The organism is Paenibacillus sp. 01T442, assembly GCF_056398345.1.
The window spans coordinates 1-57,671 of the sequence record NZ_JBFTPF010000032.1 but is presented as its reverse complement, the minus strand read 5'-3'; the positions used below and the strand labels follow the sequence as shown (position 1 = coordinate 57,671).

Genomic DNA, 57,671 nt, shown 5'->3' with positions numbered 1-57,671 from the left:
GCCCGTTTTCAATGCGCTGCCTTTCCCTTGGTTCATCTTGTGCGTGAGCACGGTACAACCAGCTTGCTTCGCTGAATCAAAAATACCGCGGTATTCTTCACCGCTGCCATCGTCAACGACAAGGATCGAATCGTCGCTAACTTCTTTTAGATGATGGATAAGGGAAATTAACCTTTCGTCCGGCTCGTAGGAGGGGATGAGGATGGTCATGGTATCAGTCCTCCTTGCTTAAGATTTAGGAATATAGATAATGTCGCTTACGCCTCGTTCGATGCCTTTGCCAAGTGGATTATTAACGACTCTGCCCATAAAATACATCGTGGAAGAACCGCCGCCATCGAGATTATAAGCTTCGGTAGCGCCGAGTTCATGGAAAAGATTCGCGAATTCAGTTAACGTCATGCCACGGCTATAGTTGGTTTTTCGTCCGTCGACCACGACAAACACAAAGTGATTCGGCGAGATCATCCCAATGCCGGTGCGCGGATTGGCATCTTGAATCGATCGGTTTCCGAAGTTTTTATCAATTTGTACGGAGGAGAAATCTCCGGCTATCTCGCCATCTTTGACGAGGGTGGGGCCGAAGGAAAAGGTATTCGTAGTCCCTTCAGCGAGCAAATCTTGGGAAGATATCTCCTCTTCGTTATAAGCTTGCAAGGTGCCATTGCTGAATAAGGCAAGGCCGTCACGCGCAGGCTCATCGCGGTAAACGGTACCGCCTCGAATGATGACGCCGTCGTTGCGAAAGCCGTAATAATCGCCGTTTATCGCGAATACAGCGTTGTTGCTCGCAGCAATTGTCGAAGTATTCTCGATGATGTTTGTGCCGAAGGCATTTTTAGCTAAAGCTGTGAGCAGATTCGTGCTATTGTTGAAAGTCACGTCGGCGACGAAATAAGTGATCGTATCAGCTCCGGAGCCCGTTTGCACTTGTTTGATGCTAATCATCTGGTTGTCGTCCTTATAATTCCAGTCATCGGATTGCGCTTGTGACGCTGCTTGTTTCACGGTCAAATCTTGATTTACGACGTTATTCTGGGCGACGACAACTTCGACGTGCTCGAATAAATAACGATTAGCAAGCCAATAGAGAATCGCAGCAATGATACACAGAAATATAACGATGATGGTGATAATTTTGGTTCTTTTTCGCTGGGGGAAAATGATGATCACTCCTCTCCGGTTCATAAAATCATTGTAGTACGGCAACCTTAGTGAAGCTTAAATGTCAGCAGGATAGGCAAATGAGTGACTGTTAGCACACTTACATAAAGTTCAAAGTGTACGATTTAACCACTAAAGTTTAAACTTTAAACGTTAAATTTTGAACTTCAAACGCCAAACTTTACATGCTAAACTTCATTTCCTCCCTCAAATCAGAATTGTTAAAAATTCCTAGTAACCGTCTTAAATCTCCGCTATCAACCGAATCTATTTATAGTATCTATTAAGGTTGGGAGAGGAAATAGACATGGCTAAACATGATATTCTTACCACAACTATGCACTTATCCATTGATAACGGCAGCAGTCATATTAAAGGCATCTATGACGATTTGAACAACAGCTTTATTTTCCCTAATGTTGTCGCACAACCTTTTGGGGAGCGCTTTTTACTGATGGAACAAGGAGATCCCTTGGATTTCTTAGATGTGCAAATCACATCGCCAGCGATTGATACAGAGCAATATCGTCATGTCTACGTTGGAAACTTGGCTATTGGTGACGAAGGAATCGTTCATGAGATTGTCGGAGATAAAGCGGTACAAAAGAAAGCTCAGCGGCCTGAAACCATGGTTACGCTCCTAACGGCTGCGGCTTATGCCATTGCCACGAAGCATGAGGATGCGATTAAACGAGGTAAGAATCGTATTAAAGCTGCGGTGCACTTAGGAACAGGTTTGCCTATAAGAGAAATTACGAAGTTTAGCGAAGAATTTGCACAAAAGATAACAGGTGGCGTTCATTCCATTACGTTTGTTACGACACCGATTTTTAAAGGCGTAACAGTGGAAATGGAGTTTACGCTGCCATCGGATATCAGCATTGATGATGTGTCAGGTGTTTATGACATGGAGGCTACAACCAAGTCACAGTTGTCACATAAAGGGTTCGGGATTGCAGACGTTGGCGGTGTCGATATGGATATTGCTTTCTTCAGACCGGGGCTTGATCTGGATCAACGGCATTCAACGGGGGCTAAAATCTATTTAAACGATGCGTTGGAAAGCATTCGTAATGAAATCAACGCCCAAGGAGAAGAGTTAATCTCAAGCACCGCGGAACTGACGATCATGCTAGTTAACAAGGAATATGAAATTTACGCTGAGGGTAAAGTGGCTTTTGACATGACGAGCCTCGTAAACCGTCACATGCGTATCCTAGCCGAAAAGGTGTTAAAATACGCCCGCAACTCTTGGAAACATGTTCGCTATGCGAATGAGTTCTGGTTTATCGGGGGCGGGGCCATCGTTCTGCAACCTTGGATCGAGAAACTAAATGCCGAGTTAGGCTTGCCGATCCGATTTGATAAATCAGAGTACAGTCAATTCCGCAATGTGCGCGGTACTTTCTTTTTGCTGGAGCATGCCTTGAAACAAACAAATAATGAAGCAGCGGCAAGCAAGGAAACCCAGAAGGAAACTGAGGCTGGGAGCGGAGCGGATTGAAGAAACGGAGATCGACTGTTTTGGTGAGTCCGGGTAAGGATGTGACCCTATACATTCCGACAGAAACACCGCCAGAGGTCATTGCGTATATGAACCAGTTGAAAGCTGAAGGCATGTTTAGTCATGGCATTATGGAGATTTTGACCAAGCATATCCTTCACGAACAATCGCTAGCTACGTTGGTAGGCGAAGAGGATCTCAATCATACTATCGAATCATTCGTAGAGGATGATCATTTCATTACCGCACCCATGGAACACCAGGAATCTGTGGATATCCCGGTTTCTAACAGACAGAAGAACTTCAGTTTAGAAGATATATTTCGCCAAGCTGGTCGTAATGCCGGCAAGCTTATGTAGGATGTAACTGGGTGGGGTGAACTCCGATCATAATGAAAAGGAGGACATCGACATGTCTAACGGACAAGTAAGTGAGGGTACGCGTAATTTTACACTGTCGGATGATATTTTCCGTCAACCAGGTCTAGATTTGTGTTCTCAAATGGTCTACATTATTTTGAAAAGCTTTGGCTCTGAGTCCAATTTCCCTGTGATATCGGAGATTGCCATTCTTGGGAGAATGACGGACAAGCAGGCGATGAAGGCGCTGCAAGACCTCGTTGATCTTAAAATCCTTCCGCACAAACTGTTTCGCCGGATGGTTGGCGATTTCCAAGATGATCGCCTCTCATGGGCGGCTAAGGGTTTACTTATCTTTTGCAAAGAGAACCCGCACATTCAATTGCATGACTTACTGGAATTAACGAGCCAATCCGGTGAGGATGAGCTTAGCATTCGCAATTCGTTACGAGAGTTAAGTCAATATGGCTACCTGGATGAATACCCCGATTGGCTACAAATCGCGATCTAAGCTGAGTGAGGATGGTTTGGAGCCAAATGAGACACACTAAAGCGTATGCCAAGGCCAATGTGTCTGGCAATCGAACCATCAACGCTAAGAGGTGATCATGTGAGCGGAAGAAATAATAAGCCAGATAATGACGGCCCAGCAGGGCAGCCTGGCAGGCTTGACCAGTATGGGGACAAGTTGGGATCGAGCAATGAGGAAGAGTTTGAAGCGGCAGCCAATCAGGCATGCGAGGTTTCCTCGACAGCGGATTTGAGCGATCAAGAGCAGCACGAATAGAGGATTCGATAAAGTTTACAAAGTAAGGCCATCCTACTTAGGATGGCCTTTTTGATGTCGACCTGACGACAACGAAGGTGAGAAGCAGTGGAGCTTTGGTTTGTTTCTTGTTACACAAGTACTATGATTCGGCCGCAATTGAGGTTTTTGCGGAAACAGGCTATTATCGTACGACGACAGCGCAGGTTGCGCAGCGAGCGGGTATTTCACAGCCGTATGTTTTCCGCTTTTTTGCAACCAAAGAGGCGTTGATGCTCGCGGCACTGGAAGCCTCTTGGGCAAGAATTGCAGTGGGTCTCAAGGTGGTCGCGGTTGATGGCATCTACCCCTATGGAAGAAAACAAGCGCATTTTTACGGAGAAGCACCCTAAGCAGCCTCACACGCGAAAAGGACAGATTAGGCTGCAATTTGAACAGATGATTTTCGACAAGCGGTGGAAGCAAGCACGCCCATTGATTGCTCGTCTGCCCGATTATTATGGCCCAACGGCCAATCAAGCCTCGTATCTAGGTTCTACGTTAGAAGCCGTTGCTGCTGGCAAGATGGCTTTCTTCATTGGGAACATGGATGTGCCACGTGAGTATGTTTATTTACCAGATGCGGCTACGACGGATCCGCTTCGACTTAGTGGTGAAAAGTACGAACGTTGGATAGGGCAGATCCCCGCAATCAGCTTTGAGGAGGGCATTGCGGCTACGATTCATCAGTTAAAGAGGTAGAGACTAACTGTCTCGTTCCGAGTGTGAGCTTTATGAATGGATTAAATGGATATTCTACAGCTAATTTCGTGGGGATTTCTACTTTCGAAGGTTTAAATGGATTTACTACAGCTAATTTGGTTCTAATCGTACATTATGGATAAATTCATCGAAATTAACATGAGAAAATCCATTTATTTGCGCCAAAATGATGAAAAGCTGAATTTTAGCTTCAGAAAATCCGGTTATTCTTTGAAGTAGCGAGCTTTGCAAGTCGTACTCATACTAACCAACGGTGAATATTCCTAGCGTAAAAAAACGCCTGAGACACCAACAGCGGCAATTAATACGCCAGAGGCAAGACTGCAAATACACTGAATCATGTCGATTTCAATACGATTTCATCGGATCCAATCAAGATTATTTTTACAAACGGAGCTGCCTTCAGCGGGCTAGTTGAACTTGAAGTCTTCCTTCATGTGTCACTTGAAGATACGAATGCAGCATTGCAGTAACGGCGGCCATTGAGCAGTTACCAAACCCATTAGAAGTGAAGCTATTTCATAAAGATGTTATTCACGCAGCACGATCTGCTTATAGTGGTCTTACAGAGAATCAGAAAAGCTTAGTCACTGAAACTAGCAGAAACAAATTAACCGAGGTAGAAATAGCACTCGGAGCACTGGAAGACATGTTGAATGACATAACGGTGCTTTCTGCTTTTAGTAATAAAACGGGAACCGAGAATGATTATACAAGTGGATTCGACACTAGATATTTCATATGGGTTAGATCCAGCTCTCTTTCAAATTACATCAAATGAAGCCAATGTTACGGTAGCAACGGCCCAGTACGATTCTGCTGATTCAAGTCATYAAACCATAAAGTTAACGTTGCCCACGTCAGCGCTACTTGATGCAACAACAGTTAACGTTTCAATAGTAAGTGGAACATTTCAAACAAGCACATCCCAGATTTCTAAAGTAGTCGAATAATCGTTAAGTGTTGCAAGACTTTTTATTTTTTGGATCGTATCAAATTCAATCAACTGCTTATAATAAACTCGCATTAACTCAAACTACATCTTAAGGAGTGTGAGCAACATGTCAGGTCACAAACAGCAAGGACAATCCAGAAAAAATACAACCACACGTACAGAGGATCAGAGCAGCAACAAAGGTGGAAAATAACGCTGATCGTACATGAGGAGGCTGGAATATGCTCGAAAATGTAGAAAGCAATTATGATTGCGCGAATGCGGGAGATGATTTGCACAATTTAATACAGGAACTTGAACAGTTCCAAGGCTCGGAAGAGCAGCGCAATCGGCTAAAAAATCAGATCCAATTTATACAGAATAAATGCTCCATCACGCATGAACATAACCCTAAGTGAAGAAAAGTCCATGCCTCTACATCTGAGGCATGGACTTCTTTTAATATTAATTCTTCGTCATCCGATTGAGATCGGAAGTGAGCTTATCGAGCTGAAGGAAGCTCTCCAGAATATCGCGAATTCGGCTGTCCTGTGTCGTCATACTTGCTGACATTTCTTGGATGGACGCCATGTTTTCTTCGGTAATACCAGCAATCGTGACGATCTGGTCCGTAATTCGCGTGTACTGTTGGTGAAGATTCTCTGCGGATTGTTCCACGTGAGCGGACTGGCTTTCCAGTTGACCAGCATCGGTCGCCAGTGCATGCATGACTTGTACGACTTTCTGCGCGGCATCGCTGCCATTCGCTACGGACTGCTGACCCTGTAAGACCTGCGCCGCGGCTTGCGTTGTTTTCGAGCGAATATCCTCGAGAATCTGCTCGATCTGTTCGGTAGATTGCTGCGAGGTTTCGGCTAATTTTCGAATCTCGTGTGAAACAACGCCGAAGCCTCTACCATGCTCGCCTGCACGTGCGGCTTCAATGGCTGCGTTCAGGGCAAGCAAATTCGTCTGCGTCGAAATATGCTTAATCGTCGCAACAATATCACTGATCCGCGAGTTCTGACTGTCTAGATCGTTCATCAACTGAACGGAAGAATCCATGGTCTCGTGGGCACTTTTCATTTGAATCTCTAAGGACTCTGCTTCTTCACTCCCCACTTGGGTCAGTTGGGCAGAGCTTACGGAGAGATCTCTCATTTCAGCTGAGCGGTCAGCCAAGGAGGTGACGGATTGCTCGATATGTCGAATGGACTCGGTAATATCATTAATGCTGGACGTTTGCGTTTCCGTGCTTGCGGTAATTTCCCCGAAGGCTAAGGTTACTTCTCTAGAAATAGAGCCCGTTGCTGTCGCATTCTGCCTCAGATTTGAGCTGAACTGTGTAAGTGAGACTAGGGAAGAGGAGACGAGATTAACCAAATCGACGGATTTGTTTTTCTCCAGAACGGCCTGTTCCCGCTCAGAAAAGATATCTTTTTGTAATTTCTCGCTGAATTTCGTAGATACGAATAAGGGCACAGCAATTAAAGCAAGGTACATGTACATATTTACCATATCGTTGTCGCCGAAAATCTCGGTTTTATAAGGGCTTATGAAGAAGTAGGCCGTTAGAACGACACCCAAGAAGCTGGAGAATGCAATTGCGCGCGAGCTGCCATACAACGTCATAATGGCTAGATTCACGTAGACTAGGAGATAGGTTGTGAAGATGGGACCCGTCAATATGAGTAACCACGTTAGTAGTGTGATAATGGCGGATATGATGTACATGATGTAGGTGGTTAGCCAACGTTTGTAGGTAAGAACGGTTGCCAATCCGCTGGTCAATGTGCCGACAACGAGAAGGACGATGATCGAATCCATACCTGCAGCCGTAAGGAAATCGACAGCTATGCCGAGGGCAAGCATTCCCCAAATAATATTCACAAGCAGTTTGTTGCGGCGGTGCAATGTCTCCATATAATTCATCATCTGTCCACCTTTTCCTTATAATGTTACGTTAAGATGATAACATGAAACGACAAATTTTTACATAAATTTAAYGGGTACTAATCCAACGCTTCCCGCCATTGATTCAGCAGCTTTTCATGCTGCTGCGCAGCTAGATCAAAGCGGTACGCAGCAAGGAGATTCTCCAACTTTACTGGCGTGAGTAGCGGATTCACAGGGATATCTAGCGCTACAGGGAAAGAAAATGCCGTGTTCATGTAATCGGTTTGAACCTCCTTTGAGAGCATGAAATCAACAAGCTGTTTGGCTGCAGCAGGGTTGTTGCCTCCCTTTAGGATGGAGACAGCACCGATCTCCCACCCTGCCTGTGGTGGAATAAGCGAACTTATGTTATAGCCCGAGTTTTTGAAACGCAGCTGGTCGCTTAGAAAGGAGACAGCTGCTGCCACTTCGCCTTCAGCTAGATGCTGTGCGCTCGTGTTGCCGGCGAACGTCATGGAGGCGCTTTGCTTCTTCAACGCTTGCATGAGATCAATCGCTGCGCTATCCCCGCGCTGCTGGGCAACCGATGCGAGCAGTGTGTAGCCTGTCCCCGACGTCTCTGGGTCAGGAATCTCGATCTTGCCCTTAAGCTCAGGGCGCAGTAGATCCTCGTACCGCTGTGGCAGCGGAAGGTTCGCCAGCTGAGGATCTTGCTGCCAGACAGTTTGGTTGACGCCAATGGCCAGTGCACCCATGTAAATGCCAGTCCAATAACCGTCCGTATCTTTGTACTTGGAGGGGATGCTGCCAGCGGAGGCAGATGAATAACGAATCGATTTACTCTTATTTTTGAGCTGCTCGTGTAGATCAGCAGGGCCACCGAGCACGACGTCAATACCCGTTTTGCCCAGCGTCAGCAGGTGGTAGCTCGCTTCACCACTGGACATCCGGATAATATCATACGGTTGATCTGTTTGTTCCTTGAACGTCTCGAGCAGAATTTTCCCTGCATCCTCCTGGAAGATGACGTATACCTTAAGAGGCTGGTTACTTTGCTTCTCCCCTAAGACGAGATATCCAAGATACACTCCGATACCGACGATGAGTACGAATAAACCTTTTTTCCACATGGTGAAACCTCCTCTGAACAGCCGAAAAAGGAAACCGAAGTTTCCCTTTTCAACCCGCTGCTATTTCATATGTTGAATTAACTTATTTTAATTAAATGAATTTTGTCATCGGCTGCACTAATGGTGACATTCCCCTGATATCTTGTCAAACCGATATCATAAGCATCGACAATCCATTCTTTCATATCATCATCTATGATGAAGTATCGTTCCTTCTCGCCGAGGAACATGGAAGATTTCACGAAGCCGCTCACTATAAATTCGCCGGCATTCGTTGCATTAATACGCATGGACTCAGGTCGAATACTGAGCAGCACTTTCTCACCTGCCGTCACAGCTTCATCAATCGTCACGCTTGCCGTACGCTTGCTCGTACCATATTCCACAGTAGCTTTGCCATTGGCAGATTCACGTACAACGGCATCAACGAAATTCGTTGTCCCGATAAAGTCAGCGACGTAAGGCGTGCGAGGCTTGTAATAAATATCATGTGGTGTGCCGTACTGATCAATCGCGCCTTTGTTGAAGACAACGATGTGATCGGACATCGATAAGGCTTCCAGTTGGTCATGAGTGACGTAAATGACGGTTAAACCAAGCTCTTGCTGGATGCTGCGCAGCTCCACACGTACTTCTTCACGCAGCTTCGCGTCCAAGTTACTTAGCGGCTCGTCAAGCAGGATGATCGGCGAGTTCATGACGAGTGCTCGCGCCATAGCTACCCGCTGCTGTTGCCCCCCGGACATCTCATGCGGATACCGCTCCTCAAGTCCGGTCAGTTTCACTTTAGCCATCGCAGACTTAACGCGATCCTGTATTTCCGCCTCAGGGCGCTTTTGAATATCCAGCCCGTAAGCCACATTATCGAATACCGTCATGTGCGGGAACAGGGCGTATTCCTGAAATACCATCGGTGTTCCGCGTTTATAAGGGGGCAGATCATTGACGAGCTGACCGTCGATCCGAATTTCACCCTCATCAATGGTATAAAAGCCGGCAATCGAGCGCAGCAGAGTTGTTTTCCCACATCCACTTGGACCGAGAAAAGTAATAAACTTTCCGCGTTCAATCTGCAGATCGATCTGTTTAAGAACGTGGTTGCTGCCAAACACCTTACCCACATTTTTTAAATCTAACAATATGTGTGAACTCATGATTCTCACTCCTTAGGACGTCAGTGTTACGTATAGTTAGAAATCGAATATTTTGACCTTCGAGCGGAAAATGAGCTTCATCACACCAAGCGTAGCGAGCGTTGTTCCCATCAAACCGACGGCAACAGCTGCTGCCCAGTAGTAAGTGCCGGTCTCTGCATAATTGAAGATGGATACAGCGGCGACGACCCATTTGGGCGTAATAAGAAAGACAATTGTGCTTAGGGTGTTCATATTTTTCATAAATGCATAGACGAAGTTCGCAACGATGGTCTTTTGCAGCATAGGAAATACGATGGTTGTTAATGTGCGGCGGCTGTCCGCCCCAAGATTCGTTGCAGCTTCCTCAATCGATTTATCTACCTGCTTAAAGGAAGCGGTGAGACCACGATAGCCGACTGGCATCTGCTTAAGCAGCATGGCGACGATAATGAGAATAGCTGATCCTTGCAGCATGATAGGTCCATTACTGAAAGCGACGATCAAGGCAAGACCAACGAATGTTCCAGGCAAAGCAATCGGCAATACGGCTGTGAAATCCAACAATTTTTTGCCGGGGAATGGCTTGCGTACAACAACATAGGCCAACACAAGGGCGAAGCCAACAGCCAGAATAGAACTGATGAGCGATAAGACTAAGCTGTTCATGACAGCTGGGCTGGAGGGATTAAACACGATTTTGAACATATGATCCAGCGTAAAGGTGTTGTCACGTCCGAAGTTTTTGGTAAAGGCGAACAGGATGGTGATCGCGAACATGGACAAGATAAAGAGCGCCATAATACTGTTGAATATGAAAAGAAAGATATCTGTCTTACGGGAAGTCTTCACCCGGTTGAGTCCTGAAACAGGCTTTCCAGTAATAGTCGAGTAGGAACCTTTGGACAGCAGCTTGGCTTGAATCATGAATACCAACAGGGCAGGAATGACGAGAATAATACCCATGACGGATGCGAGACCAGGCTCGTTATTAATGATTTCTCCGTAGATTTCAACAGCTAAGAGAGAGTAATTGCCCCCAATCAGCTTCGGATTCCCAAAGTCCGCAAAACAGTTGATTGCGACGAGCAGAAAGGCGTTAATGACGCCGGGAAGTGCTAATTTAAACGTAATGGTGCGGAAAAGCTTGAAGCCGCGTGCACCTAGATTCTGTGCAGCAATTTCTAGATTTGGCGAAATGGAGCGAAGGACGCCTGTTATGGTCATGTAGGCAAGTGGAAAATACGAAATCGTTTGTACGATCCAGAGGCCCGGCAGTCCGTATAAGTCCAGTTCGACGTTAAACCATGCTTTCATGGTTTGTGAGACCATACCTCCTCTGCCGAATAAAAGCAGGAAGGCCAGGCCAGTCATAACAGAAGGCGCAAGAATCGGGAGGAAGGCGATAAAACGGAAAAACTTTTTCCCCACGATGTTGCTGTAATGAATGGAGTACGCATAAATAAAGCCGCAGATGGTTGCGGTTAGAGCGGATAAGGAGGAGCTAACAACGGTATTGAGCAGAGCCTTGGCATACCGACTTTTGCTGAAAAAAGTTGTCCAATCCGTTGCTCCTGGCAGCGCTATCACATAAATAAGCGGATAAATGACGAAGAGACAGAGAACAGCGAAACTGATGAGGACAAGGATCAGCGATGATGGATCTTTCATCAGTCTGCCAATCGAGGAACCCATACCCTTTTTTTCTATGATCATAAGGGGTTCACGACCACCTTCCAAATTCATTGTGTAGGAGGGCATTGATCAGCATAAGAAGTATTGCTTCAATGCCCTGTACATAGGCTTTTTCCACAAGCGAAAACGGCATTCTTATTGGCGATAAAACTTACCTCTTAACGCGGTTGCTCATCTGTGAATGGCCTCGATAGAAGTTTTCTCATTTAAGATCTTTTAGTGCATCTTGCAGCTCTTTACGCTGTTCAGCAGCTTTCCACAAGCTGTAGGTTGTGTTATATTTCGTTGCTTTAATATCAATGCCGCCTTTGGGAATCGGTACAGTCGGTTTCACGGAACTTGCAAAAGCAGACTCCGTGTAAAGAAGTCCAGGTTCATTGGTTAACATGTAATCCATTAGTTTCTTAGCACCCGCCGTGTTAGCGCCGCCTTTGACGATTGCCAGTCCACCAACCTCATAGCCTGCGGCTTCAGGGACGATACTGACAATCGGGTTGCCTTGATTTTTCATCTTTAACTGGTCACCAAGGAAAGTAATACCGATCGTGTACTCGCCTTTGGCTGCCTTCTGAATCGGCTCAATGCCGGATTTCGGTCTTTCCTTAAGATTAGGCAGAAGTTTGGCAACATACTTCAGCATCTCATCTTTCCCCCATACTTGCGCAAGGGAAGCTACCGCTGTGTAGGCTGTACCCGAAGTAGCAGGGTCGGACATTCCGATCTCGCCTTTAAATTTAGGGTCTAGCAGCTCTTGGAAGGTCTGCGGGTAAGGAGCTGCAGCATACTTCTCTTTCCAACGCTGTTCGTTGATACCAATAGCGATAGGATTAAGATAGAATCCAGTCCAGAAGCCTTCTTTGTCCTTCATATTGTCAGGAATATCTTTGGCATTCGGCGAAGTGTAGGCTTCAAGCGCACCGGCTTTTTTCAGTACCTCATGCGAATCAGCGGGACCGCCCATCAGGAAGTCGGCCTGAGGCTTGCCCATCTCATTTTGTACACGGGTCACGGCCTCACCGCTTGGCAGACGAAGGACGTCGTAGTCGATCCCCGTTTCTGCTTTGAATTTATCTAAGATCTTGCGGGCCTCTTCTTCTTGGAAGATAGAGTACACCGTAATTTTACCTTTCGATGTCCCGCCAAAAACACCTGATTTGTACAGAAAGAATCCTGCTACCAGTACGACAACAATGACCGACACGATCATAATAGAACTATTGCTTTTCTTTCTAGCCATTTCATCAACCATCCCCTCGATATGTTAGGAGGCATCACTTAACTTGAAATAAGCTTTATGGTTGGTTTCATCTAACAAATCGAAAACGATGAAGTAAGCGTTATCATACCGGTCAAGATGCAGCCAATGCTTTCCGTTCCCCGCTTCGTCGGTCAATTGCACGACATAGTGGCTACTAGGCTGTTCAGCCATGAAGTCGAAATGACTGAAATCGATCAGCCTGACTGCAGATCGCATTTGCAACGTTAGCGCAGACCGATCCGCCTCGGAAAGTGCTGTGAGCAGGCCATCTTGCAAACGGAATACGTGATGGCTTCTGTTTGCAATAACCCCACTTACTGTATCCGCAGTGAGCGTCTTGTCGATGAGCATATTCTGCAGTTTCCGGATTTCAGCGCTAATTTCCAGTGAATTGACCGAGTCTGTCCCGAAGCGAAAGCCGCTGGTACCGATTTGGAAAGGGATATCCTCCTGATCCAGATAGGCAATGGAGCCCGTTAACAGCAACCGTGAAGCGTTTGCACGCGTTTGCGGCTTTCCCCCGTTTAATATGCGGGTAAACGATGCTTTCCACGCGATTAGCTCCTTAGGATCATCAATGGAAATCGTGCCCACCCCAGGATACGTCACATTCATGCGCATGGGGACACCGTCGAACATATCACGGCTATTTGCTTCTTTAGGGACGATCCGCACTTCATCGACGCCGATACGAAACACATAGGCAAAAATGCCGATCAACGTACAACCAATAACGATTTGTACTAAGATGAGACGCAACCATGAAAGCCCTTTCTTCTCCTCTTGCATGTAGATTACTCTCCTTTTATCTCAGAAAAATCATCGATATGTATCAATTTTGTAACAAGCCTTGCGTGAGGGTTGGTTCGGTTTGAAACATCAAAATGACTTCAGTACCCATTTTCTCACGGCTATGTACGGTAATGCTACCGCCTTGCAGTTCCATTAATTGCTTACAGAGCAGTAAACCAAGCCCATGGGAATGCGTCGAAATGGGACGCTTCTGATTGTGCTCAGAAGAAGCGAGGAACAGTGCTGCTGTATCTTGCTCACTTAAGCCTTTACCATTATCCGAGATTCGGACGTGGCAATGATATTCAAGTTGCTCTAGTCGGATATTGAGATGTGTGCATTCACTATGCTTGATCGCATTTTCAATGACATTGAACAGGACCTGCTGCGTGCGCTTGGGGTCAACGTAGACCTCGCACGGTTCGACCTGCAGGGTTGTCGTAATGGATGATTTATGCAGCGTAGGTTCAAGAATTCGCAGACTATCCGTTAGGATTGCCGCCAAATCTGCGCGCTCAAGCTGTACACGCCAAGCTTCATCGCCTTTGAGCGATGTTTGCAGCAGCTCTTCAACCATTTGTAACAGACGCGTGCTTTCCTTGCGGATGTAGACATTGCATGTTCGAATATCTTCGACACGCTCCATTTTGTCAATCAGATCGGAAAAGCCAATGATAGAGGTTAGCGGTGTTTTAAGCTCATGCGTCACATTATCATAAAATTTCTTCTGTTTGCTCTGTTCATACTGAAGGAGCTCGATATGCTCCTGGAGCGCTTCTGACATTTGATTGAAGTCATCGGCCAGTTCCCGCACTTCGTCTTGACTGGTAACAACAATCTTTCGGCTGAAATCACCAACGGTTACTTGCTTCAGCGCCTGTTGGAGTGCGTGCAGGGGTCTCATGATAAAGAAGGAGAAGGAGTAGCTTGCAAGCAATGCGATGAGTAAGCAGCCGAGCGCAACACCAATAAACCAAGATCGCATCTCAGATAGCGTTTCCTCGTGCTTATTCAGATCTAACAGGTAGCGGAATCCGCCTACAATTTTGCCCTCATAGGTGAATGGAGAGGCATAAATGAGAATTTTGTTGTTCTCACCTTCAGTGATGACAGTTGCGGATTGTCCAGCTAGTGCAGCGTCAATATCGCTTCGTTTCATCAAGTCTTCTTTGTTGCCGCTATCCCCGATAATGGTACCCTCCGGATCAAATAGCTGAACTTGGAAGTTGCTGTTAGCTGCAAGGTGGGAGGCAATCAGCGGAGCATAAGTCCCAGAAAAGAGCTGTTCAATACTAATTTTCTTATCATTAACGATTTTTAAAGCTTCAATGCGGTGCAGACCATAATACTGGGCCAAGGTTTGGGTATCCCGCTCGATCATGCTTTTACTCAGTGTATAATTCACAACAACATACATCGAGGCAAGGAACATGATGATCGTTATAGAGTGCTGGATGAACAGTTTATTGCGAAGCTTCATGGCTTAAACCTCCAGTTTATAGCCCGTACCATGAACTGTGGCGAGCACGTGATCATAGGGTTTGATTTTTTCCCGCAGACGATTGACCATCATATCGACAGACCGCGTCTGTCCGAAATATTCAAATCCCCATACTTGGTCCAGAATGTGCTCTCGGGTAAAAACTTTCTTAGGATTTTTGCACAGGAGCCAGAGGAAATCGAACTCTTTGCTTGTCGTTTTAATCGGTTTGCCAGCCAGCTTTAAGGATCGCTCATTTCTATCAATTTCGATCATGCCAACATGAAGAACGTCAGCAGCTTGTGCGGCAGTATCCGATGTTACACGGCGCATGACAGCGCGAATCCGCATAATAAGTTCGCGTGTCTCAAATGGTTTGGTTAAATAATCGTCGGCTCCGAGCTGGAAGCCTAGTATTTTATCATTCATTTCATTTTTGGCCGTGAGTACAATGACGGGTATTTCTTTATGGATTTGCTGGAGTGTCTTTAGGAGCTCAAAGCCTGACTGATCAGGCAGCATCAGATCCAGCAAGATGAAATCGATAGGCTCCGAGGCGAGTACCTCAAGACTAGAAGCGACAGTGCCAGCAACAACAGGATGAAACCCCTCTACTTCAAGGCTTAATTTGAGCAGCATTTGAATGCTGGAATCATCTTCGATAATTAAAATATTCATAGGAAAAGTTCCTTCCTTTCCGGTCGCATTTTGCTTACCTCATTCACTACTAATGAGCATGTTCCTTGTGTATCCATTCTACACAAGGATTACAACATGTAAATACGTGAATGAAATGTGGCTCTCCGAAAAGGGTAAGCCCGCTAGGGCTTGCGGCGGGGTTGAGGGAGGGATAGCGCCCAAAAAGGGCGCTATTGTAGTGCTTAGGGCTAAATAACCGCAGGGTAAGGCCTTTTTTGGGTCTTACAGCTCCGCGCGCTAGGGCTGCGGCAGGTGGAGGCAGGAATAGCGCACCCGGAATTGCCGAACTACTCTCACAGAGTGTGCTAGTAAACGAAAAAGAGCTAAACGCTTGATAAGCCGCTTAGCTCCCAAATAATAATCTATCAAGGGAGCTGCACATAGAACGACGTTGTCTCCTGCAGCTCGCTTTTGGCATGAATTTTGCCTTTATGTTGCTCAACAATCGACTTGGCTATGGCTAATCCAAGTCCATAGCCGCCGTGCTTGCGTGAACGTGAGGGATCCGCACGGTAGAAGCGGTCGAAGATCCGCTCCACATGCTCAGGCGAGATGCCTTCGCCCGTATTGGTCACGGTGAGAAGCGTATCGTTATGATGCTTCTTGAAGGTGAGCGAAATGGCGCCCTTCGGCGGCGTATATTTGATCGCATTGTCCATAAGAATCATGACGACTTGTTTGATTTGCTCGCTGTTGCCGTGCAAGGTTAAGTCGGGCTGAATCTCGTAGTCCAGCGTAATATCCTTCTCGAATACGACGGCTTCCATCGTGAGAAGGACACTTTCCACAGATTCACTTACGTTGAATTCGCTGTACAAGATTCCCGCTCTGGTATCATCCATTTCCGTGAGATAGAGGAGATCGTTGGTGAGCGTCTTCATGCGTTCCGTCTCAGATTTGATGCGATGCAGCCACTTTGACTGACTCTCAATCGTTTCATCACTGTTGCCCAAAAGCACATCCGCATTGGTATTGATGACGGCTAACGGCGTTTTCAACTCGTGAGAAGCATCCGCGATGAATTGTTTCTGTTTCTGGAAGGCTTCACGAACTGGCGCTATGGAACGATTCGCAAAATAGCGGCTCGTAAAGAAGATGACAATCAGCATCACCAATCCGACGAGTGTGAAGGTATAGACGAGATTCGTCAGAATGGTCTTCTGAGCCGTAACGTCGAGATAAATGACACTATACCCGGTGTCATTCTTTTGCACCATATACGCCCATTGATTGCCATCTAGCGAGAACTGGCCGATATCCGATTTGCCCAAGGAGGCTTCCTTAATGGCCGTTTCATAGAACGCCGTATCCATGTCAAAACGGGAGTTCGTCGCTGTAAGGTTCCACTGGGCATCGGCTTGCAGCATGAAGGAAACCGATCGCTCGGGTGGTGAATCATTGTACCCCTGAGGTTCTTGCGGGTGATGCCCGCCATCAGGTCCAGGCTTCATATTTCCCTTTTTTCCGTCAGGCTTGAGATTGAAATTGGCTACACCATGCAGCTCCATATCGATGTCGGCTCGCACGTTCTGATAGGTGATGAAATAAATCGTAGCGAAAGATATGAGCATGATGCAGGATATGATGACGAGATTCACGATAAGAAATCGATTGCGAAGCTTGTTAAACATCAGGAACTCACCTCCTCCAGCACGTATCCAACGCCTCTAAGGGTCGAGATACGGACAGCCGCGTGCAGGAAAGTTAGTTTTTTGCGTAAAAAAGAGATATAAACTTCCACGTTGTTATGCTCCACCTCCGAATCGAAGCCCCATAGCTTCTCGATGATCTGTTCCTTCGATGTTACGGCCTGCTTTCTCGTCATTAACAGCTCCAGGAGCTCGCTTTCTTTTAAAATCAGCTTCAATTCCTTCCCCTTGCAAGTCAGCTTGAGGTTTCCGGTATGCAATTCGATGTCTCCGAACTTCAAAGCATCCTCCGGCACGACCTCGCCTTTGCGTCTTAACGCCGCGCGTATCCGAGCTAACAGCTCCTCCGTTGAGAACGGTTTGGCCACATAATCATCGGCGCCGTAATCCAATCCCGCTATTTTATCCGAAATTTCTCCCTTGGCCGTAAGTAGAATGACAGGTGTTGAAATCCCTTTGGCACGCAGTGTCTTAAGGATCGTGATCCCGTCCATCTCAGGCAGCATAATATCGAGCAATAGAAGATCATATATACCGCTTAACGCATTATCCAGCCCGGACTGTCCATCGTGAACAGCGTCAACGGAGTAATGGTGTTTTTTCAAAATTTGAGTTAGAGCTTCAGCTAAATGTACTTCATCTTCCACGATTAGAATTCTCATGGGTCGTTTCCCCCTTAGTGCCTCAAGGTGCTTTCCACTGGCATGGCTTCATTATAGGCCTGTGAACCTTTAATCAACCTTAATAGTAGCACTCCATGTGCGGATTTACGAAAAAAACATAATTCTCTTCGCATTTAAGTTTCACTAAAGGTTCGGGGGCTAATATACAGTCATGAAGAAGCGAACACACGCAGCAATATGAACAAGAAGGAGGCGCATCACAATGGCGATTGAAGTATTTAATCGGTATGAAAATAAGTATCTGATGGATACGAAAGCCTTTTACACGATCTATAATCGACTGCTCGAATATATGGAAATGGACGCCTACAACAAGAATGAACAATTCTATTCGATCAGTAACATCTACTTCGATACCGAGCATGATTCCTTAATTCGAAACTCACTGGCGAAGCCGAAATACCGAGAAAAGCTGAGAATAAGAGCGTACGGGGTGCCAAACGCAGATGCGAATGTGTATCTAGAGCTGAAGAAGAAGGTGTTCGGCCTGGTGAATAAAAGAAGAACAGCGCTGAAGCTGAATGAGTCGTATGACTTTGTACGAACCAAGGTGGAGCCTGAACTGCAGCCATATATGAACAAGCAAGTGATCCAAGAGATTAAATATTTCTTAGGCCGATATGATCTGGAGCCGAAGGTATATCTGGCGTATGACCGGATTGCGATGTTTTGCAAAAATAACCGAGATTTGCGGATCACCTTTGACACGAATATCCGTTCTAGACGGTATGATCTTAAGCTCGAAAGTGGTGATCATGGGGAGCAGTTGATGGGCCGCGGGCAATGGCTTATGGAAGTGAAGGCGGAGAAAACGATTCCCCTCTGGTTGTCGAAGATGCTATCGGAGCATGACATGTTTCGAACAAGCTTCTCGAAGTACGGCAACGAATATAAGAAAAAGCGACATGAACAACTAACGGGGGAGAGGATTCAATTATGATCGATTCGATTTTTGCACAAGTCACAGCAGGTACAGAATTAACGCTCATGAATGCTTTATTAACCATAATTACAGCGATCGTTCTGGGCGCCATGATTAGCTTCACGTACATGAAAACACAAACCAACTATACACAAAGTTTCACGTTAACCATGATTGTTCTGCCCGTCATCGTAGCCATTATTATTCTATTAATCGGCAGCAACATCGCTAGAGCGTTCAGTCTTGCAGGGGCATTCTCCATCATTCGATTCCGAAGCGCTCCTGGAGATCCGAAGGATATTGCCTTCGTCTTGTTCACCATGGCGGCAGGTCTTGCCTGTGGGGTTGGATCGTTTGGTTATGCGGTACTTTTCACACTTGTACTTTGTGTCTTGATGTTCGTCTTGAAAGTTACCAATTTTGGCGCTAAGAAGGCAGCTCAGAAGTTATTGAAAGTGACGATTCCCGAGAGTCTGGGATATGAAGAAGCGTTTGATGAAGTGTTCAAGATGTTCGACATTGCCTATGAGTTGAAAAAAGTACGCACAACCGAGTTAGGCAGCTTATATGAGCTAGTTTACGTAGTGACGATTGATCATTTGACGAGTCAGAAAGAATTCCTAGACGCCATTAGATGCAGAAATGGGAATTTAGATATCACATTGACGATGAGCCCTACAGCGGCTGAATTTTAAATCATTTTACAAACAGAGAGGAAGATTTCTATGAAAAAACCGTTGAAAATGAAAGGCGCAGGTGTCCTATTATTATGCGCTGTTGTGTTAGCAGCATGCAATGAAACGACTGACATCGCTTCGACTACGGAGGCTGCATCAACTGCAACAACGACTGGAACGACTGCGGTTGCTGCAAGTGGAAAAGCAGTGACCACGGATGTCATCCAGAAGGTGGAGTATGCGGCGGATGATGCCTACACAGATTGGGCTTCTGCGAATCCGACGAAGATTTCGTTGACGGGTACGAGTGCAACAATCGAGGGTGAGGGCGCAGCGGCGAAGGGCGGTAAGATTGCGATTACGAAGGCTGGCACGTATGTCGTGAGTGGTAAATTGACAGATGGTCAAATAACGGTCAACGTGAAGGATAAGGGCGTCGTTCGTTTAGTTCTGAACGGAGTGGAGATTTCAAACAGCACGTCTTCTGCGATCTTCGTCGAAGAAGCGGGCAAGGCAATCATCTCCTTACAAGAAGGAACCGAGAACTTCGTTTCAGATGGAACGAAGTATGTGTATCCGGATGCAACAACCGACGAGCCTAATTCGGCGATCTTCAGCAAAGACGATCTGACGATTAATGGCACAGGGAAACTTGTCGTGAAAGGGAACTACAACAACGGGATTACCAGCAAGGATAAGCTGAAAATCACAGCAGGCACGCTGGATGTTAAAGCTGCTGATGATGGCGTGATGGGTCGCGACTTGGTCGCTGTCCAAGCCGGTACATTGACCATCGATGCGGGTGGACATGGCATCAAAACAACGAACGATAAAGAGGGATCGGAGGGTTACATCAGCCTTGCTGGTGGAACATTCACGATCAAATCCGGCGAGGATGCGCTGCACAGCAGCGGTGGCCTTGATGTGAGTGGTGGAGATCTTCACATTAATGCTGGCGACGATGGCATTCACGCCGAAGTATCTCTTGCTATCGCAGGTGGTACGATCGATATCACGCAAAGCAATGAAGGGATCGAGGCGCCCGCGGTTCTGATCTCGGGTGGTAAAACCAATGTCGTATCTACGGACGACGGTGTGAACATCTCGAGCGGCAACGCTGAGTCCGCCGAAGGTGGCGGTGGCGCTCCGGGAGCGGCGACTAGCGGAGCTGGCAGGGCCCCAGGAGGCGCACCAGGCGCGTCCGGCGCGAATTCGAGCAACATGCTGACGATTATCGGCGGCTTCTTATCCGTCGACTCGAAAGGCGACGGGTTGGACTCGAACGGCTCCATCACGATGAGCGGCGGTACGGTGGTGGTCAACGGGCCGATCGAGAACAATAACGGTTCCCTCGACTATGACGGCACGTTCGTCATGACCGGCGGCTTCCTTGTTGCCGCGGGAAGCTCGGGCATGGTGCAAGCTACGTCCGACAAGTCAACGCAAGCCGGCGTCCTGATGACGTACACCAAGACCCAGCAAGCGGGTGCGCTGGTTCATCTCGAAGATAGCGCAGGTAACACCATTATCACTTTTGCGCCAGCGAAGAACTATCAGTCGGTGTTCGTCAGCTCACCAAACTTGAAGCAAGATACTTCGTACACGCTTAGCTCGGGCGGATCTTCAACGGGCATCGCTACGAAAGGCCTGTTTGAAGGTGGCACGTACCAAGGTGGGACGAAAGTTGTCGACTTCAAAACAGCGACAATAATCACGTGGTTGTCCGAAACGGGCGTAACCGAAGCTAGAAGCGGGATGATGGGTGGCCCTGGTGGCGGTAGACAAGGCGGAGGTGGCGGTGGCATGCCTCCCCAAGGTGGGGGACAGCGTCCACAACGAGCGGCACAGTAAATTCGAACGAATAGGCATGTTTATGAGGCTATCCTCACGTAGATCATCTATGTGAGGACAGCTTTTTGTCAGTTTAATTGTTTCACAGGAGGTAGCTATATTTCCTATAAACGAACTCATTCTAAGAGGATTAAGCAGCGTTCATTTTGCATGTTTGGGCTCTTCTTGAGGCACCCTCTCCGCCGACTCCCCAATATGAGTAGTTAGAAGTAGCGAGGATAAAGAGAAGAATGTGGGAAAAGTGGCGTAATGTGAAGTAGTAGGGGAGTTTGGAGTAATGTGAAGTAGTTATGTGGAGAAATGAGTAGCAAGGGAGTGGAGGAGACAAATGTAGTGCCCGATGGAGTAAGGTTGTTGATTTTCTGATGACTTTCAAGTCCCCAAGTCCTCAAGCCCCCCAAGCCCCCTCCCCCGTCAAAAATGCAAAAAAGCACCTTTCGATTGGGTTTATCCTCTGTTATAAGAAATTGATGCGAATAGGCATCAATTTGGAGTGATTTCAGGAGATTATCCTGAAATACGTTAAAGAGGTTGCCTATTTGCACGCATTTACTAATTTCCACCATAAATCAGTAGAAAAGGTTGTATTTTTGCATTTTTGAGAGAGGGAAGATAAGAAGTGAAGGGAGAAGAAGTGGAGAGGCACGCATGGTACCTGGGGTTACGAAGGAACGAAATGACGAAGTGATCAAGCTGGTGAAGCTGGTGCAGTTGGAGACACGAATTCATGACAAGGTGAAAAATTACTCGCTGGGGCATGCGCCAGCGACTGGGTGTCGCTCAGGCACTGCTGCATAGGCTGTCACTGCTCATTCTGGACGAGCCGGACGAATGGCCTAGACCCTGCAGGGATACGTGAGCTGCGTGATTACCTCCGTTATCTGACACGTTCCGAAGGGATAGACAAATCGGGAGAGACCGATGCGTGGCGGGATCACGTGATCGAACAGAAGCAGGAGCTCACAGACGCGCTGAAGGAGCCGAAACGGAGTGCTGAGAGCAAGGCAAGCATCGAAAAGCAGATCGCTAGTTACGACTACCATCTCGATCATGATATCCACCCGGAAGAGGGGACCATGTGGAGCGGAATTAACGGTTCGGCACAGTTGATTATCTTGATCACCTTGTTCACTTGTGATCGTTGCGGGGGACAGCTTGGCTGGCGAATTTCTCCATCTTTGCGCTATTTGCGGGAACGATCTTCTTGGAGCTCTTGCAGCCTTACGAATGGAGTAAATACCTGTTATTCGCTAATATTGATCTGTCCCAGTATCTCGATTATCGTATTGGGCATTTATTTCTTCATTTTCAATGTAGTGGCTTGGCTGGTATTCACGAAGAGAGATGTGGCCTCTTAGGATTACTTATTTATTCGTATGTTCTATCCCGCGTTCCATAAAAACCTTACGTGCTACATCAAGAGCACCACATGCCTTAGGGAATCCTGCGTAACCACCGCAATGCAGGATGATTTCCAGGATTTCCTCGGGTTTTAGACCAACATTAAGCCCTGCATGGAGATGAAAAGGCAACTGCTCCGTAGCTCCTTGTGTAATTAGAGATGTAATTGTAATCATTTCTCGTTGTTTTAAGTCGAGGATCTCTCTCGAGTAGAGGTCACCAAAACCAAAAGCTACTAATGTATGGCCGAAGTCAGGGAAAAACTCTCCGATTTGTTTAATCATACTGACCCCATGGTCGCCAACCATCGTCTGTAGTGTATCGATACCAGCTTCATAACGTTCTTGATTCGTTTTATTTGCCTTCATTAAAAACCTCTCTATCCCCTCTTCATCGTTGGAGGAATTTCTTTAGGATCCATGATAATATCAATTACGCTCGTTTGATTGCTTCTAATTGCGTCTTGAATGGCGTGTCTCAGCTCCTCAGCCGTTGTACAACGGTAACCTCGTGCACCAAGAGCCTCACCAAATTTGGCCCCATCTAGCGGCGCCTTGTAAGTAGTCCCCACCGCTCTACCTAAATGTCGTTCCATCCCTTTATCTACCATGTCGATGCATTGATTGTTCGCGACCAGAAAGAGCACAGGAGCGTCGTGGTTGACCGATGTGGAAACTTCAGTCCCATTCATAAACATGCAGCCATCGCCTGTCAAACAAGCGACTGTCCGATGCGGAGCCCCGAATTTGGCCCCAACTGCATAGCCAATGGCACGCCCCATAGTGGCGTATACTTCCTCAAAGTAAAAAGTACCAGGCACCTTAATATCAAAATATTTGATAGCATAAAAAGAATGGCTACCAGCATCCCCATAAACCAATGTATCCTCAGGTAATTCTTCACGGAGTATCTCCATAACTTGTTTACCACGCAGCAGCTCACCTGATACGGATACGGGGCTATCTTCCATGTCAAAAGTATCGGGCATATGTCTTGGTGGAACTGTAATATCGGCAAATGATAGTAACGCTCGTAGATTACTACGAATGTTTCCGAGTACAGGAGTAGTAGCCACGGATACAGCTTTCCCTATAAAACGGGGCTCGTGATCAAAGTGGATAATATGCTTAGGATAGATCGAAGGAGCAAACCCAGGAATCTCTAAATCACTTAGTTGACTCCCTACCACAATCAATAGATCGACTCCCTCACGGAGATAGGCTTCAGAAAGGTCATTCCCACCGAGGCCGTATGGTCCTAGATGTAAAGGGTGATTAGACAGAAAGACCCCTTTGCCCCCTGGAGTTGTCGTTACTGGAAGAGCCCACTTCTGTGCAAAGGCTTCAATTTCTTTGTACGCGTCTAAGGCGTGAAGCGCACCCCCAATGAATAATAAGGGGCGTTTGGCCTCAGCTAGAAGCGTGGCAACATGATCTAAATTAGAAGCTATGGTTGTCGGATAAGCATCTGGGAGCGTTAATTCAAAGTCGTCTATTTGCTCTAATAAGACATCGGCGGGGATGTTTAGATGAACTGGGCCTTTGACACCAGTAAATGCATGCTCCATAGCGTGCGCTAAGTAACTTCTAAGCATCTCTCCACGTTCTACTCGTGCACTGAATTTCGTTACGGATTCGAACATTTTCACGAGATCCGTGCCGAACATTGTACTGTCTTGACCAAGCACTTTTCCGATGTCTCGGATTGGCGGAGAACCCGTCAGAAACAATACGGGAACATTGGTATAAAGCGCTTGACCTGCCGCTGTCAGCATGTTTATTCCACCAGGGCCGGCTGTGCTAAGTGCAACACCTAGGGTATTCCGTGCTAGAGCATAGCCTGCTGCCGCAAGGCCAGCCCCTTCTTCATGCTTGCTCAGCACAAACGAGATACCCACATTGTCCATCTCTAACACAAGTGGTGTTACAGGCTTACCAGGTATTCCGAACACATGGGATACTCCCCATTTTGACAAGTGCTTAACTAGAACACTGCTTACAGATGGCATAAGGTCTTGATCCCCCTAGATCTTTATCAGTACAACTTTTTCATTCTAGAAATAAGATCCAGAAATGATTTTTCGAATTCTTCTCCCGGAAGTGGGGGACTAAAGTAGTAGCCTTGAACCTCATCGCATTTTTGAATTTGCAGGAAGCGAAGTTGTTCTTTCTCTTCTACACCTTCAGCAACGACTTCTAGATTCATACTGTGTGCTATCGCAATTATAATACTTACAATGTTAGTCCCATTGGAACCATTGCCAATATCTCTAACAAAACTTTGGTCTATTTTTAATCGATCGATTGAAAAGTTTTTCAAATAATTTAGAGAACTATAGCCAGTCCCGAAATCGTCCATACTTATTTGAATGCCTAGGGAATGCAAGTTACGAAGCATGGGGATAGCATGGTTTACGTTCATCGTCATCGTTTCAGTAATTTCAAGGTCCAAGTATTTAGGTTCTAGACCCGTCTCATCCAACACGGTTTTTACCACATCGACAAGAGCATCATCCAGGAATTCCTGTGATGATAAATTTACAGAGACTCGAAATGGAGGGAGGCCCTGATCTTGCCATTTCTTGTTCTGCATGCATGCGGTTCGTAAAACCCACCTATCGATCTGAGTGATCAAGCCTGTTTCTTCGGCAATTGGGATAAAATCGTTAGGCGGTATTAACCCCTTAGTAGGATGCTGCCAACGGACTAACGCCTCTACACCTTTTATTTCACCGCTTCTAATATCCACTTGAGGCTGATAGTACAATCGGAACTCGTTATTCTCAATAGCTTTCCGCAGTGAACTTTCCAAAGCCATTTTCTCGCGTGTAGATATGTTCATATCAGGCGAATACAAGGCATACATGTTTAAGCCGCGATTCTTTGCACTGTACATGGCCGTATCTGCTGTAATCATTAAATTCTCAAGGTTATCTCCATCTTTCGGATAGATAGAGATACCCGCACTTGCTGTTAAATGAAATTCGTACCCATTTAAATTGAAGGGCATATTGAAAATATGAAGGATGGCTTTTACCCGATCTAAAACTTGTTCCTCACGTGTTATGTGAGAGAAGACGAACATAAATTCATCTCCACCCATTCTAGCTACAAACTCACCAGGCTCCAGAATATCTTGAATCCGTGAAGCAACCTTAATGAGGATTAAGTCACCGCTAGAGTGGCCTAACGTATCATTAATAATCTTGAAGCGGTCTAAATCTAAACAGACGATGGCAACTTGATGGTCTGCAGCTTGCGTCTGTTGAATTAATTGGGTAACTCTATCCATATAATATCGACGATTGGGGAGCTTGGTTAAATCATCGTGATTAGCCAAATAATTATATCTCTCTTCAGCTCGTACCCGTTCAGTAATACTTCTAAATTGTCCAAAGGCGCCTAGTAACTGCTTTTTCTCATCATATAGCGGATAAGCATCGAATAGGCAAACTAACCGATCTTCTGTAGAACTTTGCTCAAAAGTCATTTGAACGTCTTCAAATGTTTGTCCATTTTGAATAACTTCGTATATATATTCTCCCATGGAGGCTAGTTGTTGAACTTTTGTCCCTAACATGTCTTCTTTAGATTTCCCAGTAAATAATTCGGCGTATTGGTTGAAGGTAGTAATTTCTCCATCCCGATTCGTCAGAATAATTCCATTACGGGTATTGTCCATAATAATTTGGTTTAAAATATTTAGTTTTCTATTCTGCTTGCGTAGTAGCAGCTCTCTTTCAATGGAGTCTACCGTAGTTGCTAGCATTGTTAGTAGCATGGGATTCTGAAACTCTTTAGCAGTCATGATGACTAAGCTTCCGAGAAGATCATTGACGTCTGTGTAATGGAATGCAACAGCATAGCAAGCGCTTTCGTGCAAGTATTCGTGATAATGATCATCACCAATAAGTTGGATGGGGGACTGGTTATATTTTAAAGCCATATTAACAACATTAGTTCCCATGCTGGCTTCAGTAAACTGCACACCTGAACTAATTCCTAGTTGGTTGATGGTTTTTTTTATCGTTTCATCACCCATCATATGAAGGATGAAACCTGTATCATTGGAAACAGATAGTAGAAGTGGAGTCCCTTTAAGATGATGAAGAATTTTTTCTCCAAAGAAACTTACGACTGATAAAATCTCTTCGTACTCTTCCCTTTTATTCCTCAATTCATCGGGTGATAGAACCTTCTGGGGGAAAGGAATCTCTTTAGGATTCATGCCTATGTGTTCACAAAACAGCTTGGACTCTTGTATAAATGCAGGTTTATTTGCTGTTATCACGATTAAGCCCCCCTAGTTACCGAATTACCTCAGTATTGCATAAGTATTTAGTAAGTTTCATAAATATTGTAAACGATCCCTAATGCTTTGTCGATAAATGTCTACATCATATGAAGATAAAATTGCATTTATCGATGGATACTGAATTAAAATATGAAAACTAGTAACAATTTGAAAAAAACTATACAATTATTGCCAAAAACCAACAATTTTCAAGGTAAGTTTGATAACATAGAACATGCGGAACGAAAGATGGTTCCTGCATGGGGGCTAAAGCAATGAGTTATAATGCGTATTTATCCGTCTTACTGATTGCTGCGACCTGTTGTTCATTAGTCATTGCCTACCTTTGTTGGAAAAGAAGAGAGCTTCCCATTGCCATCACCTATGGTTTAGGTGTGTTAACAGGCGCATTTTACACCTTCGGCTATGCCTTTGAGGTTGTTAGTACTTCGATAGAGCAAATACAGTTCTGGTTGCGCATCGAATATATCGGAATTCCATTTGGCACCATCCTGTGGTTCGTACTCGTTTTACAGTATACAGGTCGACAAAAATTTGTTAGCAAATGGATTGTTGCACTCCTCATGATTGTACCGATGATCACATTTATTTCCCATAATACGAATGAATGGCATCATTTATTTTATTCAAGTATGAGAATAGATTACTCCGAAGGCTTCCCTCTCGCTATCATGGAAAAAGGACCTCTATACAAGCTGCATGTTGCATACTCGTATTCATTTTTTGTCGTCGGTATGGGCATGTTGATCCAAATGTTCCGTAGAGCAACACCCCGAATGAAGAAACAAATCGCGTTTATGATTATTGGTTCATGGGGCCCGTTCGGCTTTACGTTGATTTATTTAAGCGGTTTCTTCTACCTGCCAATCGATATTTCCCCATTCGGTTTTTTATTCTCAGGGATCTTCTATTTATGGGGAATTTACCAATTCAATATGCTGCGATTAGCGCCCTTGGCCCTGCAGAAGGTGTTCGCCTCCATGCAGGATGCGGTTATGGTGTTTGATTTGGATAATGTCCTGACAAGTTTTAACCAGTCAGCTAAGCGTGTTATTGCAGGCATTGATCCGAATTGGATTGGGMAGCCAGCTGGTCAGGTTTTTGCTCAATATCCGGTATTGCTGGGAAGGGTTTTACAGGGTCCCTCTTTGGAAAGCAAAATCCAAATTTCGGGTCCCGCAGATCAGCGCTTTTATAATGTGCACATGTCCTATATTCATGATCATGCACAAAAGCCTGCTGGTAAAATACTCCTGTTAAGCGATGTCACAGAAATGGTGCGCTCAGAAGAGATTCTGCGTGATAACGCGAGGCAGTTAAGTGAACTGAATACCTTTAAGGACAAAATGTTTAACGTTGTTGCGCATGATATTCGCGATCCCTTGGCTGTACTCATTAATTTGATAGAAATTATGGAAGATGATATGCAGAATGGTGAGGGGGATTATGAAGAGATTGTACGTGAAATGAGCCAACAGATTCAGAATACGTTTACTCTGGTAGAAAGTTTGCTAGATTGGTTTCGGAGTCAGAGGGGCGGCATGGTTTTCAACCCTGTTGAGCGAGACTTGGCGCACACCGTACAGACAAACTTGCGCATGATGCAGGTCCGCAGTGAGAATAAGCAGCTCGAGATGATCAATGAAATTCCTATGGATACGTTCGTGTACGCAGATAAAGAAATGCTTGATCTCATTATCCGTAATCTGTTATCGAATGCGATTAAGTTTACGGCTATCGGAGGCACGATCCGGTTGCAAGTCGCTCATCAAGCGAATGCTGTGGTTGTTTCGGTGAGCGATACAGGGGAAGGTATGACCTCGGATCAGGAGAAAACGTTGTTGAAAGAGGCCTATCCGGCTTCGTCAACGGGAACTGCTGGAGAACGAGGTGTCGGACTTGGGCTTACCCTATGCAAGGAGTTCGTTCACTTAAACGGTGGGGAGATCTGGTTTAAGAGTGTACCGTTGCAAGGGACTACGTTTTATTTCACCGTGCCAACAGGGTCTTATGCGTTAACCAAAGCTAGCAGTTCATAGGGGAGGGTGGGAGAAATGAAAGTCATCCTGATTGACGACGAGAAGGCCATGCATCTCATTATGAAGCGGATGCTCGCCAAAATGCCAGACATCGAAGTTATGGGTTGTTTCTCAGTGGCGAAAGAAGCTTACGATTACTTGACCACTCATGAGGTGGATATGGTATTCGTAGATATTAGTATGCCTCGGGAAAATGGCTTGGAGTTTGCTGAGCGTGTGCGGATGAGTGGGAGAGAAACCAAAATCGTTTTTATTACCTCCCACAAGGAATACGCCTTATCTGCCTTTGATGTATATGCCTTCGACTACATCGTGAAGCCAGTTGTCCTGGAAAGATTGGTTAAAACCGTGGAGCGGGCTCGTGCGGAGATAGTTCCGGGCTTAGATAGGATTGTTACCTCATCGGAAACGCTGATCGATCCACTGACGAATCGGGAGCTGGATATTGCATTAGCCATCGTAGATGGGTTGTCCAATATGGAAATTGCCAAACGGTTCGGACTAACGGAAGGCACGGTCAAAGGACACATCAATCGCTTATATGGCAAGCTAGGCATTAAACGACGCGTACAAACCGTTGCTAGATTGAAAGAGCTGAGACTGTTGACTTAATAGGTCTAATTACATAGAAGTAAAGCGCCCATATGTGACATTTGTATGGGTTTTTCGACATTTATTTTCGTAACTATAACTTTAGTTACATCTCATTTAGGGGTGTAAAGTCTATAATTGCCAGTAGAAATAGAGTTATGACAAAAATCGATAGGAATGAGGTTGTTCCATGTTCAAACAAAATCAAGGATTAAGGAAACTAGTAATGGGAAGATTATTATCTTTTCTGCTAGTTTTAGCGGTGGTTATTTCGCCTTTTAGTACGAGTTTTTMGGCGAAGGCGTATGCTACGGGGCCAGTTCCAGCTCCAGTACTACAAAGTGCTACAGTTGGTGGAAGCAACCAAGACGTAGTTCTGACTTTTGCTTCAGATGTGTTTGATGACGCTGATGACTGGCAGTCACGGATTGAATTTAAATCGACCTACGACGGGGCATTTGTAGGCGTTGACTATTACTATGGAAACTATTGGGGCGGGGCTACGATTTCTGGAAATACGGTAACCATCCATATGAACTATAATTCATTAGTTGGTGATAAAAATCAGATTCGCATCAAAAGCGGTGCGCTTCAAGGTCAGGTTTCGGATATCATCACCGGGGAATTCACTGCAATGAATGATACGGCTCCTGCTGTTATTAAAACGGCGATTGGTAGTGACAACAAGGTAACGCTGACTTTCAACACGCCTATACCTACGGTAGCAGATAACGTATATGACCTTATTCAATTTAGAACAAATGAGGAGAATGACTATTCCTTCCTTACTGAGACTGACACGATTGATGTAGTTGGTAATCAAATGGTGATTACGTTTCCAACGCCTCTAATTGGCTATACGAGTATTAAGATAGCTTCTGGTGCTGTACAAAACACCGACGGTGTTAGCAATAATTGGATATGCAAGCAATTGGATTTAAACACGATCACTTTTGACGAGAGCAGACTTTCCAGTGGAAACGATGGAAATACACCTAACTCAGAAGTTGATCTCTATTTCAGTCAGAATGTGGTTAGTACTCTTAGTGACGCGGCGCTGAAAGCAGCCATTACTATTTCGAACGATAATGGTGTGCATTTTGCAGCATTAGGTGACGACGATACGGTTAGAGTGAGACGTAGTGGAGCGCTTCATCTTCATTTCTTCACCTCTTTAACGCCAGGTAGCAGTTATGTAGTAAAAATTGCGTCAGGTGCATTACAAAATAAGGTCGGACTTGTAGCGGGTGAACTGCTTTCAGACACAATCGTTGCTGAAGACCCTAGCATACCGACCTATCAACGGGTTGCGGTTAGTCAGGATGGTAAAACAGTTACGTTATCATTCGATAAAAGCTTGAATGAAAATGCTCCTGAATACAACTGGTGTTGGTATTTATACGATTACATATATATTAAAACAAGCGAAAATAGCTATTATCAGAGCTTGAATAACTTAGGCGGAACTGTTCAAATATCTACTGAGGATAGAACGAAATTAGTTATCACATTAGATGAAGCACTTAGAGGCGCTAAGAACAAAATTGCAATAGCTTCAGGAGTTCTAAAGGATGATTTAGGACATGGCATAGGGGGAGTTGTCACAAGATTTATCGATGTAACGGAAACTGCGCTGCCAACGTATCAGGGGTCGTCCATTGATAACCTTAATCATGACTGGTCCCTATATTTTGACAAAAATGTGAAAATCAACCCGGAATATACACTGGATGATCTCAAAGCTAACATTAAAATATATTTGAATGGCGTTGAGAATTCCTTAGATCCGTCTACCACGATTACTTTTATTGAGAATAAAGTAGTGCTTCATTTCAATCAACCTTTAGTTGACCATTATATTTATGTTTATGTACCAGAGAATGCAATTGCAGATATGTTCAATAATGTTCTGGAGGGTGAGATTACAACAGATGAGCTAACACCGAATACGCTGATTCCGCTCACATTTAACTGTGCGAATCTAATAACCTTTCATTCGGTAGCTTTAGGATTCAGTATTAACAATAATGCTGAATTGGCTGATAATACGATTGTAGGATCGGTTTCCCACTTAAAGGATTATGTGTCCTATTCGACGGATAAGGGAAGTACCTTCCAACCACTTAAGCCTGAAGACGAAGTAATCCTCTCTGCTGATGAGAGCAATGTTGTGGTGTATTTTAAGCAAGTTATCCAAGGAAATCTTCAAATCAAAATTGCGAAGAATGCACTTAAAGACACCTCGGGCGTAATCTTGACAACTGCCGTTCAAACGGGAGATCTAAACACAACGGTGTACACGCCTCAGTTAAAAGGTTCCTTTTTCAGCGATGCAGAGAGTATCCTGACATTTGAAAACAATCAAGCTTGGGTAAATAAAATTCAAAGAATTGTTCTGAACGAGTACGCAGGAAATGGTCTAGGAGTAAGGTCGGAAAGAACGTTGAAACAAGGTGACGACTATGAGATAAGTGAGGGCAAGCTTAAAATTCATCAAGGTGTTTTCGAAGAGAAATCCAAATATGAAATCAGTATTGTTTCGGATGGATTCGATGTTAGTTATTCAGGTGGTAAGAAAGCTATTAAGAGCCAAGATTCCTACTATATGGCTCCAATAGAAGTAGTTTCATCAAATGGCATGGTTACAGCTAGTGTGAATGTCGCGAAGAATAAGTCCAAAGGCGGCAAGCTGAATGTTATCTTCCAATTGATGAAGGGAGAAACGCCAATTAACATTGCTGCTCCAGGTTCCAACAATTTGAAGGGTGAAGGCACCTATGTAGCCAGCTTTAGCGCTTCCGATGCTACTGCAACGAACCACCTCTACACAGTGAGAGCTTTTATCGTAAGTGAATACAGCAATAGCCCGTCAAGCGTTGGAGCTAATTTGGCTAAGCAACTGACGGCTGGAGAATTTGATTTATTAGGTCAAAAGAACAATCCGAGTTAATTTACCTAGTTAATAAATAAATGAATAAACCACATTGAAACTGCCCATCCGGGCAGTTTCAACAGTTACAGGAAGTGAGGAACTAAACCAGTGAAACMTTTAAAGCTGATTCTAAGCTCATCCATAGCTTTATCCATTGCACTAGCAAGTACAGCCATAGCGCCTATATCTGCACTAGCAAACCCAGTGTCACAAGTCACCATCGCGCCAATTACAGCGATAACCCTAGGCGGAACAGTAACGATTTCCGGTACATCCGTGAATGCGGAAGTTATCTTGAAGGTGATTGGTCCAACGGGAAGTGTGTTCTTCTTCGATACTCCTAAGGTGACGAATGGCACTTTCACCGACTCGTTCATTGTGGGCACCAGCGAACTGGCAGGGACATATAAAGTGGTTGCGGGATATGGAGATACGGTAGATACCGAAGAATTTATTGTTAAAGCGCCACCAGTCGTTGTTGGCGGTGGCGGCGGCGGCGTAACACCTAGCAACACGGTAACGCCTAACAAAGTCGAAATCAATCCCGACGCCGTTAAATCGAACAAAGTGACAGGTCCTGACGGAAAGTCGACGACAACCGTGACGATTGATAACAAATTTTTAGGTGATGCATTTGTGCAGCTTAAAGATCAAGTTAAGACCGAAGAAAAACAAATCATTGCAATCAAAATCAATGCGGTTGAAGCAAATGGAAAGACAACGATTGATATTCCAGCTTCTGTACTTGTAGAAGGTATGAAAAATGCCCCTGATGCTCTAATCCGCATTTATTCCGGTAAGGAATCTTACCTACTTCCTCTATCCGTGCTAGATCTCGCAAACCTTGCTAAATCCCTAGGTACGGACAGTTCAAGTGTGATTCTTCACCTTAATATATCGGTGATGGGGACGGACATTGAGAAGAAGATTCAAGAGAGTGCGGCAGAAGAAGGTGCTACCTCGTTAGGGCATTCTGTTGATTTCAGTATTACAGCTGAGAGTAACAATAAAAAGGTCGATGTGAACAACTTCGGCAGCGTCTACGTGGAGAGACAAATTGTGTATTCAGGAACAATTAAGCCTGAAAATGCAACGGGTGTCCTGTATGATCCAATTACGKGGGATATTTCTTTCGTACCTACCGTGTTCACAGTCAATTCGGATGGAACAACAGATGCGAATATCAAAAGAAACGGAAACAGTATTTATTCTGTGATCACATCGTTCAAATCGTTTGATGACATCAAAGGACATTGGGCGAAATCCGACATCGAATTACTGGCTTCCAAGCTAGTTGTTAGCGGTGCAACGGATACGGGCTTTGCTCCGGAAGCGAATATCACTCGTGCTGAGTTTGCAACGTTGCTCGTACGTGCGCTGGCTTTAACGTCGAATACAGGAGCAGCCTCATTCAATGATGTGGGTGCAACGGATTGGTTCGCAGGTGCCGTTGGTGCTGCTGTGAAGGCTAAGCTAGTCAGTGGTTTTGAAGATGGCTCATTCCAGCCTAACGCACCAATCACCCGTGAGCAAATGGCCGTAATGGTAGCTAAAGCATTGAGCGCAGCTGGCAAAACAGTTGAAGGCCAAGGGGAATTGTTGAACAAATTTAATGACAATACAGAAATTAGCAGTTGGGCGAAAGCATCGGTTTCACAAACCGTGAAAGCTGGGATTATTTCCGGTATGACGGATAGCACATTCGTACCATCAGCAAATGCTAGCCGCGCACAAGCCGTTGTTATGTTGAAGCGATTGATGCAATATGTAAATTTCATTAACTAATCAGACATAGCAAAAAGGTCATCTTCGCAGATGACCCTTTTTGTCGTTCTATTTTACCCTTATGCCGCTTTTTCTACATTTGGTTCTTCGGCTGGGGTAGTCTTTCTAATAAAGAAGGCCAGCACCAGCGCGGCGAGCGTCATCCATGTTGCAATTTCAAAGGAGAAATTGATCCCATATACCGTGGCATGGTGCGTAACGTCGGCCATAGCTGCCGCGTCTTTTGGATCGATTTTGCCTGCTACAACAAGGTCTTTCGCGTGGGAAGTTGCTGTGTTCGTCATAATTGTAACCAGAAGTGCTGTCCCCAGCGCACCGGCGACATTCCGCAGTGTCTGGGACATAGCAGAACCATGCGCGTTCAGACGTCTTGGCAATTGATTCAAGCCCGCTGTTTGAATGGGCATCATCAGCATGGACATCCCGAACATCCGAAGCGTGTAGATCAACATGAGATGGGAGTACGTAGAATCAACTGTAAGGTGACTGAATTCGTAAGTTGTAATCGTTGTAATCGTCAATCCGATGACCGCGAGCCAACGTCCTCCGATTTTGTCGAAAATAATACCCGTTACAGGGGACATGATACCCATCAGGATGGCACCAGGCAGAAGCAGAAGTCCAGAATCCAAAGGTGAGAATCCACGGATATTTTGCAAGAAGATCGGCAGCAAGACCATTGCAGAAAACATCGCCATCGTAATGATGACATTAATAACAGTAGTTAAGGAAAACATGCTGTATTTGAACACGCGAAGCTCGAGAAGCGGTTTCTCTATTGTAAGCTCACGCCATATGAACAGAAGCAAGGCTACCGCCCCAATAATTAAGCAACTAACAACAGTGGCGCTGCCCCAACCATCAGATCCAGCATCACTAAATCCGTACAACAAACCACCGAAGCCAAGAGTAGAGAAAATAACGCCAAGGATATCGAATTTGGGTGTAGACGTTTTGATCACATTTTTCATGGAAAAAGCGCCGAAAATCAGTGCAAATAAGGATAATGGCAAAATAATATAGAACAGAACACGCCAAGAATGATGCTCAACGACCCAACCAGACAATGTCGGACCAATTGCAGGTGCACAGATCATGGCAAGACCCATAAGGCCCATGGCTTTTCCACGTTCCGCAACAGGGAAAATTGTTAGGAACACGATCGTCATCAGCGGCATGAGAATACCAGCACCAATCGCCTGAACGAGACGCCCAGTCAATAAAAGGCTAAAGCCTGGGGAGAAAGCACAAATGATGGTGCCTAGTGCGAAAAATCCGGATGCCGCTAAGAATAGCTTTCGCGTCGTAAAGCGAGAAATTAGAAAGGCACTGATCGGGACGAGAACACCGTTCGCGAGCATATACCCATTGATCAACCATTGAATGGTGTTTTCATTGACATCTAAATCCTTCATCATGCTCGGCAAAGCAACATTTAGCAAGGTTTGAGCTAATAGGGCAACAAAAGCCGCGATTAGCAGGGAGGCAACAATCGGGCCCCTTCGTAGGGTGTTCGTGACAGCATTACTCATAGGTAGAATCTTCCTCCAGTTGTTGGTGCAGAATGCGCACAATTTTTTGATGAATACGAAGCAAACTGTCGATTTCTTCATCCGACATTTGCAGGAGTGGGGCTAAGCGTTCCACTTGACTTTCTCGCATACGTTGAAGCAACAACTCGCCCTTGTCTAGCAGCTTAAGGGTGACTGACCGGCGATCAGTGCTTGATTGTTCACGCGATACGAGCTGATCTCTAACCATGCGATCGATAATACCACTTGTCGTGCTTTTGCCCAATTGAATGCATTCAGCCAGCTCCGATAAGGTGATGCCAGGTTTCTCTCCTAGCTTTCGCAAGACAAAGGACTGAATCGGTGTAACATTTAAATGCTGCGAAGCTTTATTCATCACGTGATGAAAGGCCTTTTTGACCTCACGAGCGGATTGAATGATTTCGAGTGTACGCTTTTGTTGCTGATCGTCCATATGGAGTCATTCCTTCGATTAAATTTCGCATGCGAATAATTCGTATACGAACTATTATAGGAGCATTAGTAAAGTGCTGTCAAACTGATAAATTTGGTTGTTTGTCCTAGTTTGTGCAGATAGATGAACACCATTCAGTTCCTCTAGAATGAAAAAAAGCCCATATCAAAGCGCAGGAGCGCTCAGAAACGGGCACTAGAAGTTTAAATATCCAACCTACAACTGACTCCGCCGCACGCCTGCGTAGGCCATAAGAACCCCGAGCGCGAAGCACAGTAAGGCTGCCATTACGTATTTTCCATAACCATTCTCGACAGAGATGTTATTGACAATGACCATCGTAGCGTTAGATAGCAGGAATGAACTCACGATTAAGGCAGGCATTGTCTTCCGAATCATGCCGAAATAGAGCGGAATCAGTGACACGCTCCCACATGCAAAAGCGAAGATCAGTATGCGAATCGCTTCTTTCATAAGCCGATCATGGGTCAGCGTTTCGATAATGTAATGGTTATGTGAATTGAAAAATAGGAGCGAGAGCAACACGAAAACATTGTTGAATAGCACCGTAGCGAAGGTCCAAACTCCGATAATGATCAATTTGGCCAAGAAGATCTGATTACGAGGCACGGGGTAGGTGAAAAGAAGGGTAATCGTCTTATTCCGATACTCATCAATGACCATTCGGGACATCAGTACGGAAGCGAAAATGATGAAGGTAATCCCGGCATAGTTCATGATGCTCTCGAAAGCCCGGTCATAGCTTCTGATTTCATTATTCGGTACGTCGCTGCCTATGACCCAGAGCGCTACCACCAGATTGGTGATCACGGCGCTAAGTATAAGCCCCCGCCACTTCGTTTTCTTCAGTTCCAGCTTAATGAGCTTCCATAGCATCACGGTTCCCTCCTTCGATGACCCCGTGGAAATAGTCTTCGAGCGAGCGGGTCTTTTTGTTCAGCGCCTCGACGCCAATCTCATGTTGCACAAGTAAGCGATTCAGCTCTACAGGTGCAAGGCGGGGATCATAGATGCGTATGGTGCTGCTATCCATAATTTTATAATTAACGATAGCCAGCTTATCTTCCAGGACAAGCACAGCCCGCGGCACATCCGTCACGACAATCTCTGTATACTCGTTATGTCTTCCACGAACTTGTTCCATGGATACCTCTTCGAATAGCTTGCCATGGTTGATGACGCCGATCGTATCAGCCAATTGCTCAATTTCCTGTAAAATATGGCTAGAAATAAGCAGCGTCATGCCAAATTCCTTGCTTAACATGCGAAATAGATCGCGGATTTCACGAATCCCCGATGGATCCATGCCATTCACAGGCTCATCGAGGATGAGCAGTTCGGGCTTCGTGCAGATGGCTCGGCCAATGCCAAGACGCTGCTTCATACCAAGTGAGAAATTCCTCACGGGTTTATTGCCAATGTCGGACAGTCCAACGAGATCTAGTGTTTCATGTATAGCATTTTTATCGTAATAGCCCATATATTCGCAGTGCAGCTCCAGATTAGCGCATGCTGTTAGATGGTCATAGAAGATCGGATACTCAATAATGCTGCCCATCCGTTTCATCGTTTCGTATGAGTGGGGGGTTAGTGGAGCCCCGAATAGTTCAATTTCCCCGCTGGTTGGCTCGATTAGATTCGTAAGCATACGCATGACCGTTGTTTTGCCCGCACCATTCGGGCCGAGAAAACCGTAGATCTCGCCACGACGAACGCGCATGTTGACACCGGAGACAACTTCGGTCTTTTTATACCTTTTAGTCAATTGCTTCGTTTGAAGAATAAGGCTCATCACATAAGATTCCTTTCAAAAGCGGATTGTGGGAAAACGGACCGTAAACACGGTCTTCTCATGGGGAATACTGTCCAGGGAAATACTCCCTTCCATGAGTTCAACTAACCGCTTTGTAATCGTGAGGCCTAAGCCGCTGCCCTGATAGGTCTGGTTCCTGGAATCCTCCAGCGTGTAAAGGCGCTCGAAGACATTCAGGCGATCACGCTCGTCAATACCTTTGCCTTGATCCCACACCTCGATATAGACGCTAGTCTCATCTTGTCGCAGCGTGATGCCAATCACACCGCCATCGTTTCCATAACGGATTGCGTTGGACAGTAGATTTTGCAGCACCCGTCCGAGAGCTTCCGAATTGCCATAGGCATAGATAGGCGCTTCGGGTATTGCGACATCGACTTCGAGACCTTGGGACTCAATTAATTCATAGTAGAAAAGAATACCGTTCCGGCAAGCCTCACTCAGATTGATTTTGGATAAAGGAACAGGTCGATCACCTGATTCTAAACGTGCCAGATCGAAAAACTGATTCGTCAKATTGAGGATGTCGAGTGTTCTTTCGTGAACTTTGAGGGAGAGTCGCTTCCGCTCCTCCTCGCTGGCAGCGTGGTCATGCACGAGTGTTTCTGTCAGCCCAAGGACCACCGTAAGCGGAGTTTTCAAGTCATGGGACATGTTGGCGACCATTTTTTTGATCGCATTTTCCTTACGTGTATAGTCGGCTTCCACTTTGCGATTTGCATCGAGGAGTCGGTTTATGACAATGAGTAAGTGTTGAAGCTGTGTGGAATCGGTATGGAGATGAACCTTCTCAGAGGATCTCTGGTTGATAATATCGGTTAGCTTCGAATGCAAATAGCGGAGATGACGTGATTGGTCGAATCTGATCTTCCATTGAACTAGGGTAAGTATCCCAAGAAGGATACACAGGCTGGGCCACACAACATGCATATCAGAAATCCCCCATTTTGTAACCAATCCCCCATACGGTCTTGATGTACCGCGGATGCGCAGGATCGTCCTCAATCTTCTCCCGTAAGCGGGAAATATGGACCTGGATCGCATTCACATCGTCATAATAAGCGTCATTCCATACCGAGCGATAGATTTGCTCCTTGGAGAAGGCACGTTTGGGATGAGACATCAACAGTTTTAAAATAAGAAGCTCCTTCGCCGTGAGGTTGAGGGGCGCGTCATTTTTGGTCACGAGATGTTCATCAGGATGAAGCGTCAGCTCATGAATGCGCAAGAAAGGCTGCTCCGCCTGTGCAGAAGGACTGGCATATTGGGAAGCTCGCCGCAGAATCGCTTTTACACGTGCCGACAACTCAATAAGGGAGAATGGCTTCGCCAAGTAGTCATCCGCTCCAAAGCCGAGACCCAATGCTTTCTCGACATCGCTATCCTTCGCGGACAAAATGAGAACAGGCACAGTACTTCCGCTTCGTACCCTGCGCAGCACCTCCATGCCGTCGACCCCAGGCAGCATCAGATCCAGCAAAATCAGATCAAAAGCTTCCTCGGCAAAGAGCCGCAGCGCCGCCTCCCCATCAGGGGCATGTCGAACGGTGAGACTCTCTTTGGTTAAATGGCCCAGGACCATTTCAGCAATTGCCGGGTCATCTTCTACAAGCAAAATGTGATTAGGCATGTCATTTCCACCTTTATGTCATATGCTTCCAGTATACTGCTTTGTCCGCTCATAATGAAACGGCCGCAACCTTAAATTGAAACATCACGCTTTGCGAATACATACCAAGCTAGAGCGAGGAATAACAGCTGATAGCAGGCCAACATGATCAATGAAAAAGATAAAGACATGCTGGCCATAAGCGGCCTGCCGTCCACATAACTCAGCAAATTCGTGTTGGCGAAAATCAGAAATTTGGACCATTCAAATTGTTTTAGAACGTAGGCTAATTGCCCGCTGGTTAATAAGAAAAACAAGGATATCCCGATGGCCATGGAACTTGCACGAAATACAGATGAGAACATAAAGGCAAGAGTAACCATGACAATCATTTCGATGCCGCTGTAGCCAATAGCTTTCCAGGAGTAAGCCGCATTGGAGAACGCAGCACCAGCATGAAGCTCGGAAGCACCATCAAATCCGAAAAAGATGCCACCTGTAAGAAAAGTGGTCAATAAAAGCAATAGCATTAGACCCAACCCGAACAATAGCACGGTCGCGAACTTGGAAAGTAAGATCGTGGAACGGCTGAAGGGACGGATCAGCAGTAGTTTGATCGTACCGCCGGAGAATTCGGACGCTACGATGCCCGCGGCAACGATAATCGTAAACAAAGTGACAATATCCATGAGATTTGGAATGGCGGAAAGGCACAAATCTAAGAACTCCCACACATTGTTCACGGCGAGCTCCTCTTGGTTTGCATATTTACAGAGAAGGGCTACCGCGATAACGAGTATCGGAACGAAGGCAATCATCACCCAGGTTCCGATTTTGGTGAAGATCTTAATGCCTTCATTTTGCACGAGTTTGGTGAAATTAAGCATAGTGAGCAACCTCCGTGAGCTCGATATATTTCTCTTCAAGTGTTTTTGCATTCGTCTTATTCTGAAAATCTGCAAGTGCGAAGGTCGTTCGCAAACGCCCTTCGGTAACGATGCCGAAGCGGTCGCACATTTGCTCCATTTCGGCGAGCAGATGAGAGGACACCATGACCGCGATGCCTTCTTCAGCGGCCAGCTTGCGGACGAGCTGGCGCATTTCACGAATGCCTGCGGGATCAAGGCCGTTGGTCGGCTCATCGAGGATGAGCACGGCGGGCTTATGGAGCAGGGCTTGGGCGATGCCTAGTCGCTGGCGCATGCCGAGCGAGTAGGTCTTCACCTTCTCGTGAATGCGGGCTGTGAGCCCGACTAGCTGCACGATCTGGTCGATCCGGCTCTGCGGGAGATTGCCGACCATGCGAGCGAATTGCTTCAGATTTTGCATCCCGGTGAGATGCTTGTAGAGCTCGGGATTCTCGATAATCGCGCCGACATGCCGAATCGCCTCCCGGAAGCTGGTGCGAATGCTGTAGCCGTTAATCGCGACATCGCCGTCGCTCATGCCGATGAGGCCGACTATCATGCGGATGGTTGTCGTTTTGCCAGCGCCATTGGGCCCGAGGAATCCGAATACCTCACCAGGAAAAAGCTCAAAACTGATCTGATCTACGATGTTCTTATGTCGAATCCGCTTCGTCAGATTACGTACTTCGACAACGGGTTGCATGCTCAACTTGTTCATATGCGTTACCTCCAATAAGTTTCATACGCTTATCTTACTAGACACATCATGCAGGACTCTTTCCTAAACCTTACGAAAGTCTTTCGATGTGGAGGGGAGTAGGAGGGGGGACTCTCTGGTGTCCGCTGTCGATTCCGCCAAGGACTTACTGAAGACTCTTCGAAAGCTCCCCCCAACGCAACTTAATGGAAAATATACAGCTAATTCTGCTGATTTCAGCCCGATTCGGCGATTTACTGGAAAACCTACAGCTAATTCGATCACTTATACGCCATTGAGCTGGATATAGAGGAATTAGCTGCATGAAATCCATCTAATCATCCATTCGAGGCTACAGGGGCGAAAATAGATGGAGGTTTTCCAGCTAATCAGTAATTAGCTACTCTTCTCGTATCCAAATCCACGGCCACACGCTAACCTTCACCTTCGCATCCCAATCCACAAATAGGCTCCTTGTCTTCACAGGTTAGTCCCTAAACGTTCCTCCCCGTGGCAAACCCTGCATGTGCATGCCCCACCGGGTTCATACTAACCAGAAAGCGTTCCTCCTAGCGGTAGCGGACGAATGCGCTGATGAGGAGGTGCCACCATGCGAAATAAAGGCTGGACACTCGGTCTGCTGGGCTTATTTCTTGTTTTTTGCTATGTGATGCTTCAATTTCTCATCTCCACGATGCATATTGGCCAGCTTGTCGGACAGATGGAGCCGCATAGCGAGGCCGAGAAGCCGCCGTCCAAACACATTGTGCTCATCGCCCAAGAGCTGGACAACCCATTCTGGCGAACGGTGGAGAAGGGCGCGAGCGAAGCCGCTGCAAGCCGTGGTATGAAGATTGATTACTTAGGTCCAATTCGTATCAATCCAGCTGAGCAAAAGAGCCTGCTGGAGAAGTCGATAGCAGCTAAGCCGGATGCTCTTCTTATACAAGGGATCAAAGAGCCGCAGTATGATAGGTTGATCAGCCAAGCGATCGATCAAGGCATTCCTGTGATTACGTTAGATGCGGATGAACCAGAAAGCCGAAGATTGACCTATGTGGGCACGGATAATCGAGAAGCGGGTAGACGGATGGGGGAGCTCGTAGCGAGAGCCGCAGTCGGCAAGGGGCGAATCGGCGTCATTATCGGAAGTGAGCAGGCGGAGAATCAGCAGCAGCGTTTGGAAGGATTCCGTGCTGCTATTGCTAGTACGCCTCAATTTGAAATAATAGATATCCGCGCATCGAATATCTCCCGCATTCAGGCAGCGAAACAGGCGGAAGCGATGCTCAAGCAATATCCCGCCATCCAGACGATGGTGGGCTTTAGTGCCTTAGATGCGGCAGGCATCGTGGAAGGGGTGAAAGCAGCGCATAGAGATGGCATGCTTGTGTTCGGCTTCGACGATATCGCAGCGACAAGGCAGGGGATCACAGAAGGAGCCATCAAGGCTTCCATTGTGCAGCAACCGCATGAAATTGGTGCGGTAGCTGTACAGCTGCTAGCTTCTCATTTCCTAGGTGGCAAGTTACCTCAACAGCATGTTACAGGCACCTACATCCTCGATGCGACGACGCTTACGCCTGCGAGTTCACCGTGAACATACGCCGCATGCTGTTTATCGTGCTGCCTGCGCTGTTTATTTTGAATAACGCGGTCGCGTATTTCATCTTTCATAGTGGCAGATCCGTACAGGAAAGCTATAATGTCATGCTTGATCGGGTATTGTTATATAAGCAAATTGACGGGCAAACGCAGGATAATCTCCGTGCCATGAACGGCTACATCGTGGACCGAAGCGAAGACAGCCGGTTGGCTTTCTTGCATCAGAAAGAAGGGCTGCAGGCACTGCAGCGGAAATTAGCTTCACAGAACACGATGCCAGCGACCGACCTCACGTTCCGCAGCTATACCCATATGGTCGACACCTTCATGGCACAAGAAGCGGGCGTGATCCAAGCAGCCAGCAGCCCAGATTCCTTAGCGTATACAGCCTTTTATGAACAAGCAGAGCGGACAGCGGCATTCATACAGGTGGAAGGCTACCAGCTGATTGATTTGGAGTTGAGCTACTATCAGCCGCTCTATCGGCAAATTTTGGTCCAAACGGAGGGGATGAATCAGTGGGGTGTCGTTATTTTCATCCTGACTACCTTGATCAGTATCGTGCTGGCCTATCGCATTTCACTTGGTATCTCGCGCCCAATCAGACAGCTAGCACACGTGGCGCAGCGAATGTCGAACGGCGATCTGCATGCGCCCATCCCCCAATTGCCTGCAGAGCATGAGTTTGGTGTGTTAGCGCGAGCTTTTGAACATATGCAGGATAATCTCAAAGCGCTTATTGTGAAGGAAACGGAAGGGTTGGAGAAGGACAAGCAGTTGAAAGAAATGGAGCTCGAGGTGTTGCAAAATCAAATGAACCCGCACTTTCTTTTCAATTCCTTGAATGTGCTGTCCAAGCTTGCCCTGTTGGAGGGCGCTGAGCAGACGAGTGATTTGACGGTTACAATGTCGAATCTGCTACGCTATAATTTGCGAAAACTAGATCGTCCTGTGCGGCTTAGGGATGAGGTGGAGCATGCCAAACAATATTTCACCATTCAGCAAGCTCGGTTCCGCAATCGCATTCAGTTTGTGATGGAGATTGACGAGGGCGGATTGGACGTTCCCGTACCGATGCTTACGCTGCAGCCTATACTCGAAAATGTGTTCGTCCACGGCATCGAGGGGATGGAAGAAGGAGCTGTCATCCAGCTCACGATTACACAAGGGAGCGGTGAAACGCTAGTCGCGATCTCGGATAATGGGGTAGGGATGAGCGCGGAGATCCGCGAAGCGCTGCTTGATGTGGATGGGGAACCTCAGGCTTCCCGCGCCAATGGCCAGTCAACAGGTTTAGGGACACGAAATGTGTTCAAACGATTAGCTTTATTTTATGGGCAAAAGGATCTCGTCCGCATTCAAAGTGATCCTGGCCGAGGGACGAAAGTCCTCTTGCGGCTGCCTGCTGAAGGAAAGGAGGTTGGAGATGTATCGCTTACTGATCGCCGATGATGAAGCGTTAGAGAGAGAAGGCATTCAATGGATCGTGGGCCGCATGATGCCAGATACATTCGAGGTCATTCATGCGGAGAATGGCCGCATTGCGATTCAAAAAGCGGACGAGCACCGCCCCCACATCATCCTTATGGACATCCGAATGCCGGGTATTCAGGGGTTGGAAGCATTAAGAGAAATCAAAGCGGGACATCCTCAGACGAAAATGGTGCTAGTAACCGCCTACGAGCAATTCGAGTATGCCAGAGAGGCCCTTTCCTTAGGGGTCAAGGACTATCTAGTCAAACCTGCCAAACGGGATCAGATTGTTGAGCTCCTGCAGCGCTTAGTTGCGGAAATTGAGCAAGAAGGGCGGAAGCGGGAGGGTGAGCTCGCGATGCGGGATAACTATTTTCAGCTGCTTCCGTTGGCCGAGACTGAAATGGCGCTAGTCATTATGTCCGATCCTGTGAATGAAACCGATGCCGGGTATTTGGCGGATATTTTGGAGATATCCACGGAACAGGGATGTGCACTAGTCCTTGCTCTGCCAGAGCTTGGGCCTATATCCGACAAGGAAGTCGGCACCGCGAAGAAGAAAATCTACGAAACCGTCAAAACTTTCACAAAAGGTTATCTCAAGAATCGCGTCGGATGTGTAGTCAGCTCGATGGTGCATTGGCATATGGCCATATTTCTCGTGGACCGTGCTCCGTTGACTGCTGAGGTTCTGCGGGAAGAAGCTGCATCCTTAGGCGCGAAGCTCGCGGAGCATCTGCGTCAGGCACGCGGCATTGACGTGAATATCGGCATCGGTTCGATTCGGTATGAGTTGGAGGGAATCCGGACGTCCTACTTTGAAGCCGTATTTGCAGCGACGTATGATAAAAAGTGGGGCAACTTGCGGTCCTTCGAGGAACTGAAAGGGCTCCCTGCGGAAGGGCAACGAGGCTTGGTCGAACCGCGTACTGCCGACAATGCATCAGAGCGCACCTACGTGGAGCTAGCCATTCGGCGAATCCGTGAGGAGCGTGAACAGCAAACATGGACGGTGCTAGATCGCGCGCTGACTTACATTCATGAGAAGCTTCAGGAGGACATTTCACTCGAGGATGTTGCTGAGCTTGTTCACTTGAATCCCCATTATTTTAGCAAAGTGTTCAAACAGCAAACTGGCGAGACTTTCATCGATTATGTGACACGGCTGCGCATTGAGAGGGCCAAGGAGCTTATTAGCGAGGGTCATCTTAGCCTGAAGGAAGTTTGCTATTTGGTCGGATATAAAGATCCGAATTATTTCAGCCGCGTGTTCAAAAAGGTAACAGGTGTCACCCCGACGGAGTACCGTACGGGGCTATAAGGAAAAATAGCCCATGCTGGGCAAGGACTATTTTGCTATTTCCGGACAATATTGTGCTAGCCGGAGGCCGGGGAGAGGCGTGAGTTTGCGACGGATTATTTTTATGCTGGTATATCACAAATTAGTGCAGGGAATGGTTCCCCAGCTGTCAGAAAACCCATGCTATAATGAGTCTCGCTTCACACAAAATGTAAGATTAAAGACTCGCATGAAGATGCGGCAGACGTCAGGAGGGAACATCATTGTGAGTGTACACATAGACAATTCAAATCAACAAGTTAGCATAAAATTCGTCACGCTTGTCTCCATCGTTGCTGCGCTCGGCGGGCTTCTGTTTGGCTTCGATACGGCTGTTGTATCGGGAGCGGTTGGTTTCATGAAAGAACGCTTTACGCTTAGCGAAGTAGAGGTAGGCTGGGCGGTTTCCAGCTTAATTATTGGGTGCATCGTGGGTGCAGCAGCATCCGGCGTCCTGAGTGATCGTTTCGGTCGGAAAAAGGTGCTCATTGCAGCGGCGCTGCTATTCATTATTGGCTCCATTGGATCTGCGATCCCGGATACATTCACGGGGTATATTATTGCGCGTATCATTGGCGGACTCGGCATTGGGATCACCTCAACGCTTTGCCCGCTGTATAACGCGGAGATCGCACCTGCAAAATATCGCGGCCGACTGGTCGCATTGAACCAATTTGCTACGGTAACAGGGATTTTCCTCGTTTATTTCATCAATACCAGCATTGCGAATCATTCCGATGAGGCTTGGAATATTGCGTCGGGTTGGCGTTGGATGTTTGGTTTTGGGGCATTCCCTGGCTTAGTGTTCTTAGCGCTGCTATTCTTCGTACCCGAAAGCCCAAGATGGTTGATCAAGCAAGGAAGAGCTGCCGAGTCACTTCCGATCCTGCTGCGCATTCATGGGGAAGAACTGGCCAAAAAAGAAGTGATGGAGATCAAGGAATCTTTTAAACAAGAAAATGGTTCCATTCGCCAACTGTTCAGCCCAGCGCTGCGGCTTGCGTTAATCGTCGGTGTGGGCTTGGCCATTCTCCAGCAAGTGACGGGCATCAATGCCGTTATGTACTACGCGCCTGAGATTTTCAAACAAACGGGTACAGGGACGAATGCTGCGCTGACGCAGACAATTCTAGTCGGATTAATCAACTTTCTCTTCACGATCCTTGCGATATGGCTCATCGATAAAGTGGGCCGGAAGGTGCTGCTGCTGGTCGGTTCGGCTTCCATGACGATCTGCTTGGCGGTGATTGGTATTGCGTTCCACACGGGTCACACATCAGGTAATCTTGTACTCGTCTTTATCCTACTTTATGTAGCTTCCTTTGCGGTGTCCTTAGGGCCTGTTGTATGGGTGATCATGTCCGAAATTTTCCCGAATCGTATTCGCGGCAAAGCAACAGCTATCGCTTCGATGGCGCTGTGGATCGCAGATTATGTGGTCTCGCAGACGTTCCCTCCACTGCTTAGCTCTGCTGGTCCTGCGATAACCTTCTGGATCTTTGGCATCCTTTCCTTGGTGACGTTCGTCTTCACCATGCGCGTTGTGCCTGAAACGAAGGGCAGATCTCTGGAAGAAATCGAGTCCCTTTGGTCCGCGAAAAAAGCTTAAAAGCATGATCAGAAAGGCCGGGGCCCTAAACTCGGCTTTTTTGCTATGTATGCGAAGGAACCTCCCCCACACTCGTCGCTATTTCTTGATTTAAACCCGTATCTACAGGTAAGATGAAGCTAGGACAATTGGATGTACTTGCTAATCGGACAAAATAGAGGAGGCATCGTATGATAGCTGATCTTCAACCCGCTCAAGGTGGATATGTGGCACGTTATGAGCGTCATTGGCAGCATGATGTGAAGGAAGTCTGGTCATGGTTGACGGAAAATGACAAGCTCACGCAGTGGTTTCCCGAATTAGAGGTAGGTGAACTCCGTGAAGGCGGCATGATAAAGTTCAATATGCCTGACGGGACGGTTATTCCTATGGACATTCTGGGGTTTAGCCAAGACCAGGTGTTGGCTTTTACATGGGATAAGGATCGTGTTCGTTTCGAGCTTCATGCAGAGTCAGACGATGGATGTCATCTCGTGTTCAGTGAGTACTTACATCAAATAACGGAACACACGCCAAGAGATTTGGCTGGGTGGCACGTGTGTTTAGATGTGATTGAGGCGTTACTAGAGGGTAGAACGATTGCCGCACGTAAGGATATGTGGAATGGCTGGTATGTGAAATATAAGCAGCTGACAGACGCAGTTCTGACGAATCAGGCGTAATGCATACATAGATATGGGGATAACGGAGGCGAAATCATGAAGGCATTATTTATTGGCGGCACGGGGACCATCAGCTCGGCGATTACGAAACAACTGCTAGCCACAGGTTGTGAGCTATATTTGTTGAACCGAGGCACGCGCAATGCGGACTTGCCAGAAGGTGCGCATATCCTGCAGGCGGACATTAACGACGAGGAGCGTGTGGCGAAGCTGATCGCGGACTTATCGTTCGATGTGGTCGCGGATTTTATCGCGTTCGAGCCGTCCCAGTTGGAGCGGGATTACCGACTTTTCCAAGGCAAAACAAAGCAATTCATCTTCATCAGCTCGGCTTCCGCGTATCAGACACCTTTATCCGATTATCGGATCACGGAAGGAACGCCATTATCCAACCCCTTATGGGCATACTCCAGAAATAAAATCGCCTGTGAAGAGTATTTAGTTAAACAATACCGGGAGCAAGGCTTCCCGATCACAATTATTCGGCCGAGCCATACGTATGATGAGCGCTCCATCCCTCTTGGTGTACATGGTACGAAGGGGAGCTGGCAGGTAGCCAAGCGCATGCTGGACAATAAGCCCGTGATCATTCACGGTGACGGAACGTCTTTGTGGACGATGACGCACAACAGCGATTTTGCCAAAGGCTTCATCGGTCTCATGGGCAATCTCCATGCAATTGGGGAATCTGTCCATATCACATCGGATGAGTCATTGACGTGGAATCAGATCTATGAAGCCATCGCTGATGCGCTCGGCGTGAAACTTCACGCGGTGCATGTGGCGTCTGAGTTCCTGGATGCTTGCAGCGCTCAGGACTATCGTGGAGGCTTGCTTGGCGATAAGGCGAACTCCGTTGTTTTCGACAACACGAAGTTGAAGCGGCTCGTGCCTGAATTCGTGGCTACAACGCGATTTGATCAAGGTATGAAGCGGACGATCGCGAATATCTTGGCTAATCCTGAGCTGCAGCGGGAAGATCCGGAATTCGATGCATGGTGCGACAAGGTAATTGGAGCGTTAGAGTCGGCGAAGAAAGCGATTCTCGGGTAAAAGAAGAGGCACCCTGAGGGTGCCTTTTTATATGTTATGGGGTTTGGGTCAGCGATGCTTACCCAATATGTGCGCCTAGGAAATCACACTTCACGTGATTTCCCGCCCACCGTTCGCTGCATCTGCCCACCGCTCCCACCCGACTAAATGGAAAACATACAGTTAAATCTTGCGAATTCTTCCGAAATCAACGATTAGATGGAAAAAAATGTAGTTAAATCATCCGTTTTCATCAATTTCCTCTCGAATTCTTGAAATTAGATGGAGAATTTCCAGTTATTTTACTGAAAGACGAATAAGAGTTGAAATTAGCTGTATAAATTACAGTTAATCTTATTGTTCGGCCGAAGGATGCCAGCAAGGATGGGTTCAAGGAGGCTGCTGTATACAAAAAGGGACGTACTTCTCAAAGTACAGTCCCTTTTTTTGGCTTAAACCAGAATATCCAACGTGCCGTTGGGATTCGTGTTCACTTTCTTACTGGCAGCGTTGCTCAGGCCGGAAGGGTCGTTCGAGTTCCTAGTGCCGGAATCGTGTTGACTAGAGCTACCGCTGCTGGATTTCGAGCTCGTCTGCGCGATTTGCTGATCAATTTGCTGGATCTGTTGCTGGATGAGCTGCACTTTGCGCTCTTTCGTCTTCTGCTCATCCTTGCTCTGCTGTTCCTTCGTTAGTTCGGTTTGCAGCTTGGCTTTTTGTTTCTCAAGGGCAGCTGAGTCCGTAGAGCTGGAGGTGAAGGAGTACGTGCTGCTACTGGACGTGGTTGATGAAATGGAAATCGACATGGTGATCTTAGCTCACCTTTCTAGCTTCAATTTGGACATGTTGAAAAGCCCATAGGCGATTATGACATGCCAAATTGAGGAAACGCTGAAGGCTCACTGAGGATTTGCTTAAAATTGGAGATCGAGAGAGGCAAGCAGAAACTTGCTCACCTTATTCGAAGTGGAATCCGTATAATGGATATATAAGGATATGTGTTTGAAAGGCGGATAGCAATGTCGAATTTGATTAGAATCGGACTCTTTTCCAAAATCGCACAGGTGACCATACGCACTCTGCGACATTATGATGAACGCGGCTTACTAAAGCCTGCTTATATCGACATCGCGACAAGCTATCGGTATTACACGTATGAACAGCTCACTCGAATTCATCATATCGTGGTGCTGAAGGAGACGGGGTTCTCGTTAGATGAGATCGCGACGATGATCGATCAAGCACTCACAATGGACGACATGAAGCAGATGATGCACAAGAAGAAAGCGGAACTAGCGAATCAAATAGAGGAAGCAACACAACAAATGGCGCGTATCGAGTCTAGATTGCATCAACTAGAACGACTTGGTGAGAAGCCTGCCTATGAGGTTGGGATTAAGCAGGTACCAGCTCTTTATATGGCTGGGCTTCGCCGAATCGTACCACGCCTACAGGATATGCCCGTCTACCGCTGTCAGATGTTTGAGGAGCTTGAGGAAGGGCTGGGGGGCTGTGCATCGATCGACACTATGCAACAGGAGTACGTTCTGTATCATATGACAGAGTTTATTGAGGAGAATTTCGACATTGAAGTGGGGTTTAGTTTCGATTCATTAGCCCACCTACGCCCAACTGGCCCCATCACCGTATATGAAATTCCAGCTGAGCCCATGGTAGCAAGCCTTATTTACAAAGGGCCTTTCATGGGTGTTGGAGAGGGGATTCTAGCGCTTTTTACATGGCTCGGGGTTAATGGCTATGCACAAACCGGTCCGGTTCGCGAGCTGCACCTATTCGGAAGAGAAAACCATCTTGAAGATTACAACCATGTAGTTGTGGAGCTTCAAGTGCCTATATCCCAATAGGCTGCCAACTATTTTCTAAACATCTCTTGACTCTCTCGTTACGGTAGACAATATCGTTAGGGTATCGAAAACGAGGGGGCATGATGAATGAGTAATCAAGTACATGTGATTGTTGGAACGGGGCCACTCGGGATGGCAGTCATGCGGGAATTAAAGCGGCGCGGGGTCGAGCGTATACGCATGGTAAATCGCAGCGGGAGATTGTCCGAGACGGCAGCGGTGGAAGTGGCCAAAKGKGATGCTTCCCAACTTGCTGATGCGGTAGCGATGTGCAAGGATGCTGCTGTGGTCTATCACTGTGCTCATCCAGGCTATACGAAATGGCCGACCCAATTTCCCGGCCTTACCCGAGGGATTATGGCGGGTGCTGCTGCTGCAGGTGCGAAACTGATCTACGGTGACAATCTGTACATGTATGGCCAACCGAATCAACCTCTTACGGAGGACCTACCACATCTAGCTACTGGCAAAAAAGGGCTAACACGCGCCCAGATGGCGGAGGAATTGCTGCTTGCGCATCAATCGGGGAGGGTCCGCGTGGCGATTGGCCGCGCCTCGGACTTCTATGGCCCAGGTGTGAAACAGTCCTCGCTGGGAGAGCGAGTTTTTAGCTTCGCCTTGAGAGGCAAGCCTGTAGGTTTGCTGGGTAATCTGGATATGCCACATACCTATACGTATATTGATGACTTTGCGAGAGGACTTGTGACACTCGGTCAAGAGGATCGTGCTCTGGGTGAAGTCTGGCATCTACCAAGTGCGAAGACGCACACAACCCGAGAGATGTTAGGGCTGATTTTCGATGAGCTAGGCTCGACAAGTAAAATAAGTACATTATCCCGTCCGATGGTGACGATGATCGGTCTTTTCCATCCAATGCTGAGGGAACTCAAGGAAGTCTTATACGAGTTTGAGCATCCCTTCATCCTGGATCACAGCAAATTTGAAGCTGCTTTTGGCCCGCAAACGACGACTCCGCATGTGGAAGCCATCAGGCATACCGTGCAGTGGTATAAGGAAATGATGCAGGAACAGCGGGCTCGTTAGCATGGACCCTACCAAACGGGGTTGCATATGATCCAGTTCCATGTCTATTATCTGTCCATGAAATGGCTGATGTTAGAGCCTCACTGAGAGATACGGAACGTAGTTCCCCTATTTCGAGATATTTGAGCATTTTCTGAAAGTTGCGGAACGTCAGTTCGCTATTTCTGCGTTTTGTGTGGTTTTTTGAGCAATTCTGACCGATAGCGGAACCACGTTCCGTTTCACCTCTAGCATGTAGCGTCCGTCGCCGCTGTAGCGATGGTTTTCTCGCGTACAGCACGCGAAAACCGCCCCCAAACCCCAAAAAGGCACCCATCCAGGGTGCCTTTCCTTCCTAATACCCGTCCGTCCGCTGCCCAGCGTTCTCCGCCAATTCAGCTCCAGCCTTCGCAGCGGCTGATCCTAAGTGCTCTTGCTCAATCTTCGCTTGAGCGAGCCCTTCAGACACACGCCGTCCGTAATCCGGATCGGCTTGCTCGAAATAGCTGATCATGTTCGCCTGGATGACCGGCTTACAGATCTTCAAAGCATCGACCAAATTCGCGATCAACTCATCGCGTTCCCAATCCTCGAACTTGCGGTACGTATCGCCCGCCTGCCCAAAATCATTCGTGCGGCTAATCTTCTCGCGAACTAGCCGGTCATTATACATCGGCTGGTGCTCTTTGCCCGAAGGCGCAGCTTCCTGCAACCCGCCGAGCGAGGAGGGCTCGTAATTGACATGTGGATTTTGCCCGGGAGCTTTGTCCACCATCAGTGTCATCTGCCCATCCCGCTGGTTCGTGGCCACAGGCAACTTCGGCGCATTGATCGGCAGCTGCAAATAATTCGTTCCCACGCGATAACGCTGTGTATCCGAGTAGGAGAATGTTCGCCCCTGCAGCAGCTTATCGTCCGAGAAATCGAGGCCATCGACGAGTACCCCCGTTCCGAAAGCAGCCTGCTCGACCTCAGCAAAATAGTTCTCCGGATTGCGATCCAGCACCATTTTGCCTACTTTCCGAAAAGGAATCTTCTCATGATCCCATAACTTCGTCGGATCGAGCGGATCGAAATCGAGCTCAGGGTGCTCGTCGTCGCTCAGAATCTGCACACACAGCTCCCACTCCGGATAGTCACCCTTCGCAATGGCTTCGTATAAATCCTGCGTGGCATGGCTAATGTTTTTACCTTGAATCGCCTCGGCCTCGGACTGTTTCAGATTCTTCATCCCTTGCTTCAGCGGTTCCCAGTGGTATTTCACGAGCACCGCATCGCCGTTCTGGTTCACCCACTTGTACGTGTTGACGCCTGAACCCTGCATTTGCCGATAGTTGGCCGGAATACCCCATGGGGAGAAGAGGAAGGTGATCATATGCGTCGCTTCTGGCGAATTGGAGACGAAGTCGAACATTTTCTCGGGGTTCTGCAGGTTCGTGACCGGATCGGGCTTGAACGCATGCACCATATCAGGGAATTTCAAAGGATCGCGGATGAAAAAGATTTTCAAATTATTGCCGACTAAGTCCCAGTTGCCATCTTCGGTATAAAATTTCGTCGCGAAGCCGCGCGGATCCCGTAAGGTTTCTGGCGAGTACGTGCCGTGTACCACGGTCGAAAACCGAACAAAAACAGGGGTATGCTTCCCCTTCTCCTGAAAAAGTTTAGCACGCGTATACGTAGAGACCGGCTCGTCGCCGACCGTTCCATACGACTCGAAATACCCGTGAGCCCCAGCGCCGCGCGCATGCACCACACGTTCTGGAATTCGCTCCCGATCAAAATGGGAAATCTTCTCGATGTAATGGTAATTTTCGAGCGTCGACGGCCCGCGATTGCCAATCGTGCGGATGTTCTGGTTATCCGAAATCGGATGGCCTTGGCGGTTCGTTAGGGTCATATTGGTTGGATTGTTTTGTTCGTTATTGCCTGTTTGGTCCTTGTTCATGGGTGTTGAGCAGCCTCCTATTGGGTGTTAGGAGTAACTTTTACCAAGATGAGGGAAATTATTCCTTGCCAGAAAGCCCTCCCACTCTTTTCAGGGAAAGAAGGCAAGGGCTTTCTGGCCGGTATCCAAATATTAAAAATCAAAATTGTCCGGATCTGGACCGACACGTGCATTCTGATTCATCCCATTAATAGCGTTCATATCCTGTTTCGTTAACGCGAAATCGAAGATGGATCCATTTTCAAGAATTCGATGCGCTTTAGTTGATTTCGGAATCGTTACGATGCCGCGTTGGAAATCCCAACGTAGAATGACTTGCGCGATGGATTTACCATGTTTAGCAGCGATCTCGCTGAGCACAGGATTCTCTAAAAGCTGACCCTGCATGAGCGGAGACCAAGCTTCCAACTGGATGCCATGCTCCTTGCAGAAGTCGTGTACGTCCGTTTGAGCTAAAAGGGGATGAAGCTCCACTTGGTTAACCATTGGTTTAATTGACCCTGTGCGGATCACATCTTCCAAATGATGAATTTGGAAGTTACTCACGCCAATTGCTTTAACGCGCCCTTCCTTATAGAGCGTCTCTAGCGCTCTCCACGCCTCTACATATTTGCCTTGAACAGGCCAGTGAATGAGGTACAGGTCAAGATAGTCCAAGCCTAACTTCGCTAAGCTAGCCTCATAAGCAGCAATAGTAGCTTCATACCCGAGATCGGCATTCCATACTTTTGAAGTTACGAAAAGTTGATCTCTTGTTAGACCAAGCTCTTCCATGCCTTCACGAATCCCCTGTCCCACGCTGCTTTCATTGCCGTAAATGGCCGCGGTATCGATGCTGCGGTAACCAACTTGCATAGCGGATTTTACAGCCTGAACGACCTCGGGTCCGTCTTCGACTTTAAAGACGCCAAGCCCAAGCCAAGGCATTTTTACATCATTGTGCAGTGTGATTGTGGATTGAAGGTTTGCACGATTCGTTGTGGTAGTCATTGTGGTATTCCTCCTAAAATGGTTGGTTGTAATCGTTCCGGTTGATCAGATTTTTCGAGCTTGCGGCTCCAGAAGGTGAGTAGCACGGCACCGAAAACCATCACCCCGCCAACCCAAGTGGTATGAATGAGCCCGATGGAATCGGTAATGATGCCACCAAGGAATGCTCCCCCGGCAATACCAGCGTTGAAAGCTGCAATGTTGAAGGCAGATGCGACATCTTTGGCTTCTGGGGCGAAACGCTCAGCGAGCTGAACGACATAAATTTGTAAGCCAGGTACATTCATGAATGCGAGTAATCCCATGAAAAATATGGTGATTAAACCAGCAGCTTTAAATGGCGCTGTAAACATAAAGAGAAACAGCACGAGGGATTGTAAAAGAAACATGATGAGCAAGGCTTTGCTTGCATTACGGTTCGCGGCGCGACCTCCAATGATATTGCCAATCGCAATGGCAACCCCGTACAGGAGTAAGATTAACGCTACTGTATGTTCTGCAAATCCTGTAATCTCATGTAACAACGGAGATAAATACGTGAACACCACGAACGTGCCGCCGTAACCTAAGGCTGTGATGGAAAAGGCGAGCAGCAGGCGTCCATTCGTAACCAGCTTCAGCTGTGTGCCTAACCGTGTTCGTGTGCCTTTACGCAAATTGGCGGACACCAAGATCAGGTTCGCGATGAGAGCCACCACGCCTACCGCGACAATGGCGAAGAACGCGGCCCGCCAGCCTAGCTGCTGGCCGAGATAAGTACCGATCGGCACACCGGTCACGGTAGCGACGGTAAGCCCCGAGAACATGAGCGCAATCGCGCTGGCTCTGCGGTTCTCGGGCACGAGATCAGCGGCGATCGTTGAGCCGATCGACATGAAGATGCCGTGCGCCAGCGAAGAGATGACGCGAGCGATCAACAGCACGGCGATGCCACTTGCCGTGGCGGCCAATAGATTGCCCGCGATAAACACGAGCATGATCCAGAGCAGCAGCGTTTTGCGCGAGACGGTTGAGGTTAGTGAAGTTAAGATGGGGGCTCCTAAAGTAACCCCTAACGCATATAAAGTAACGGTTAACCCTGCACCTGTGATGGATATATGAAGGTCTTCAGCAATGAGCGGAAGCAGTCCGACACTGATAAACTCGGTTGTGCCAATGGCGAAGGCGCTAACCGCGAGGGCTAGCAGCGCTAGTGTATTTCCTTTGGTTTCTTGTTTCATAGCAATCACTCCAAACTTGTTTGTACCGGCCGGTAAGTGCTATTATCAGACATAATAGTCGGATTGACCAGTACGTACTTTCTAGTACGGTAGGTACTTTTCAGTGCCTATAGCATGGGATGGAGGGAAATCATCAGATGGCTAAAAAGCTGTACAACATCTCGGTAGAAGCCACGCTGGAAGTGATCGGTGGGAAGTGGAAATGCGTCATTCTCTGCCATTTGACTTATGGTAAGCGGAGAACGAGTGACCTCAAGCGATTGATGCCTAGAATCACTCAGAAAATGCTGACACAACAGCTTAGAGAGCTCGAAGACGATGGGATCGTGGATCGGATCGTGTACAACCAAGTGCCGCCTAAAGTGGAGTATGCACTCAGCGAGTATGGGGCAAGCCTGAAACCGATCTTGGATTCGCTCTGCATGTGGGGAGAAACGCATATCATCAAAGAATATGGAGATAAATTCGTTGTTCTTGAGGAAAATGTACTGAATAAACGGGACGAAGAGGTCCTAATTGACGAACTTATGGAGAAAGAGGTAGAAATGACATGAATACATCGATCAATCAGAAGGGTGATTCCCAGGTAGCCATCGTGGAGAGCACGGACATTCTCATCAGCAATGAGCAAGATGCGCTAGATTTAATGGCATCCGTCCGATACCTGACAGGTTGCGACAAGTTTATTATTAATCAGTGGAATTTAACCGAGGATTTCTTTGAGCTCAAAACGAAACTCGCAGGCGATGTTCTTCAGAAATACACGAACTATCAGATGAAAATGGCAGTCATCGGCAATTTCGATCAGTATGACAGCAAAAGCCTCCGCGATTTCATCTACGAATGCAATCATGGCAAGCACTTCTTCTTCGTCGCAGACGAGCAGACTGCTTTGGATGCTTTGCATGGCGTGAAGTAGCAGCCTTGCTGACACCAACACCTGACCGTACCACGTAATACCAACAAATTTAGCTACTCAAGTAACTGGATCGAGTGCATACTCAACCAGCACCAGCACCAGCACCAGCACCAGCACCAGCACCAGCACCAGCACCAGCACCAGCACCAGCACCAGCACCAGCACCAGCACCGAATATCAACATTCCAGCCCCCAGCGTAACCTCCACGCCCCGCGGCAACGAATAACTGGAAAAACTACAGCTAATCTCGCCGTTTTTTCGCCGAAACACGATTTAACTGGAAAAAATGTAGCTATTTTGGTGCTTTCAAGCTGGACGAGAGCAAAATGCTAAAATTAGCTGTAGAAAATCCAGTTAATCGTATTTTCATTGCGGAATCTGCTGATTTCGGTTCGGCCCCTTAATTATGGAGTCTATCTGCTGAATACTTGCTTTCTCGCAGTTTCTCATTTTTCGTATTCAACCTTTTTTAAAGGGTAATCTCCACTACCCCTAATTTATTTGCCTTCCAGGCCTCATGATATCGGCTTGGACT

The 57,671-nt window shown here is 46.9% G+C and carries 48 protein-coding genes and 5 pseudogenes (1 of these 53 running past the window's edge); 26 read left to right on the top strand and 27 right to left on the bottom strand.

Features of this window, described 5'->3' with window-relative positions; all coding sequences use genetic code 11:
- Positions 1–210, bottom strand: partial view of a GtrA family protein gene (locus tag AC1DLM_RS21540; protein ID WP_477571132.1) — the 5' portion only. Its footprint begins 801 nt before the window's first position; the window shows 210 of its 1,011 coding nt (coding positions 1–210); it begins with the start codon at positions 208–210; the stop codon falls past the left edge of the window.
- Positions 211–228: 18 nt separating this feature from the next.
- Positions 229–1,173: a phosphodiester glycosidase family protein gene (locus AC1DLM_RS21535; protein WP_477571131.1), complete on the bottom strand. Its 945-nt coding sequence runs from the start codon at positions 1,171–1,173 to the stop codon at positions 229–231.
- 298 nt (positions 1,174–1,471) lie between these two features.
- Between AC1DLM_RS21535 and AC1DLM_RS21530 the strand changes: the two genes are divergently transcribed.
- The 7 genes and pseudogenes from AC1DLM_RS21530 to AC1DLM_RS21500 all read left to right on the top strand — a co-directional run bounded on the left by AC1DLM_RS21530 (position 1,472) and on the right by AC1DLM_RS21500 (position 5,908).
- The gene (locus AC1DLM_RS21530; RefSeq protein WP_477571130.1) at positions 1,472–2,668 is read left to right on the top strand and encodes an Alp7A family actin-like protein; all 1,197 of its coding nucleotides are present in this window, start codon (positions 1,472–1,474) and stop codon (positions 2,666–2,668) included.
- On the top strand, positions 2,665–3,027 hold the full coding sequence (locus tag AC1DLM_RS21525) for a hypothetical protein (RefSeq protein WP_477571129.1): 363 nt from the start codon (positions 2,665–2,667) through the stop codon (positions 3,025–3,027). Before AC1DLM_RS21530 ends, AC1DLM_RS21525 begins: the two co-directional genes overlap by 4 nt.
- 52 nt (positions 3,028–3,079) lie before the next feature.
- On the top strand, positions 3,080–3,538 hold the full coding sequence (locus tag AC1DLM_RS21520) for a hypothetical protein (protein ID WP_441990117.1): 459 nt from the start codon (positions 3,080–3,082) through the stop codon (positions 3,536–3,538).
- Between the two features lie 99 nt (positions 3,539–3,637).
- Entirely contained in the window at positions 3,638–3,814 is a 177-nt protein-coding gene (locus tag AC1DLM_RS21515) for a hypothetical protein (protein ID WP_441990118.1), read from the top strand.
- A gap of 95 nt (positions 3,815–3,909) precedes the next feature.
- Positions 3,910–4,101, top strand: a pseudogene (locus AC1DLM_RS21510) (helix-turn-helix domain-containing protein); the annotation flags it as partial.
- Between the two features lie 3 nt (positions 4,102–4,104).
- A pseudogene (locus tag AC1DLM_RS21505) lies at positions 4,105–4,534 on the top strand (hypothetical protein); the annotation flags it as partial.
- A gap of 1,197 nt (positions 4,535–5,731) precedes the next feature.
- Positions 5,732–5,908, top strand: coding sequence for a DUF2524 domain-containing protein (locus tag AC1DLM_RS21500; protein WP_436240203.1), 177 nt, complete (start codon positions 5,732–5,734; stop codon positions 5,906–5,908).
- Between the two features lie 46 nt (positions 5,909–5,954).
- On the opposite strand, the gene AC1DLM_RS21495 is transcribed toward AC1DLM_RS21500, so the two are convergent.
- The 10 genes from AC1DLM_RS21495 to AC1DLM_RS21450 all read right to left on the bottom strand — a co-directional run bounded on the left by AC1DLM_RS21495 (position 5,955) and on the right by AC1DLM_RS21450 (position 17,883).
- Complete coding sequence (locus tag AC1DLM_RS21495; protein WP_477571128.1) at positions 5,955–7,424, bottom strand: methyl-accepting chemotaxis protein; 1,470 nt, start codon at positions 7,422–7,424, stop codon at positions 5,955–5,957.
- 77 nt (positions 7,425–7,501) lie between these two features.
- Entirely contained in the window at positions 7,502–8,515 is a 1,014-nt protein-coding gene (locus AC1DLM_RS21490; RefSeq protein ID WP_477571127.1) for an extracellular solute-binding protein, read from the bottom strand.
- Between the two features lie 77 nt (positions 8,516–8,592).
- Positions 8,593–9,669, bottom strand: coding sequence for an ABC transporter ATP-binding protein (locus AC1DLM_RS21485; RefSeq protein WP_477571126.1), 1,077 nt, complete (start codon positions 9,667–9,669; stop codon positions 8,593–8,595).
- A gap of 36 nt (positions 9,670–9,705) precedes the next feature.
- A complete protein-coding gene (locus AC1DLM_RS21480) occupies positions 9,706–11,364 on the bottom strand; it encodes an ABC transporter permease (protein ID WP_477571125.1) in 1,659 nt (552 codons plus the stop codon).
- A gap of 181 nt (positions 11,365–11,545) precedes the next feature.
- Positions 11,546–12,580, bottom strand: a complete 1,035-nt coding sequence (locus AC1DLM_RS21475) for an ABC transporter substrate-binding protein (RefSeq protein WP_441990124.1) — start codon at positions 12,578–12,580, stop codon at positions 11,546–11,548.
- Positions 12,581–12,604: 24 nt separating this feature from the next.
- Entirely contained in the window at positions 12,605–13,390 is a 786-nt protein-coding gene (locus tag AC1DLM_RS21470; protein ID WP_441990125.1) for a DUF3919 family protein, read from the bottom strand.
- Positions 13,391–13,433: 43 nt separating this feature from the next.
- Entirely contained in the window at positions 13,434–14,873 is a 1,440-nt protein-coding gene (locus AC1DLM_RS21465; protein WP_441990126.1) for a sensor histidine kinase, read from the bottom strand.
- A 3-nt stretch (positions 14,874–14,876) separates the two neighbouring features.
- Positions 14,877–15,551 (bottom strand): response regulator transcription factor, encoded by a 675-nt coding sequence (locus AC1DLM_RS21460; RefSeq protein WP_441990127.1) that lies wholly within the window; start codon positions 15,549–15,551, stop codon positions 14,877–14,879.
- A gap of 386 nt (positions 15,552–15,937) precedes the next feature.
- On the bottom strand, positions 15,938–17,203 hold the full coding sequence (locus tag AC1DLM_RS21455) for a sensor histidine kinase (RefSeq protein WP_441990128.1): 1,266 nt from the start codon (positions 17,201–17,203) through the stop codon (positions 15,938–15,940).
- Positions 17,203–17,883, bottom strand: a complete 681-nt coding sequence (locus tag AC1DLM_RS21450; RefSeq protein ID WP_441990129.1) for a response regulator transcription factor — start codon at positions 17,881–17,883, stop codon at positions 17,203–17,205. The genes AC1DLM_RS21455 and AC1DLM_RS21450 overlap by 1 nt, the downstream gene beginning before the upstream one ends.
- Before the next feature lie 223 nt (positions 17,884–18,106).
- Here AC1DLM_RS21450 and AC1DLM_RS21445 point away from each other — a divergent pair, with 223 nt between their 5' ends.
- The 5 genes and pseudogenes from AC1DLM_RS21445 to AC1DLM_RS21425 all read left to right on the top strand — a co-directional run bounded on the left by AC1DLM_RS21445 (position 18,107) and on the right by AC1DLM_RS21425 (position 22,712).
- Positions 18,107–18,844, top strand: a complete 738-nt coding sequence (locus AC1DLM_RS21445; RefSeq protein WP_477571124.1) for a VTC domain-containing protein — start codon at positions 18,107–18,109, stop codon at positions 18,842–18,844.
- Complete coding sequence (locus tag AC1DLM_RS21440) at positions 18,841–19,521, top strand: DUF4956 domain-containing protein (protein ID WP_477571123.1); 681 nt, start codon at positions 18,841–18,843, stop codon at positions 19,519–19,521. The genes AC1DLM_RS21445 and AC1DLM_RS21440 overlap by 4 nt, the downstream gene beginning before the upstream one ends.
- Before the next feature lie 30 nt (positions 19,522–19,551).
- Positions 19,552–21,354, top strand: a complete 1,803-nt coding sequence (locus AC1DLM_RS21435) for a carbohydrate-binding domain-containing protein (RefSeq protein WP_477571122.1) — start codon at positions 19,552–19,554, stop codon at positions 21,352–21,354.
- A 642-nt stretch (positions 21,355–21,996) separates the two neighbouring features.
- Positions 21,997–22,256: pseudogene (locus AC1DLM_RS21430) on the top strand (ATP-binding cassette domain-containing protein); the annotation flags it as partial.
- Between the two features lie 36 nt (positions 22,257–22,292).
- Positions 22,293–22,712, top strand: coding sequence for a hypothetical protein (locus AC1DLM_RS21425; RefSeq protein WP_477571140.1), 420 nt, complete (start codon positions 22,293–22,295; stop codon positions 22,710–22,712).
- A gap of 6 nt (positions 22,713–22,718) precedes the next feature.
- Here AC1DLM_RS21425 and AC1DLM_RS21420 read toward each other — a convergent pair whose 3' ends face one another.
- Genes AC1DLM_RS21420 through AC1DLM_RS21410 form a run of 3 tightly spaced genes read right to left on the bottom strand, consistent with a single transcriptional unit; the run spans position 22,719 to position 27,045 of the window.
- Positions 22,719–23,123: a carboxymuconolactone decarboxylase family protein gene (locus AC1DLM_RS21420; RefSeq protein WP_477571121.1), complete on the bottom strand. Its 405-nt coding sequence runs from the start codon at positions 23,121–23,123 to the stop codon at positions 22,719–22,721.
- Positions 23,124–23,134: 11 nt separating this feature from the next.
- Positions 23,135–24,763: a thiamine pyrophosphate-binding protein gene (locus AC1DLM_RS21415; protein WP_477571120.1), complete on the bottom strand. Its 1,629-nt coding sequence runs from the start codon at positions 24,761–24,763 to the stop codon at positions 23,135–23,137.
- 26 nt (positions 24,764–24,789) lie between these two features.
- Complete coding sequence (locus AC1DLM_RS21410) at positions 24,790–27,045, bottom strand: EAL domain-containing protein (RefSeq protein WP_477571119.1); 2,256 nt, start codon at positions 27,043–27,045, stop codon at positions 24,790–24,792.
- A gap of 278 nt (positions 27,046–27,323) precedes the next feature.
- Between AC1DLM_RS21410 and AC1DLM_RS21405 the strand changes: the two genes are divergently transcribed.
- The 4 genes from AC1DLM_RS21405 (at position 27,324) to AC1DLM_RS21390 (ending at position 34,416) form a co-directional block, all read left to right on the top strand.
- On the top strand, positions 27,324–29,108 hold the full coding sequence (locus AC1DLM_RS21405; protein ID WP_477571118.1) for a sensor histidine kinase: 1,785 nt from the start codon (positions 27,324–27,326) through the stop codon (positions 29,106–29,108).
- 15 nt (positions 29,109–29,123) lie between these two features.
- Positions 29,124–29,720 (top strand): response regulator, encoded by a 597-nt coding sequence (locus tag AC1DLM_RS21400; RefSeq protein ID WP_441990136.1) that lies wholly within the window; start codon positions 29,124–29,126, stop codon positions 29,718–29,720.
- A 205-nt stretch (positions 29,721–29,925) separates the two neighbouring features.
- Positions 29,926–32,649, top strand: a complete 2,724-nt coding sequence (locus AC1DLM_RS21395; protein WP_477571117.1) for a hemoblobin-interacting domain-containing protein — start codon at positions 29,926–29,928, stop codon at positions 32,647–32,649.
- Between the two features lie 90 nt (positions 32,650–32,739).
- Entirely contained in the window at positions 32,740–34,416 is a 1,677-nt protein-coding gene (locus AC1DLM_RS21390) for an S-layer homology domain-containing protein (RefSeq protein WP_477571116.1), read from the top strand.
- A gap of 59 nt (positions 34,417–34,475) precedes the next feature.
- Here the strand turns inward: AC1DLM_RS21390 and AC1DLM_RS21385 are convergent, their stop codons facing one another.
- From AC1DLM_RS21385 to AC1DLM_RS21350, 8 genes and pseudogenes are all read right to left on the bottom strand, one after another.
- Positions 34,476–35,948 (bottom strand): DHA2 family efflux MFS transporter permease subunit, encoded by a 1,473-nt coding sequence (locus AC1DLM_RS21385; protein ID WP_477571115.1) that lies wholly within the window; start codon positions 35,946–35,948, stop codon positions 34,476–34,478.
- Complete coding sequence (locus tag AC1DLM_RS21380; protein WP_441990140.1) at positions 35,941–36,402, bottom strand: MarR family winged helix-turn-helix transcriptional regulator; 462 nt, start codon at positions 36,400–36,402, stop codon at positions 35,941–35,943. The genes AC1DLM_RS21385 and AC1DLM_RS21380 overlap by 8 nt, the downstream gene beginning before the upstream one ends.
- A 216-nt stretch (positions 36,403–36,618) precedes the next feature.
- Complete coding sequence (locus AC1DLM_RS21375; RefSeq protein ID WP_441990141.1) at positions 36,619–37,299, bottom strand: ABC transporter permease; 681 nt, start codon at positions 37,297–37,299, stop codon at positions 36,619–36,621.
- Positions 37,280–38,215, bottom strand: a complete 936-nt coding sequence (locus AC1DLM_RS21370; protein ID WP_477571114.1) for an ABC transporter ATP-binding protein — start codon at positions 38,213–38,215, stop codon at positions 37,280–37,282. The genes AC1DLM_RS21375 and AC1DLM_RS21370 overlap by 20 nt, the downstream gene beginning before the upstream one ends.
- Before the next feature lie 15 nt (positions 38,216–38,230).
- Entirely contained in the window at positions 38,231–39,166 is a 936-nt protein-coding gene (locus tag AC1DLM_RS21365; RefSeq protein WP_477571113.1) for a sensor histidine kinase, read from the bottom strand.
- Between the two features lies 1 nt (position 39,167).
- Positions 39,168–39,866 (bottom strand): response regulator transcription factor, encoded by a 699-nt coding sequence (locus tag AC1DLM_RS21360; protein ID WP_477571112.1) that lies wholly within the window; start codon positions 39,864–39,866, stop codon positions 39,168–39,170.
- A gap of 71 nt (positions 39,867–39,937) precedes the next feature.
- Complete coding sequence (locus AC1DLM_RS21355; protein ID WP_477571111.1) at positions 39,938–40,732, bottom strand: ABC transporter permease; 795 nt, start codon at positions 40,730–40,732, stop codon at positions 39,938–39,940.
- A 91-nt stretch (positions 40,733–40,823) separates the two neighbouring features.
- Positions 40,824–41,456, bottom strand: a pseudogene (locus AC1DLM_RS21350) (ABC transporter ATP-binding protein); the annotation flags it as partial.
- 604 nt (positions 41,457–42,060) lie between these two features.
- On the opposite strand from AC1DLM_RS21350, the gene AC1DLM_RS21345 reads away from it, so the two are divergent.
- The 6 genes from AC1DLM_RS21345 to AC1DLM_RS21320 all read left to right on the top strand — a co-directional run bounded on the left by AC1DLM_RS21345 (position 42,061) and on the right by AC1DLM_RS21320 (position 49,191).
- On the top strand, positions 42,061–43,050 hold the full coding sequence (locus AC1DLM_RS21345; RefSeq protein ID WP_477571110.1) for a substrate-binding domain-containing protein: 990 nt from the start codon (positions 42,061–42,063) through the stop codon (positions 43,048–43,050).
- Entirely contained in the window at positions 43,047–44,507 is a 1,461-nt protein-coding gene (locus AC1DLM_RS21340; RefSeq protein ID WP_477571109.1) for a sensor histidine kinase, read from the top strand. Before AC1DLM_RS21345 ends, AC1DLM_RS21340 begins: the two co-directional genes overlap by 4 nt.
- Positions 44,482–45,849, top strand: coding sequence for a response regulator transcription factor (locus tag AC1DLM_RS21335; protein WP_477571108.1), 1,368 nt, complete (start codon positions 44,482–44,484; stop codon positions 45,847–45,849). Before AC1DLM_RS21340 ends, AC1DLM_RS21335 begins: the two co-directional genes overlap by 26 nt.
- A 238-nt stretch (positions 45,850–46,087) precedes the next feature.
- Positions 46,088–47,476: a sugar porter family MFS transporter gene (locus AC1DLM_RS21330; RefSeq protein WP_477571139.1), complete on the top strand. Its 1,389-nt coding sequence runs from the start codon at positions 46,088–46,090 to the stop codon at positions 47,474–47,476.
- A gap of 170 nt (positions 47,477–47,646) precedes the next feature.
- Complete coding sequence (locus tag AC1DLM_RS21325) at positions 47,647–48,138, top strand: SRPBCC family protein (RefSeq protein WP_441990150.1); 492 nt, start codon at positions 47,647–47,649, stop codon at positions 48,136–48,138.
- Positions 48,139–48,174: 36 nt separating this feature from the next.
- Positions 48,175–49,191, top strand: coding sequence for an SDR family oxidoreductase (locus AC1DLM_RS21320; protein WP_441990151.1), 1,017 nt, complete (start codon positions 48,175–48,177; stop codon positions 49,189–49,191).
- 431 nt (positions 49,192–49,622) lie between these two features.
- Here the strand turns inward: AC1DLM_RS21320 and AC1DLM_RS21315 are convergent, their stop codons facing one another.
- On the bottom strand, positions 49,623–49,976 hold the full coding sequence (locus tag AC1DLM_RS21315; protein ID WP_441991209.1) for a FlxA-like family protein: 354 nt from the start codon (positions 49,974–49,976) through the stop codon (positions 49,623–49,625).
- A gap of 213 nt (positions 49,977–50,189) precedes the next feature.
- Between AC1DLM_RS21315 and AC1DLM_RS21310 the strand changes: the two genes are divergently transcribed.
- Positions 50,190–51,035, top strand: coding sequence for a MerR family transcriptional regulator (locus AC1DLM_RS21310; RefSeq protein ID WP_441991208.1), 846 nt, complete (start codon positions 50,190–50,192; stop codon positions 51,033–51,035).
- Positions 51,036–51,122: 87 nt separating this feature from the next.
- Complete coding sequence (locus tag AC1DLM_RS21305) at positions 51,123–52,079, top strand: NAD-dependent epimerase/dehydratase family protein (RefSeq protein WP_477571107.1); 957 nt, start codon at positions 51,123–51,125, stop codon at positions 52,077–52,079.
- Between the two features lie 334 nt (positions 52,080–52,413).
- Here AC1DLM_RS21305 and AC1DLM_RS21300 read toward each other — a convergent pair.
- The 3 genes and pseudogenes from AC1DLM_RS21300 to AC1DLM_RS21290 form a co-directional block, all read right to left on the bottom strand.
- Positions 52,414–53,955 (bottom strand): annotated as a pseudogene (locus AC1DLM_RS21300) (catalase); the annotation flags it as partial.
- A 183-nt stretch (positions 53,956–54,138) separates the two neighbouring features.
- Complete coding sequence (locus AC1DLM_RS21295) at positions 54,139–54,996, bottom strand: aldo/keto reductase (RefSeq protein WP_441991206.1); 858 nt, start codon at positions 54,994–54,996, stop codon at positions 54,139–54,141.
- Positions 54,993–56,216, bottom strand: coding sequence for an MFS transporter (locus AC1DLM_RS21290; RefSeq protein ID WP_441991205.1), 1,224 nt, complete (start codon positions 56,214–56,216; stop codon positions 54,993–54,995). The genes AC1DLM_RS21295 and AC1DLM_RS21290 overlap by 4 nt, the downstream gene beginning before the upstream one ends.
- Before the next feature lie 137 nt (positions 56,217–56,353).
- On the opposite strand from AC1DLM_RS21290, the gene AC1DLM_RS21285 reads away from it, so the two are divergent.
- Both AC1DLM_RS21285 and AC1DLM_RS21280 read left to right on the top strand, forming a co-directional pair.
- Entirely contained in the window at positions 56,354–56,770 is a 417-nt protein-coding gene (locus tag AC1DLM_RS21285; protein WP_441991204.1) for a winged helix-turn-helix transcriptional regulator, read from the top strand.
- Positions 56,767–57,135: a DUF4180 domain-containing protein gene (locus tag AC1DLM_RS21280; RefSeq protein WP_441991203.1), complete on the top strand. Its 369-nt coding sequence runs from the start codon at positions 56,767–56,769 to the stop codon at positions 57,133–57,135. Before AC1DLM_RS21285 ends, AC1DLM_RS21280 begins: the two co-directional genes overlap by 4 nt.
- Positions 57,136–57,671 lie beyond the last annotated feature (536 nt).

What these genes read in the sequence shown, in the direction of transcription:
- AC1DLM_RS21530 (WP_477571130.1), top strand. Translation starts at nt 1,472, where the DNA reads ATGGCTAAACATGATATTCTTACCACAACTATGCACTTATCCATTGAT.
- AC1DLM_RS21520 (WP_441990117.1), top strand. Translation starts at nt 3,080, where the DNA reads ATGTCTAACGGACAAGTAAGTGAGGGTACGCGTAATTTTACACTGTCG.
- AC1DLM_RS21500 (WP_436240203.1), top strand. Translation starts at nt 5,732, where the DNA reads ATGCTCGAAAATGTAGAAAGCAATTATGATTGCGCGAATGCGGGAGAT.
- AC1DLM_RS21495 (WP_477571128.1), bottom strand. Translation starts at nt 7,424, where the DNA reads ATGATGAATTATATGGAGACATTGCACCGCCGCAACAAACTGCTTGTG.
- AC1DLM_RS21490 (WP_477571127.1), bottom strand. Translation starts at nt 8,515, where the DNA reads ATGTGGAAAAAAGGTTTATTCGTACTCATCGTCGGTATCGGAGTGTAT.
- AC1DLM_RS21485 (WP_477571126.1), bottom strand. Translation starts at nt 9,669, where the DNA reads ATGAGTTCACACATATTGTTAGATTTAAAAAATGTGGGTAAGGTGTTT.
- AC1DLM_RS21480 (WP_477571125.1), bottom strand. Translation starts at nt 11,364, where the DNA reads ATGATCATAGAAAAAAAGGGTATGGGTTCCTCGATTGGCAGACTGATG.
- AC1DLM_RS21475 (WP_441990124.1), bottom strand. Translation starts at nt 12,580, where the DNA reads ATGGCTAGAAAGAAAAGCAATAGTTCTATTATGATCGTGTCGGTCATT.
- AC1DLM_RS21470 (WP_441990125.1), bottom strand. Translation starts at nt 13,390, where the DNA reads ATGCAAGAGGAGAAGAAAGGGCTTTCATGGTTGCGTCTCATCTTAGTA.
- AC1DLM_RS21465 (WP_441990126.1), bottom strand. Translation starts at nt 14,873, where the DNA reads ATGAAGCTTCGCAATAAACTGTTCATCCAGCACTCTATAACGATCATC.
- AC1DLM_RS21460 (WP_441990127.1), bottom strand. Translation starts at nt 15,551, where the DNA reads ATGAATATTTTAATTATCGAAGATGATTCCAGCATTCAAATGCTGCTC.
- AC1DLM_RS21455 (WP_441990128.1), bottom strand. Translation starts at nt 17,203, where the DNA reads ATGTTTAACAAGCTTCGCAATCGATTTCTTATCGTGAATCTCGTCATC.
- AC1DLM_RS21450 (WP_441990129.1), bottom strand. Translation starts at nt 17,883, where the DNA reads ATGAGAATTCTAATCGTGGAAGATGAAGTACATTTAGCTGAAGCTCTA.
- AC1DLM_RS21445 (WP_477571124.1), top strand. Translation starts at nt 18,107, where the DNA reads ATGGCGATTGAAGTATTTAATCGGTATGAAAATAAGTATCTGATGGAT.
- AC1DLM_RS21440 (WP_477571123.1), top strand. Translation starts at nt 18,841, where the DNA reads ATGATCGATTCGATTTTTGCACAAGTCACAGCAGGTACAGAATTAACG.
- AC1DLM_RS21435 (WP_477571122.1), top strand. Translation starts at nt 19,552, where the DNA reads ATGAAAAAACCGTTGAAAATGAAAGGCGCAGGTGTCCTATTATTATGC.
- AC1DLM_RS21420 (WP_477571121.1), bottom strand. Translation starts at nt 23,123, where the DNA reads ATGAAGGCAAATAAAACGAATCAAGAACGTTATGAAGCTGGTATCGAT.
- AC1DLM_RS21415 (WP_477571120.1), bottom strand. Translation starts at nt 24,763, where the DNA reads ATGCCATCTGTAAGCAGTGTTCTAGTTAAGCACTTGTCAAAATGGGGA.
- AC1DLM_RS21400 (WP_441990136.1), top strand. Translation starts at nt 29,124, where the DNA reads ATGAAAGTCATCCTGATTGACGACGAGAAGGCCATGCATCTCATTATG.
- AC1DLM_RS21385 (WP_477571115.1), bottom strand. Translation starts at nt 35,948, where the DNA reads ATGAGTAATGCTGTCACGAACACCCTACGAAGGGGCCCGATTGTTGCC.
- AC1DLM_RS21380 (WP_441990140.1), bottom strand. Translation starts at nt 36,402, where the DNA reads ATGGACGATCAGCAACAAAAGCGTACACTCGAAATCATTCAATCCGCT.
- AC1DLM_RS21375 (WP_441990141.1), bottom strand. Translation starts at nt 37,299, where the DNA reads ATGCTATGGAAGCTCATTAAGCTGGAACTGAAGAAAACGAAGTGGCGG.
- AC1DLM_RS21370 (WP_477571114.1), bottom strand. Translation starts at nt 38,215, where the DNA reads ATGAGCCTTATTCTTCAAACGAAGCAATTGACTAAAAGGTATAAAAAG.
- AC1DLM_RS21360 (WP_477571112.1), bottom strand. Translation starts at nt 39,866, where the DNA reads ATGCCTAATCACATTTTGCTTGTAGAAGATGACCCGGCAATTGCTGAA.
- AC1DLM_RS21355 (WP_477571111.1), bottom strand. Translation starts at nt 40,732, where the DNA reads ATGCTTAATTTCACCAAACTCGTGCAAAATGAAGGCATTAAGATCTTC.
- AC1DLM_RS21345 (WP_477571110.1), top strand. Translation starts at nt 42,061, where the DNA reads ATGCGAAATAAAGGCTGGACACTCGGTCTGCTGGGCTTATTTCTTGTT.
- AC1DLM_RS21335 (WP_477571108.1), top strand. Translation starts at nt 44,482, where the DNA reads ATGTATCGCTTACTGATCGCCGATGATGAAGCGTTAGAGAGAGAAGGC.
- AC1DLM_RS21325 (WP_441990150.1), top strand. Translation starts at nt 47,647, where the DNA reads ATGATAGCTGATCTTCAACCCGCTCAAGGTGGATATGTGGCACGTTAT.
- AC1DLM_RS21320 (WP_441990151.1), top strand. Translation starts at nt 48,175, where the DNA reads ATGAAGGCATTATTTATTGGCGGCACGGGGACCATCAGCTCGGCGATT.
- AC1DLM_RS21315 (WP_441991209.1), bottom strand. Translation starts at nt 49,976, where the DNA reads ATGTCGATTTCCATTTCATCAACCACGTCCAGTAGCAGCACGTACTCC.
- AC1DLM_RS21310 (WP_441991208.1), top strand. Translation starts at nt 50,190, where the DNA reads ATGTCGAATTTGATTAGAATCGGACTCTTTTCCAAAATCGCACAGGTG.
- AC1DLM_RS21295 (WP_441991206.1), bottom strand. Translation starts at nt 54,996, where the DNA reads ATGACTACCACAACGAATCGTGCAAACCTTCAATCCACAATCACACTG.
- AC1DLM_RS21290 (WP_441991205.1), bottom strand. Translation starts at nt 56,216, where the DNA reads ATGAAACAAGAAACCAAAGGAAATACACTAGCGCTGCTAGCCCTCGCG.
- AC1DLM_RS21285 (WP_441991204.1), top strand. Translation starts at nt 56,354, where the DNA reads ATGGCTAAAAAGCTGTACAACATCTCGGTAGAAGCCACGCTGGAAGTG.
- AC1DLM_RS21280 (WP_441991203.1), top strand. Translation starts at nt 56,767, where the DNA reads ATGAATACATCGATCAATCAGAAGGGTGATTCCCAGGTAGCCATCGTG.